Source organism: Streptomyces sp. NPDC001056 (assembly GCF_053598955.1).
Map to the genome: position 1 here is coordinate 114,736 of NZ_JBSFLI010000017.1, position 57,457 is coordinate 172,192.

47 protein-coding genes and 1 riboswitch (2 of these 48 running past the window's edge) are annotated in these 57,457 nt (G+C 72.6%); of the genes, 12 read left to right on the forward strand and 35 right to left on the reverse strand.

The features are described from left to right. A protein-coding gene (locus tag ACWDD7_RS21105) for a D-arabinono-1,4-lactone oxidase (RefSeq protein ID WP_450458461.1) crosses the window boundary here: on the forward strand, window positions 1-1,057 show its 3' portion. 275 nt of this gene lie to the left of the window's left edge; 1,057 of the gene's 1,332 nt are visible here — the last part of the coding sequence; its start codon lies off the left edge, out of view; its stop codon occupies window positions 1,055-1,057. Here the strand turns inward: ACWDD7_RS21105 and ACWDD7_RS21110 are convergent. After that, window positions 981-1,736 (reverse strand): hypothetical protein, encoded by a 756-nt coding sequence (locus ACWDD7_RS21110; protein ID WP_450458462.1) that lies wholly within the window; start codon window positions 1,734-1,736, stop codon window positions 981-983. The genes ACWDD7_RS21105 and ACWDD7_RS21110 overlap by 77 nt on opposite strands. A 479-nt stretch (window positions 1,737-2,215) precedes the next feature. Here ACWDD7_RS21110 and sepH point away from each other — a divergent pair, with 479 nt between their 5' ends. Next, window positions 2,216-3,256 (forward strand): septation protein SepH, encoded by a 1,041-nt coding sequence (gene sepH / locus ACWDD7_RS21115; protein WP_450458463.1) that lies wholly within the window; start codon window positions 2,216-2,218, stop codon window positions 3,254-3,256. Window positions 3,257-3,316: 60 nt separating this feature from the next. Here sepH and ACWDD7_RS21120 read toward each other — a convergent pair whose 3' ends face one another. Beyond that, the gene (locus tag ACWDD7_RS21120) at window positions 3,317-4,168 is read right to left on the reverse strand and encodes a sulfurtransferase (protein WP_450458464.1); all 852 of its coding nucleotides are present in this window, start codon (window positions 4,166-4,168) and stop codon (window positions 3,317-3,319) included. Window positions 4,169-4,504: 336 nt separating this feature from the next. On the opposite strand from ACWDD7_RS21120, the gene ACWDD7_RS21125 reads away from it, so the two are divergent. Beyond that, window positions 4,505-5,296 (forward strand): VOC family protein, encoded by a 792-nt coding sequence (locus tag ACWDD7_RS21125; protein ID WP_450458465.1) that lies wholly within the window; start codon window positions 4,505-4,507, stop codon window positions 5,294-5,296. 38 nt (window positions 5,297-5,334) lie between these two features. Here ACWDD7_RS21125 and ACWDD7_RS21130 read toward each other — a convergent pair whose 3' ends face one another. Genes ACWDD7_RS21130 through ACWDD7_RS21150 form a run of 5 tightly spaced genes read right to left on the reverse strand, consistent with a single transcriptional unit; the run spans window position 5,335 to window position 11,153 of the window. Beyond that, window positions 5,335-5,985 (reverse strand): thymidine kinase, encoded by a 651-nt coding sequence (locus ACWDD7_RS21130; protein WP_285553267.1) that lies wholly within the window; start codon window positions 5,983-5,985, stop codon window positions 5,335-5,337. A 46-nt stretch (window positions 5,986-6,031) separates the two neighbouring features. After that, a complete protein-coding gene (locus ACWDD7_RS21135) occupies window positions 6,032-7,222 on the reverse strand; it encodes an alkaline phosphatase family protein (protein WP_450458466.1) in 1,191 nt (396 codons plus the stop codon). Next, window positions 7,222-7,818: a DUF5998 family protein gene (locus ACWDD7_RS21140; protein WP_351864835.1), complete on the reverse strand. Its 597-nt coding sequence runs from the start codon at window positions 7,816-7,818 to the stop codon at window positions 7,222-7,224. Before ACWDD7_RS21140 ends, ACWDD7_RS21135 begins: the two co-directional genes overlap by 1 nt. A gap of 1 nt (window position 7,819) precedes the next feature. Further along, window positions 7,820-8,248 carry a hypothetical protein gene (locus ACWDD7_RS21145; RefSeq protein WP_450458467.1) on the reverse strand — a complete coding sequence of 143 codons (429 nt, stop codon included), beginning with the start codon at window positions 8,246-8,248 and terminating at the stop codon, window positions 7,820-7,822. 10 nt (window positions 8,249-8,258) lie between these two features. Then, window positions 8,259-11,153, reverse strand: a complete 2,895-nt coding sequence (locus ACWDD7_RS21150) for a bifunctional acetate--CoA ligase family protein/GNAT family N-acetyltransferase (RefSeq protein WP_450458468.1) — start codon at window positions 11,151-11,153, stop codon at window positions 8,259-8,261. A gap of 145 nt (window positions 11,154-11,298) precedes the next feature. On the opposite strand from ACWDD7_RS21150, the gene ACWDD7_RS21155 reads away from it, so the two are divergent. Beyond that, a complete protein-coding gene (locus tag ACWDD7_RS21155; RefSeq protein WP_351864845.1) occupies window positions 11,299-11,583 on the forward strand; it encodes an HPr family phosphocarrier protein in 285 nt (94 codons plus the stop codon). Between the two features lie 194 nt (window positions 11,584-11,777). On the opposite strand, the gene ACWDD7_RS21160 is transcribed toward ACWDD7_RS21155, so the two are convergent. The 4 genes from ACWDD7_RS21160 to ACWDD7_RS21175 form a co-directional block, all read right to left on the reverse strand. Next, window positions 11,778-12,464, reverse strand: a complete 687-nt coding sequence (locus ACWDD7_RS21160; protein WP_392211532.1) for a GntR family transcriptional regulator — start codon at window positions 12,462-12,464, stop codon at window positions 11,778-11,780. A 200-nt stretch (window positions 12,465-12,664) separates the two neighbouring features. Beyond that, entirely contained in the window at window positions 12,665-13,408 is a 744-nt protein-coding gene (locus tag ACWDD7_RS21165) for a M23 family metallopeptidase (RefSeq protein ID WP_450458469.1), read from the reverse strand. Window positions 13,409-13,421: 13 nt separating this feature from the next. Then, window positions 13,422-13,582: riboswitch (cyclic di-AMP (ydaO/yuaA leader) on the reverse strand. Between the two features lie 226 nt (window positions 13,583-13,808). Next, window positions 13,809-15,179 carry a M16 family metallopeptidase gene (locus ACWDD7_RS21170; RefSeq protein WP_450458496.1) on the reverse strand — a complete coding sequence of 457 codons (1,371 nt, stop codon included), beginning with the start codon at window positions 15,177-15,179 and terminating at the stop codon, window positions 13,809-13,811. Between the two features lie 17 nt (window positions 15,180-15,196). After that, a complete protein-coding gene (locus ACWDD7_RS21175; protein ID WP_392211530.1) occupies window positions 15,197-16,591 on the reverse strand; it encodes a M16 family metallopeptidase in 1,395 nt (464 codons plus the stop codon). 293 nt (window positions 16,592-16,884) lie between these two features. Here ACWDD7_RS21175 and ACWDD7_RS21180 point away from each other — a divergent pair, with 293 nt between their 5' ends. Next, window positions 16,885-19,344 carry a DNA gyrase/topoisomerase IV subunit A gene (locus ACWDD7_RS21180; protein WP_450458470.1) on the forward strand — a complete coding sequence of 820 codons (2,460 nt, stop codon included), beginning with the start codon at window positions 16,885-16,887 and terminating at the stop codon, window positions 19,342-19,344. A 37-nt stretch (window positions 19,345-19,381) separates the two neighbouring features. Here ACWDD7_RS21180 and ACWDD7_RS21185 read toward each other — a convergent pair whose 3' ends face one another. Together ACWDD7_RS21185 and ACWDD7_RS21190 are read right to left on the reverse strand one after the other, a co-directional pair. Further along, window positions 19,382-20,500 (reverse strand): CobW family GTP-binding protein, encoded by a 1,119-nt coding sequence (locus tag ACWDD7_RS21185; protein WP_450458471.1) that lies wholly within the window; start codon window positions 20,498-20,500, stop codon window positions 19,382-19,384. A gap of 178 nt (window positions 20,501-20,678) precedes the next feature. After that, a complete protein-coding gene (locus ACWDD7_RS21190; RefSeq protein WP_450458472.1) occupies window positions 20,679-21,842 on the reverse strand; it encodes a citrate synthase in 1,164 nt (387 codons plus the stop codon). A gap of 121 nt (window positions 21,843-21,963) precedes the next feature. Between ACWDD7_RS21190 and ACWDD7_RS21195 the strand changes: the two genes are divergently transcribed. The 3 genes from ACWDD7_RS21195 (at window position 21,964) to ACWDD7_RS21205 (ending at window position 26,010) form a co-directional block, all read left to right on the forward strand. Continuing rightward, window positions 21,964-23,226, forward strand: a complete 1,263-nt coding sequence (locus ACWDD7_RS21195) for a citrate synthase (RefSeq protein ID WP_450458473.1) — start codon at window positions 21,964-21,966, stop codon at window positions 23,224-23,226. 138 nt (window positions 23,227-23,364) lie between these two features. Further along, on the forward strand, window positions 23,365-24,306 hold the full coding sequence (locus ACWDD7_RS21200) for a sucrase ferredoxin (RefSeq protein WP_450458474.1): 942 nt from the start codon (window positions 23,365-23,367) through the stop codon (window positions 24,304-24,306). Window positions 24,307-24,342: 36 nt separating this feature from the next. Continuing rightward, window positions 24,343-26,010 carry an ATP-binding protein gene (locus tag ACWDD7_RS21205; protein WP_392211521.1) on the forward strand — a complete coding sequence of 556 codons (1,668 nt, stop codon included), beginning with the start codon at window positions 24,343-24,345 and terminating at the stop codon, window positions 26,008-26,010. Window positions 26,011-26,032: 22 nt separating this feature from the next. Here the strand turns inward: ACWDD7_RS21205 and ACWDD7_RS21210 are convergent, their stop codons facing one another. The 3 genes from ACWDD7_RS21210 to ACWDD7_RS21220 all read right to left on the reverse strand — a co-directional run bounded on the left by ACWDD7_RS21210 (window position 26,033) and on the right by ACWDD7_RS21220 (window position 28,847). Continuing rightward, on the reverse strand, window positions 26,033-27,088 hold the full coding sequence (locus ACWDD7_RS21210; protein WP_351864871.1) for an ABC transporter substrate-binding protein: 1,056 nt from the start codon (window positions 27,086-27,088) through the stop codon (window positions 26,033-26,035). A gap of 90 nt (window positions 27,089-27,178) precedes the next feature. Next, entirely contained in the window at window positions 27,179-28,042 is an 864-nt protein-coding gene (locus tag ACWDD7_RS21215; protein WP_450458475.1) for an ABC transporter permease, read from the reverse strand. Continuing rightward, entirely contained in the window at window positions 28,032-28,847 is an 816-nt protein-coding gene (locus ACWDD7_RS21220; RefSeq protein WP_450458476.1) for an ABC transporter ATP-binding protein, read from the reverse strand. The genes ACWDD7_RS21215 and ACWDD7_RS21220 overlap by 11 nt, the downstream gene beginning before the upstream one ends. Window positions 28,848-29,006: 159 nt before the next feature. Here ACWDD7_RS21220 and ACWDD7_RS21225 point away from each other — a divergent pair, with 159 nt between their 5' ends. Beyond that, window positions 29,007-29,699, forward strand: coding sequence for a response regulator (locus tag ACWDD7_RS21225; protein WP_450458477.1), 693 nt, complete (start codon window positions 29,007-29,009; stop codon window positions 29,697-29,699). A 12-nt stretch (window positions 29,700-29,711) separates the two neighbouring features. On the opposite strand, the gene ACWDD7_RS21230 is transcribed toward ACWDD7_RS21225, so the two are convergent. The 6 genes from ACWDD7_RS21230 to ACWDD7_RS21255 all read right to left on the reverse strand — a co-directional run bounded on the left by ACWDD7_RS21230 (window position 29,712) and on the right by ACWDD7_RS21255 (window position 37,654). Beyond that, the gene (locus ACWDD7_RS21230) at window positions 29,712-31,304 is read right to left on the reverse strand and encodes a solute symporter family protein (protein WP_450458478.1); all 1,593 of its coding nucleotides are present in this window, start codon (window positions 31,302-31,304) and stop codon (window positions 29,712-29,714) included. After that, window positions 31,301-31,870, reverse strand: a complete 570-nt coding sequence (locus tag ACWDD7_RS21235) for a DUF485 domain-containing protein (RefSeq protein ID WP_450458479.1) — start codon at window positions 31,868-31,870, stop codon at window positions 31,301-31,303. Before ACWDD7_RS21235 ends, ACWDD7_RS21230 begins: the two co-directional genes overlap by 4 nt. Window positions 31,871-31,940: 70 nt before the next feature. Continuing rightward, complete coding sequence (locus ACWDD7_RS21240; RefSeq protein WP_392211508.1) at window positions 31,941-32,630, reverse strand: response regulator transcription factor; 690 nt, start codon at window positions 32,628-32,630, stop codon at window positions 31,941-31,943. Next, window positions 32,627-33,778 (reverse strand): sensor histidine kinase, encoded by a 1,152-nt coding sequence (locus ACWDD7_RS21245; protein ID WP_450458480.1) that lies wholly within the window; start codon window positions 33,776-33,778, stop codon window positions 32,627-32,629. Before ACWDD7_RS21245 ends, ACWDD7_RS21240 begins: the two co-directional genes overlap by 4 nt. Beyond that, window positions 33,775-34,326, reverse strand: coding sequence for a DUF1453 domain-containing protein (locus ACWDD7_RS21250; protein ID WP_450458481.1), 552 nt, complete (start codon window positions 34,324-34,326; stop codon window positions 33,775-33,777). The genes ACWDD7_RS21245 and ACWDD7_RS21250 overlap by 4 nt, the downstream gene beginning before the upstream one ends. A gap of 1,204 nt (window positions 34,327-35,530) precedes the next feature. Next, a complete protein-coding gene (locus ACWDD7_RS21255; RefSeq protein ID WP_450458482.1) occupies window positions 35,531-37,654 on the reverse strand; it encodes a DNA gyrase/topoisomerase IV subunit B in 2,124 nt (707 codons plus the stop codon). Window positions 37,655-38,094: 440 nt separating this feature from the next. Here ACWDD7_RS21255 and ACWDD7_RS21260 point away from each other — a divergent pair, with 440 nt between their 5' ends. After that, on the forward strand, window positions 38,095-38,325 hold the full coding sequence (locus ACWDD7_RS21260; RefSeq protein WP_351864899.1) for a DUF7455 domain-containing protein: 231 nt from the start codon (window positions 38,095-38,097) through the stop codon (window positions 38,323-38,325). A 107-nt stretch (window positions 38,326-38,432) separates the two neighbouring features. Here the strand turns inward: ACWDD7_RS21260 and ACWDD7_RS21265 are convergent, their stop codons facing one another. The 6 genes from ACWDD7_RS21265 to ACWDD7_RS21290 form a co-directional block, all read right to left on the reverse strand. Beyond that, a complete protein-coding gene (locus ACWDD7_RS21265; protein WP_450458485.1) occupies window positions 38,433-39,329 on the reverse strand; it encodes a serine protease in 897 nt (298 codons plus the stop codon). 142 nt (window positions 39,330-39,471) lie between these two features. Further along, window positions 39,472-41,007 (reverse strand): RNA polymerase sigma factor, encoded by a 1,536-nt coding sequence (locus tag ACWDD7_RS21270; RefSeq protein WP_351877048.1) that lies wholly within the window; start codon window positions 41,005-41,007, stop codon window positions 39,472-39,474. Window positions 41,008-41,422: 415 nt separating this feature from the next. Then, window positions 41,423-42,310, reverse strand: coding sequence for a FadR/GntR family transcriptional regulator (locus ACWDD7_RS21275; protein ID WP_351877049.1), 888 nt, complete (start codon window positions 42,308-42,310; stop codon window positions 41,423-41,425). A gap of 166 nt (window positions 42,311-42,476) precedes the next feature. Continuing rightward, window positions 42,477-44,657 (reverse strand): ATP-binding cassette domain-containing protein, encoded by a 2,181-nt coding sequence (locus ACWDD7_RS21280; RefSeq protein ID WP_450458486.1) that lies wholly within the window; start codon window positions 44,655-44,657, stop codon window positions 42,477-42,479. A gap of 144 nt (window positions 44,658-44,801) precedes the next feature. After that, window positions 44,802-45,560 (reverse strand): NUDIX hydrolase, encoded by a 759-nt coding sequence (locus ACWDD7_RS21285; protein WP_450458488.1) that lies wholly within the window; start codon window positions 45,558-45,560, stop codon window positions 44,802-44,804. A gap of 107 nt (window positions 45,561-45,667) precedes the next feature. Next, window positions 45,668-47,110, reverse strand: coding sequence for a DUF4192 domain-containing protein (locus ACWDD7_RS21290; RefSeq protein ID WP_450458489.1), 1,443 nt, complete (start codon window positions 47,108-47,110; stop codon window positions 45,668-45,670). A gap of 132 nt (window positions 47,111-47,242) precedes the next feature. Between ACWDD7_RS21290 and ACWDD7_RS21295 the strand changes: the two genes are divergently transcribed. Then, window positions 47,243-49,423 carry a RecQ family ATP-dependent DNA helicase gene (locus ACWDD7_RS21295; RefSeq protein ID WP_450458490.1) on the forward strand — a complete coding sequence of 727 codons (2,181 nt, stop codon included), beginning with the start codon at window positions 47,243-47,245 and terminating at the stop codon, window positions 49,421-49,423. Window positions 49,424-49,713: 290 nt separating this feature from the next. After that, window positions 49,714-50,331, forward strand: coding sequence for a hypothetical protein (locus ACWDD7_RS21300; RefSeq protein WP_392211495.1), 618 nt, complete (start codon window positions 49,714-49,716; stop codon window positions 50,329-50,331). 324 nt (window positions 50,332-50,655) lie between these two features. Here the strand turns inward: ACWDD7_RS21300 and ACWDD7_RS21305 are convergent, their stop codons facing one another. The 7 genes from ACWDD7_RS21305 to ACWDD7_RS21335 form a co-directional block, all read right to left on the reverse strand. After that, entirely contained in the window at window positions 50,656-51,288 is a 633-nt protein-coding gene (locus ACWDD7_RS21305) for a hypothetical protein (RefSeq protein WP_351877055.1), read from the reverse strand. Window positions 51,289-51,356: 68 nt separating this feature from the next. After that, window positions 51,357-52,058, reverse strand: coding sequence for a ribonuclease HII (locus tag ACWDD7_RS21310; protein WP_351877056.1), 702 nt, complete (start codon window positions 52,056-52,058; stop codon window positions 51,357-51,359). A gap of 300 nt (window positions 52,059-52,358) precedes the next feature. After that, a complete protein-coding gene (locus ACWDD7_RS21315) occupies window positions 52,359-52,976 on the reverse strand; it encodes a pyridoxamine 5'-phosphate oxidase family protein (RefSeq protein ID WP_392211492.1) in 618 nt (205 codons plus the stop codon). A gap of 46 nt (window positions 52,977-53,022) precedes the next feature. Further along, window positions 53,023-54,003, reverse strand: coding sequence for a quinone oxidoreductase family protein (locus ACWDD7_RS21320; RefSeq protein ID WP_450458492.1), 981 nt, complete (start codon window positions 54,001-54,003; stop codon window positions 53,023-53,025). Between the two features lie 167 nt (window positions 54,004-54,170). Continuing rightward, window positions 54,171-55,610 (reverse strand): MFS transporter, encoded by a 1,440-nt coding sequence (locus ACWDD7_RS21325; protein WP_450458493.1) that lies wholly within the window; start codon window positions 55,608-55,610, stop codon window positions 54,171-54,173. A gap of 283 nt (window positions 55,611-55,893) precedes the next feature. Further along, window positions 55,894-56,460, reverse strand: a complete 567-nt coding sequence (locus ACWDD7_RS21330) for a TetR family transcriptional regulator C-terminal domain-containing protein (protein ID WP_351877060.1) — start codon at window positions 56,458-56,460, stop codon at window positions 55,894-55,896. A gap of 167 nt (window positions 56,461-56,627) precedes the next feature. Then, window positions 56,628-57,457: the 3' portion of a class I adenylate-forming enzyme family protein gene (locus ACWDD7_RS21335; RefSeq protein ID WP_450458494.1), read on the reverse strand. 682 nt of this gene lie beyond the right edge of the window; 830 of the gene's 1,512 nt are visible here — the last part of the coding sequence; the start codon falls outside the window, past its right edge; its stop codon occupies window positions 56,628-56,630.

Sequence of the window (57,457 nt, forward strand, 5' to 3'; positions counted from 1 at the left end):
GGTCGAGGCCGGCACCCCGCTCAAGAGGCTCAACGCGGCGCTGGCGCGCGAGGGTCTGTCGCTCACCAACATGGGCGACATCATGGAGCAGACGGTCTCCGGGGCCACCAGCACCGGCACCCACGGCACGGGACGCGACTCCGCCTCCATCGCCGCCCAGATCAAGGGCCTCGAACTCGTCACCGCGGACGGCTCGGTGCTCACCTGCTCCGCGACGGAGAACCCCGAGGTCTTCGCGGCCGCCCGCACAGGGCTCGGCGCCCTCGGCATCGTCACCGCCCTCACTTTCGCCGTGGAGCCGCTGTTCCTGCTGACGGCGCGCGAGGAGCCGATGCCGCTGGACCGGGTACTCGCCGAGTTCGATCAACTCTGGGCGGAGAACGAGCACTTCGAGTTCTACTGGTTCCCGCACACCGGGAACACCAACACCAAGCGCAACAACCGCAGCGCGGGCCCCGAGCAGCCGGTCGGGCGGCTGGCCGGCTGGTTCGCGGACGAGTTCCTGTCCAACGGCGTCTTCCAGGTGACCCAGTGGGTCGGCCGGGCCGCGCCCGCGAGCATTCCGGCCATCTCGAAGATCTCCAGCAGGGCGCTGTCCGCGCGGACGTACACCGACATCCCCTACAAGGTCTTCACCTCGCCGCGCCGGGTGCGCTTCGTGGAGATGGAGTACGCCGTTCCGCGCGCCGCCCTGGCGGACACGCTGCGCGAACTGAAGGCCATGGTCGAGCGCTCGGGCCTGCGCATCAGCTTCCCGGTCGAGGTGCGCACCGCGCCGGCCGACGACATCACCTTGTCCACCGCCTCCGGCCGCGACAGCGCCTACATCGCCGTCCACATGTACCGGGGCACTCCGTACCAGTCGTACTTCACCGCCGCCGAGCGCATCTTCACCGCGCACGAGGGCCGGCCGCACTGGGGCAAGGTGCACACCCGGGACGCGGAGTACTTCGCGCGGGTGTATCCGCGCTTCGCCGAGTTCACGGCGTTGCGGGACCGTCTTGACCCGGAGCGGCTGTTCCGGAACGACTACTTGCGGAGGGTGCTGGGGTCGTAGGCGTCCCGGCGGAGCCGCTGGGCGTGGGGGCCGGGGTGGTCGGGGCCCCGTCGGCCCGCCCGTCCGGCGAGGCGCTCGGGGAGGGCGTCGCCGGGTCCGCCGTACCGCCGTCGGACCCGGAACCGGTGCCCGGGTCCGAGCCCGGTTCCGGGGTGGCGCCGCCGTCGGAGGAGGCGCCGTCACCGGAGGAGGTACGCGAAGGGAGATGACCGGGGTCATCCGTTCGGTGGACGGCGGTGGACCGGCCGCCGACCGCGTCGCCGACCGTCGTACCGCTTCCGCCGCTGAAGCTGCTGCCGGACGCCAGTTCGTACGCCGTGATGCCGCCCATGGTCACCCCGAACACCAGGGCGGCCGCGACCACCGGGCGCCGCCAGCTCTTGACCCGCGCGCGGTAGACGGTGCCCTCGGAGAACTCGCCCGGGGCGGGCGGCACCGCGGACGCGGCGGCGGACGTCTTGGCCACCCGCAACTGCTCCCCGGTGCGCCGGAAGAAGTGCTGGAAGAGGGTGCCGCCGCAGGTGGCGATCACGCTGACGACACCGGCACCGAGGATCGTGCCGTACACGCCGAAGGAGGAGGCCAGCTTCGCCGCGACGACCGCCGCCAGGGCGCCGCCCGCCACCTGGGGGACGTTCAGGTCGAGCCGCTTCCGCTCCGCGTCGGGTGTTTCGCGCATTGCCGGAACTTTCCTGCCTTTCCCGTACTTGATCGGCATCGGGGTACCGACTGCACGAGATAGGGACGTACGGGCGGAACCATTAGTTCCGTTTCCGGGGGTTGCGTGAAGTTCGCCACGTTCATGATCCACAAAACCGGTTGCGCGGGGCTTCCGGGCGCCACCTGCCGAAGTTGGGCGGCGCGCCAATCCACGCACGTGGCCCGAATGGAGTACTGTTGCGAGCCCTGGGCCCGGTCTCCCACCAGGGTGTCCGCGGCCACCAAGGACCGCCGGGAGGGGGCTAGTTGCACAGGGTGACGGTCTTGGTCACTTAGCGTGGTGAACTGGTTACCGTGCCATAACGGCGACTCAGGGCCCTTGCCCGACACGCCGGGCAACTCGGCAAGGTTGTGGCAGGCTGCACCCGGGCAGGCCACACTCGACTAGCGGAAGCAGCGACGCACGTGACGTCGGCAGGCACCACCCGGGAGGTCCCCATGCCCGAACTGCGTGTCGTGGCCGTCTCGAATGACGGCACACGGCTGGTGCTGAAGGCTGCCGACTCTACGGAATACACGCTTCCGATCGACGAACGGCTGCGCGCCGCCGTGCGCGGCGACCGGCCGCGCCTCGGCCAGATCGAGATCGAGGTCGAGAGCCATCTGCGCCCCCGTGACATCCAGGCGCGGATACGAGCCGGTGCCACCGCCGAGGAGGTCGCGCAGCTCGCGGGCATCCCCGTCGACCGGGTGCGGCGCTTCGAGGGTCCGGTGCTGGCCGAGCGCGCCTTCATGGCCGAGCGGGCCCGCAAGACCCCGGTCCGGCGCCCCGGCGAGAACTCCGGCCCGCCGCTCGGCGAGGCCGTGCAGGAACGGCTGCTGCTGCGCGGCGCCGAGAAGGACACCGTGCAGTGGGACTCCTGGCGCCGCGACGACGGCACCTGGGAGGTGCTGCTCGTCTACCGGGTCGCGGGCGAACCGCACTCGGCGAGCTGGACGTACGACCCGCCCCGGCGCCTGGTCCAGGCCGTGGACGACGAGGCACGCTCGCTGATCGGCGAGTCCGACGACCTCGCCGTACCGGAGCCGAGCTTCCCGTTCGTCCCGCGCATCGCCCGGCTGCCGCGCGAGCGTTCGATGGACCGCGCCCTGGAGCGGACCGACCGGGAACGGCCGAGCCTGCCCGCGCAGTCGTCCGAGCCCGCCGAGGAGAACACCGGCGAACGGGACTCGCTGACCAGCCTGTTGGAGGCGGTGCCGTCCTTCCGCGGCGACATGGTGGTTCCGGAGCGCAACCCGGAGGCCCCGGACGAGCCCGGCGAGGAAGCCGCCCTGGAGGAGCCGCCGGCGCCCGCCGCCTCGGCCGGCTCGGCCTACGCGGATGTCCTCATGCCCCGCTCGGTCGGCAGCCACCGCGACCGGCTGACCGGCGCCACCGATCGCCAGGCCGAGGCCGACGGGGTGCGTCCCGGCCGCCGCGCGGCCGTCCCGAGCTGGGACGAGATCGTGTTCGGCACCCGGCGCAAGAAGCAGGAGTAACCGGCCGTACGACGCGGAGAGGGGCGGGGCATCCAGGTGCCCCGCCCCTCTCGGCCGCCGCTACTGCGGGTCAGCGCCCACCGCCACCGGCCGGGAGGGGTCCGCGGACCACTCCGACCACGAACCGACGTACAGCGCCGCCGGGATGCCCGCCACCGCGAGGGCCAGCACCTCATGGGCGCCGGAGACGCCCGAGCCGCAGTAGACGCCCACCGGCACGTCCGCGCGGACGCCGAGGGCCTTGAAGCGGTCCTTGAGCTCGGCCGGGGGCAGGAAGCGGCCGTCGGGGCCCACGTTCTCCGTCGTCGGCGCCGAGACCGCGCCGGGGATGTGCCCGCCGACGCGGTCCACGGGCTCCACCTCGCCCCGGTACCGCTCCCCCGCGCGGGCGTCCAGCAGCACGCCCGTGCGGGCCAGTTCGGCGGCCGCGTCCGCGTCCAGCAGGCCCGCCGCGTCGGGCGCCGGCACGAAGTCGCCCTCGGCCGGAGCGGGCACCTGGGTCGACAACTCCCCCGTCCAGGACGGCAACCCGCCGTCGAGGACCCGCACGTCCGGGTGACCCGTCCAGCGCAGCATCCACCAGGCGCGGGCGGCGGCCCAGCCCTGCCCGCCGTCGTACACGACGACCGGACGGCCGGCCGACACGCCCGCGCGGCGCATCGCGGCGCCGAACTCCGCGAGGTCCGGCAGCGGATGGCGGCCGTGCGCGCCCGGGGCCGCGGCCAACTCCCGGTCCAGGTCGACGAAGACCGCGCCGGGGATGTGCCCGGCCGCGTGCTCGGCCCGGCCGTCGAAGGGCGGGGCACCCGCCGCCTTCGCCAGGCTCAACTGCCAGCGCACGTCCAGCAGGACGGGCGGCGCCTCGCCGGCGAGCGCCTCGGCGAGTTCGGGTGCGGTGATGATGACTGTCATGGCGCCATGCATACGCCAGGGGTGGCCGCGGCGTCCAGGTCCGGCTACTCTGCTCGGCCGGGCAGTCTCGATCACGACCTGTAGGGGATCGGGCACATGCCGTGCATCCGGCGGACATCCCGTCGGGCATCGTCAGGAAGCGGCGAAAAACGTCAGCCCAGGCATTCTTCCGGAACACTACGCCGAACCGGCGGCGCGGCGAATCGACAGGGCCGCGCGACCGTGGAGGATGCGGACACACCGGTACGGGCGTACGCGCCGGCGGCGTGCACACACCTGCCGGAAGAGCGGAAGCGACACGGCCGCCGCACGAGGCGGCCGGGGAGAGAGTGATCGATGACCGAGGCACGGGAGTCGGCCGGTCCGCAGGCGCTGCGCGCGCCCGGCACACCCTGCTGGGTGAGCCTGATGGCGCACCGGCTCACCGCCATCGAGGAGTTCTACGGGGAGCTGTTCGGCTGGGAGTTCCGGCCGGGCCCGCAGCAGCTCGGCCCGTACGTGCGGGCGCTGCTCGACGGGCGCGAGGTGGCCGGCATGGGCCAGCTGCCGCCGGAGAACCGGCTGCCGATCGCCTGGACGCCCTACCTCGCCTCGGACGACGTGGACCGCACGGCCGAGGCGGTACGGCTGTGCGGCGGCACGGTGGCGGTCGGCCCGCTGGACGCGGCCGAGGCCGGGCGGCTGGCCATCGCCGCGGACCCCTCGGGCGCGGTGTTCGGCATCTGGCAGGCGCCCGCGCACCTCGCCCCGGCGGTCACCGGGGTGCCGGGCACACCCGCGTGGAACGAGCTGCTCACGTTCGAGACGGAGAGCGTCGCCAAGTTCTACGTGAGCGTGTTCGGGTACGAGACGGAGCCGGTGGTCTCGGCCGGCCTCGACTACGTGACCCTGCTCGTCGACGGGCGCCCGGTGGCCGGGCTGCATGGCGTGGGCCACAGGCTGCCCCGGGACCGGGGGCCGTACTGGCGGACCTGTTTCGAGGTGACGGACACCGCCGAGACGCTGCGTCAGGTGACACGGCTGGACGGCCGGATCGTCCGCCCGGCCCACGACAGCCCGCACGGGCGGGTGGCGACGGTGGCGGATCCGGAGGGAGCGGTGTTCTCTGTGGTCCAGGAACCGCGCTGAGCGCCGCGGGACACCCGGCGATCGGGGTCCGGGTGGGCTCAGGAGGACGAGACGGGCAGCACGTCCGGGGACAGGGCCGCCGCGCGGGCCGTCGCGGCGGTCATCCGGCGCCGGTGGTGGCGACGGCACAGCACCTCGTAACCGACCTCGCCCGCCGCCTGGTTGACGTCCCCGACGACGACCTGGGCGCCCTCGACCACCATCTGGCCACCGACCGTACGGGCGTTGTGCGTGGCGCGGGCGCCGCACCAGCACAGCGCCTCCACCTGGAGCACCTCGATGCGGTCGGCCAGCTCCACCAGCCGCTGGGAGCCCGGGAAGAGCTTGGAGCGGAAGTCGGTGGTGATGCCGAAGGCGAAGACGTCCACGCCGAGGTCGTCCACCACCCGCGCGAGCTGGTCGATCTGCACGGGCGCGAGGAACTGCGCCTCGTCCGCGATCACGTAGTCGATCCGGCCGCCCTGCGAGAGGTGGTCCACGATGTACACGTAGAGGTCCTGGGCGTCGGCGACCTCCACCGCGTCGGTGACCAGGCCGAGGCGTGAGGACAACTTGCCCGCGCCCGCACGGTCGTTGCGGGTGAATATCATCCCGGCCAGGCCCCGCGCGGAGCGGTTGTGTTCGATCTGCAGAGCCAGCGTCGACTTCCCGCAGTCCATCGTTCCGGAGAAGAACACCAGCTCGGGCATGAGGAGTTGAACACCTTTCGGTGAGGGGGCGGACAGGCGGGAGGGGTCAGGAGCGTACTTCGAGCAGCGGGACCAGCTGCTCCACGGGGGTCATCGACCCGTGGTTGCCCACCAGCGCGGACTCCTTGGGTTCCCGCTCGGAGGCGATGATCAGGACGTCGTCGGACGCGGCCGCGACCACGTCGCCGAGCCGGGCGTACACCCGCTCGTCCACGTGCGGCCCGAACCAGCCCGCCTCGATCGCCTCGTCGCGCGAGGCCACCCAGAACTGCTCGCCGAGCACCTCGCGCCAGCAGGTCAGTACGTCGTTCTCCGCGCCCGGCACCGCGTACACATGGCGGGCCCGGCCCTCGCCGCCCAACAGGGCGACCCCGGCACTGAGTTCCCAGTCCGTGTCGAAGTCGAAGCGGTGCTCCTCGTCGAACGGGACGTCGATCATGCCGTGGTCGGCGGTGACATAGAGCGCGCTGCGCGGTGGCAGTTGCTCGGCGAGGCGCTGGGCAAGCCGGTCGACGTACATCAGCTGGCCGCGCCAGGTGTCGGAGGCGATCCCGTAGCGGTGGCCCGCGCCGTCGAGTTCGGCGTAGTACGTGTACACCAGCGAGCGGTCCCCGGCGGCCAGTTGCTCGGCCGCGAGGTCCATGCGCTCCTCGCCGGACAGCCGTCCGTGGAAGGTGCCGCCGCTGAGCGCGACCTTCGTGAGCGGGGTGTGCTGAAACGTGGGCGAGGAGACCTGTGCGGCGTGCACCCCGGCCTCGTGGGCCAGCTGGAAGACGGTGGGGTACGGCTGCCAGGCGCGCGGGTCGGTGTAGGGCTGCCAGCGGAGCTGGTTCATCAGCGCGCCGGTGGCCGGGTCGCGGACCGCGTAGCCGGGCAGGCCGTGGGCGCCGGGGGGCAGGCCGGTACCCACGGAGGCGAGGGAGGTCGCGGTGGTCGCCGGGTAGCCCGCGGTGAGCGGCCGGCCGGTGCCGCCGCGCGAGCTGCCGAGCAGCGAGGTGAGGAAGGGCGCCTCGTCCGAGTGGGCGCGCAGCTGCTCCCAGCCGAGCCCGTCGACCAGGAAGACGCAGGCGCGGTCGACCGGGGCCAGCTCCGCGATCGCCGCGGTCATGCCGGGGACGCCCATGCCGGCGGCAAGGGTGGGGAGGAGGTCGGCGAGGGAGCCGGTGCCGTACTCGGGCAGCGGCGCGGTGGCCAGGGCGAGGGGTTCCGGGTGGTCCCAGGCGGAGAGCTGGGACATCAGCGGGTGAGGTCCGCGGTCGCCTCGGAGAGGGCCTGCGCGAAGGTGAGCGCCTCGCGCACCGTCTCGGGGCCGTCGCCGGCCTCGCTGACGCGCAGGCTGAGGTCGTCCGCCGTGGAGTTGCCCGTGTAGCCGTGGTCGGCGTCGCAGTTGGGGTCGCCGCAGGCGGCGGGCTCCAGGTCGATCCGGCTGACCGCGCCCCAGCCGATGGTCAGCACGACCTCGCGGGGCAGGGTGCCCGGGGTGTACTGCTCGGGGTTGGCGACCACCCGGCTGACCACGACGGACGAGATCCGGTCGAGCTTCACCGACTCGGTCGAGGTGGTGGCGTACGGCGTCGGGGAGGTGCTGTCGGCGGCCTGCTCGTCGGTGTGGCTGACGATGAAGCGGTTGGCGGTGAGGACCAGGACGGTCACATGGCGGCGCACCTCGTTCTGGTCGAACGTGGTCTCCTGGTGGACCAGGTACGACCGGATGGGCTCGCCGCCCACCGCGGCCTCCACCGCCTCGGCCACGAGGGCCGGGTAGTAGCCGCTGCGCTCGATCGCCGCTCGCAGCCCCTGGGTCGTCGTACTGGTCTTGGCCATGGCGTCCATCCTAGTCCGTGGGCAGGGGCACTCCGGGCCAACAGGGCGTGCTGCGGGAAGGGGGACGGGACGCCTCCTGGTCAGGCGCCTTCGCGCTCCTCCGGACCAGCCCGTGCCGGAACTCCACCCGCTCGGCGGCGACCAGGCAGGACACTGGTTCGATTCCCCCGGCGTGCGCCTCGAACGCGACGAGGACGGGCGACGCCTCCCCGAGGGACCGGGCCAGGCGCGCGGTCTCGTCGGGGGTCGGGGCGCGGAAGACGGGGTCCTGGAAGGCGAGCGGGCAGGACACGAGGGCGGGTGCGACGAAGACCACTTCGAGGGCGTGGTGGTACGTGAGGTCGGACCCGGCGGCCAACCGCAGCGCCCCGGCGTCCCAGGCGGTCACCTCCCAGTCCCACCAGCTGCCCTCGGGGAGCCGGTGCCCGGCGATCTCCACGCGGCCCCGCTCAGTAGGCCGGCATGGTGCGCGGGCCGTGGTCGTCGCGGGCGGGCGGGGGTGCGAGCCGCAGGGTCGCGCCGAGGACGCTCGCGCCGTGCGGGGCCACGACGACCGGTTCCAGGGTGACGGCGACGACCTCGGGGTGGTCGTCGACCAGGCGGGAGACCCGCAGCAGCAGCTCCTCCAGCGCGGGGGTGTCCACGGGGGTGGAGCCGCGCCAGCCGAACAGCAGGGGCGCGGTGCGGATCGCGCGGACCAGCGAGGTCGCGTCCCGGTCGGTGACCGGGATCAGCCGGTGCGCCGTGTCGTCCAGCAGCTGCGACGCGGCGCCGGCGAGTCCGAAGGACAGCACGGCCCCGGCGGCCGGGTCGATCACGGCCCGTACGACGGTGTCGACGCCCCGGGGCGCCATCCCCTGCACCACCGGCCGCAGCTCCTCGGGCTTGCCGAACAGCTCGCTCAACTCGGCGTACGCCCGCCGCAGTTGCTCCTCGTCCGCCAGGTCCAGGCGCACGCCGCCCAGGTCGGCGCGGTGCCGCAGGTGCGGGGCGGTCGCCTTCAGGGCCACGGGGTAGCCGAGGGCGCGGGCGGCCTCGACGGCGTCGTCCGAGGTGGGCGCGGGGAGCGCGCGGCGCACCTCGATGCCGTACTTCGCGAGCAGCTCGCAGGTCCGCGCGTCCGAGATCGTGAGCCCCTCCCCGCGCTCCAGCGACTCCGCGATCAGCCGCGCTGCCCCCTTCTCGTCGATGTCCTCGTACTCGGGCACCCTCCCGGGGTCGGCCGCCTCCCGCCGCCACTGCCCGTACCGAACCGCTTCCGCGAGCGCGCGTACGGCACGCTCGGCGGCCGGGTAGGCGGGGATGAGACGGGTGCCCTCCGACGGCGGCGCGGCCGCGGTGGGCACCGCCTCCGCTCCCGCGGTGGGCGGACGTTCCGCGGGGCGGCGGAGGTCCCCCCGGTCGAGCGCAGCCGAGAGTGGGGGAAGGTGGGCGCCGCTCTCGGTGCCGGGCACCTTGCCGACGGCCTGTGGCGCGGTACTGGCCGCGGCGGACAGCGCCGCCGCCAGCCCGCCCAGCTCCACATGCACCACCAGCACCGGCTTCCCCGGCACCCCGGCGGCAGCCGACCGCAGCGCCTCCGCCAGCTCCGCGTCCTTCGGCGACGCCTCCCCGATCGCCGGAATCGCCGTCACCACGACGGAGTCGTTCGTCTCGTCGGCCAGTGCGGCGCTCAGCGCCCGGTGGAAGTCCTCCGGCGTCGCCCCGGTCGTCAGGTCGAGCGGCCGCGAAGGGCGCAGCCCCTCCGCGAGGCACCGGTCGTACGTCAGCACGCCCAGCGACTCGGAGTTCCCGAGGATCGCCACCCGGGGCCCGGCGGGCAGCGGTTGCCGGGCGAGCAGCAGGCCCGCGTCGACCAGTTCCGTGATCGTGTCGACCCGGATCACCCCGGCCTGCCGCAGCAGCGCGGAGACGGTCGCGTGCGGCAGCCGCGTCGCACGCACCGCGTGCCCCTGGGGCGCCGTGCCCGTCCCCTGCACCACGACCAGCGGCTTCGCGGCCGCCGTCCGCCGGGCCAGCCGGGTGAACTTGCGCGGGTTGCCGATGGTCTCCAGGTACATGAGCACGACGTCGGTGTGCTGGTCCTCGTACCAGTACTGGAGGACGTCGTTGCCGGACACGTCGGCCCGGTTGCCCGCGGAGACGAAGGTGGAGACGCCGGTCACCCCGGTCACCCCGCCGCCGCGCCGGTGCAGCCGGGACAGCAGCGCGATGCCGATGGCACCGGACTGGGCGAACATGCCGATGCGGCCGGGGCGCGGCATCTCGGGGGCGAGGGACGCGTTCAGCCGTACGTCCGGGGCGGTGTTGATGACGCCGAACGCGTTGGGCCCGATGATCCGCATGCCGTACGCCCGCGCCTGCTGCACGAGCGCCCGCTGCCGCACCTTGCCCTCGGGCCCGCTCTCGGCGTACCCGGCGCTGAGCACGACGAGCCCCTGGACGCCGTGTTCCCCGCACTCGGCGACCACGGCGGGCACGTACTCGGCCGGTACGGCGACGACGGCGAGGTCCACCGGGCCCTCGATGTCCCGCACGCAGCGGTACGCGCTCACCCCGTCGACCTCCGTCAGGTCCTCGGGGAAGGCCTTGTTCACGGCGTACAGCCGGCCGGCGTATCCGGCGTCCTTGATGTTGGCCAGGACGCTGCGGCCCACGCCGCCGGGCGCGCGGCCGACGCCGATGACCGCGACGGAGCCGGGGGCGAGGAGCCGCTGCACCGAGCGGGCCTCCGCGCGCTGCTCCCGCGCGTACTGCACGGCGAGGGCGCGGTCCGTGGGTTCGAGGTCCAGCTCCAGGCATACGACGCCGTCCTCGAAGCTGCGCTTCTGGGTGTACCCGGCGTCCGTGAACACCTTGATCATCTTGGTGTTGGCGGGCAGCACCTCGGCGGCGAACCGGCGGATGCCCCGCTCCCGGGCGACGGCCGCGATGTGCTCCAGCAGGGCGGAGGCGACCCCCCGGCCCTGGTGGGCGTCCTGCACCAGGAAGGCGACCTCGGCCTCGTCGGCCGGGCCGGACGCGGGCACGCCGCCGGCGCCGATGCGGTCGTAGCGCACCGTCGCTATGAACTCGCCGCCCACGGTGGCCGCGAGGCCCACCCGGTCGACGAAGTCGTGGTGGGTGAAGCGGTGGACGTCCTTGGCGGACAGCCGGGGGTAGGGCGCGAAGAAGCGGTAGTACTTGGACTCGTCCGAGACCTGCTCGTAGAAGTGGACCAGGCGGTCGGCGTCGTCGACGGTGATGGGCCGGATGCGGGCGGTGCCCCCGTCCCGCAGCACCACGTCCGCCTCCCAGTGCGCGGGGTACTCGTACCGGTCCTGCGGTTCCGCCGAGGTTCGCATGGGCCCCAGAGTACGGCTAGCGTCCGACAACGGCGCGAGGCAGTCTGTGGAGCACGGCGGAGGGGGTGCGCAGCCCCTCTTCTGGCACGCTTCACGATATGGAAGACTGGTCTAGACAACCCTGAACAGCGAAGGGCAGCAACACATGGCTGAGCGCCGCGTCAACGTCGGCTGGGCCGAGGGTCTTCACGCCCGCCCCGCCTCCATCTTCGTCCGGGCCGCCACGGCCGCAGGCATCCCGGTGACGATCGCCAAGTCCGGCGGCGGCACCCCGGTCAACGCGGCCTCCATGCTGGGCGTTCTGGGCCTGGGCGCCCAGGGCGGCGAGGAGATCGTGCTCGCGTCCGACGCCGACGGCGCGGAAGCCGCGCTGGACCGGCTGGCCAAGCTGGTCGCCGAGGGCCTGGAAGAGCTGCCCGAGACGGTCTGAGCAGGACCCCGCGACACTCTCAGCGGGATGCGGGAAGCCGCGTCATCCCTGTCGGGTGGCGTGGCTTCCGTGTTTTCGGAGCACCGCCGTATGAACCATGACAGCTATTCATCATGGCCCGCATCCGGAAATTCGCGACAGGTCGAAATAAGCGTCCGCCGAATATCCCACCCACTTTGTATACGGCATCCGCGTTAATTCCGTGCACCGGACATGTTTACGGGATGTTGCGAAGTCCTCACCCGCTCCGGGGCGCCGGGAATCCGCAACCGGTGCGCGGCCGTCGTCCGCTCGGTGTGCAGGGCGGTCACCGCGCGGGCGCGCTCGCCGTCGCCGCGCGCCACCGCGTCCACGATCGCGCCGTGCTCCGCCCAGGTGCCGGCCACGTCCGACGGCGTGTCCACCGTGTACATCCAGGCGATCTTGTGGCGCAGCTGAGTGAGCGTCGAGGTCAGCGAGGGACTGCCGCACGCCTGGGCCAGCGTCTCGTGGAACCAGCCGTCCAGGGCGCGCAGATCCTCGCCGCCACCCCTCCTGGCGCGCTCCTGGCCCAGCCGGACCAGTCCGCGCAGCACCTTCAGATGCGCCTCGGTGCGCCGCCGCGCCGCCCGGGCGGCCCCGAGCGGCTCCAGCAGCAGGCGCATCTCCAGCAGGTCGGCGGCCTCCTGCTCGGTGGGCTCGGCCACACAGGCGCCCGCGTGCCGGCGCGTCACCACGAAGCCCTCCGCCTCCAGGGTGCGCAGGGCCTCGCGCACGGGGACGCGCGAGACGCCGTAGCGGCGGGCCAGCACCTCCTCGGTGAGGCGGCCGCCGCGTTCGAGGACGCCGGCGACGATGTCGTCCCGGATCGCCGTGCACACCGAGTGCGCCGGAATACGCATGACCGACCTCCGCCTTAATACCCGCGACACGACGCCGACGACGGACGTGTGTTTTCCGTGACTCTATTCCACCGGGCCGGAATTTCCGACGGGAGGCCGGAATCCATGGATATTTTTTGGACAGGTCCCGGCGGAACGGCCGGAAAATGGCGAAAGCCCCGGCCGGGTGGCCGGGGCTTCGGACGGCTGTGCGGGAACGGTCAGACGTTCACGCCGTGGTGACGCAGGTACGCGACGGGGTCGACGTCGGAGCCGTAGTCCGGGCCGGTGCGTGCCTCGAAGTGCAGGTGCGGGCCGGTGACGTTGCCGGTCGCGCCGGACAGGGCGATCTGCTGGCCCGCGACGACCCGCTGGCCCACCGTGACGCCGATGGACGACAGATGACCGTACTGGGTGTACATGCCGTCGGCCATGCGGATCACGATCTCGTTGCCGTACGCCCCGCCCCAGCCGGTGGAGACGACGGTGCCGACGCCGACCGCGTGCACGGGGGTGCCGGTGGCCGCGTGGAAGTCGATGCCGGTGTGCGAGCCGGAGGACCACAGGGAGCTGCCGACCTTGTAGCCGGTGGACACGTAGGAGTGCGCGATCGGGGCGACGAAGGCGTTCAGCCGCCTGCGCTCGGCCTCCCGGGCGGCGCGGGCCCTGGCCTCGCGCGCCTCCTTCGCCCGCGCGGCGGCGGCCTTCTCGGCCGCCTCGTGCTCGGCGATCCGCTGCTGGGCGGTGGCCTGGGCGTCGATGTGCTCGGCGAGGTCGTCGGTCGCGGCGAGCACCGGGGTGAGGCCGGTCTGCTCGGCGGTGTTCTCGGCGGCGAGCGCCGGGGACGCGGCGAGGGTCCCGATGACGCCGGTGGTCGTCAGGGCCGCTATGCCGGCCGCCTGGGCGGTGGCGCGCTTGACCCGGCCGGGCTTGCGGTGCTTCCCGGTGGCGCATACGAACGCCATGTGTGTGGCTCGTCCTTTCCTTCCCTCTCGCCTACCGGGTTAGCTGACGGGTTCGGAGCAGGAAGGTCTCCTACGGGCGCCACGCTGTCGCGCGGATGCCCGATTCACCCCAAGGGACGTGTGGGTCCCCGGCTCCCCCGGCTCGCGCCTGCGGGGACTCGGCGATGGCTGTCCGGTGCCGCGGCTGCGGCGCACTGCCCGACGAACAACCCGGACGACGCTAAGCGGACCGGCTCTCAAAGCCCAAACGGATCGCGGCTTTTGTAGCGCATCCCACAGGGCAGAAAGGCAACCTCCGCCCCAATTCGGACATCCTGAGGAGAGAGTGGAACAAAGTGGGCCCTGACGACCCCGTAGGCCGTCAGGGCCCCACCGGTAAGGAGCCTGCCCGCGCGTGCCGTTACTCGGCCGCCACCACGGTGACCTCGCCGATGCCCAGCGCCTCGACCGGCGCCTTGATCTGCGCGGCGTCGCCGACCAGGACGGTCACCAGGCGGTCCACCGGGAAGGCGTTGACGACGGCCGCGGTGGCCTCCACGGTGCCCGTCGCGGCCAGCTGCCGGTAGAGCGTCGCCTGGAAGTCGTCGGGCAGGTGCTGCTCCACCTGGTCGGCGAGCGTGCCCGCGACGGCCGCCGCGGTCTCGTACTTGAGCGGCGCGACGCCGACGAGGTTCTGCACGGCGACGTCCCGCTCGGCGTCGGTCAGGCCCTCCGCCGCGAGAGTGCGCAGCACCTTCCACAGGTCGTCCAGGGCGGGACCCGTGTTGGGGGTGTCCACCGAGCCGCTGATGGCCAGCATGGAGACGCCGTTGCCCTCGGGACCCGAGCGGAGCACCTGCCCGAACGCGCGCACACCGTAGGTGTAGCCCTTCTCCTCGCGCAGGACGCGGTCCAGGCGGGAGGTGAGGGTGCCGCCGAGGCAGTAGGTGCCGAGCACCTGGGCGGGCCACACCCGGTCGTGCCGGTCCGCACCGACCCGGCCGATGAGCAGCTGCGTCTGGACGGCGCCGGGCCGGTCCACGATGACCACGCGCCCGGTGTCGTCGGCCGTCACCGCGGGCACCGGCCGGGGCTCGCCCGGGGTGCCGGTCCAGGCGCCCAGGGTGTCGCCGAGCAGCGCGTCCAGGTCGATGCCGGTGAGGTCGCCGACCACGACCGCGGTGGCCGTGGCGGGGCGCACATGGCGGTCGTAGAACGCGCGTACGGCGGTCTCGTCGATCTTCTCGACCGTCTCCTCGGTGCCCTGGCGCGGCCGGGACATGCGCGCGGCCGCCGGGAACAGCTCCTTGGAGAGTTCCTTGGCGGCCCGCCGGGCGGGGTTGGCCAGCTCGTGCGGGATCTCGTCCAGGCGGTTGCGGACCAGCCGCTCGACCTCGCTCTCGGCGAAGGCGGGGGCGCGCAGCGCGTCGGCGAGCAACCCGAGGCCCTTGGGCAGGCGGGAGGCGGGGACCTCCAGGCTGAGCCGGACGCCGGGGTGGTCGGCGTGGGCGTCGAGGGTGGCGCCCGCGCGCTCCAGCTCGGCGGCGAACTCCTCGGCGGAGTGCTGGTCGGTTCCCTCGGAGAAGGCCCGCGCCATGATGGTGGCGACGCCGTCCAGGCCGGCCGGCTCGGCGTCCAGGGGGGCGTCCAGGAGCACCTCGACGGCGACGACCTGCTGGCCGGGGCGGTGGCAGCGCAGCACGGTCAGGCCGTTGTCGAGCGCGTCGCGCTCCGGGGCCGGGAAGGCCCACGGCTTCGCCTCGCCGGCCTGCGGCTGGGGGTGGAAGTCCATGGTGGCGAGCTGCTCGGTCACTTGGCCGTCTCCTCGTTCTCGTTTCCGGCCTCTACGGTGGCCTCCGACTCCGGGTCCGCGGGCACGTCGGCGTCCTCGACGGCCTGCGGGGACTTCGGCTCGTAGACCAGGACCGCGCGGTTGTCGGGGCGCAGCCGGCCCTCGGCGACCTCCCGGACCTCCTCGGGGGTCACCTCCAGGATGCGCTGCACGGCGTTCAGCGCGAGCTGCGGGTCGCCGAACAGGACGGCGTAGCGGCACAGTTCGTCGGCGCGGCCCGCGACGGTGCCGAGCCGGTCCAGCCACTCGCGCTCCAGCTGGGCCTGGGCGCGCTCCATCTCCTCCGGGGTGGGGCCCTCCTCGGCGAACCGGGCCAGCTCCTCGTCGATGGCGGTCTCGATGACCGGCACCTCCACGTCGCCGGAGGTCTTCACGTCCAGCCAGCCCATGGAGGGCGCGCCGGCCAGGCGCAGCAGGCCGAAGCCGGCCGCGACGGCCGTACGGTCGCGCCGCACAAGGCGGTTGTACAGCCGGGAGGACTCGCCGCCGCCGAGCACGGTCAGGGCGAGGTCGGCCGCGTCGCACGCGCGCGAGCCGTCCTGCGGCAGCCGGTAGGCGGCCATCAGGGCGCGCGCCGGGACCTCCTCCACGACGACCTCGCGCCGCTGCTCGCCGATGACGTCCGGCAGGGAGCCGTCTCGGGGCGCGGGCTTGCCGTCGTGGGACGGGATCGAACCGAAGTACTTCTCGATCCAGGCGAGCGTCTGCGCGGGGTCGATGTCGCCGACCACGGAGAGCACCGCGTTGTTCGGCGCGTAGTAGGTGCGGAAGAACTGGCGGGCGTCCTCCAGGGTGGCCGCGTCCAGGTCCGCCATGGAGCCGATCGGCGTGTGGTGGTAGGGGTGGCCCTCCGGGTACGACAGGGCGGTCAGCTTCTCGAAGGCCGTGCCGTAGGGGACGTTGTCGTAGCGCTGGCGGCGCTCGTTCTTGACGACGTCGCGCTGGTTCTCCATGGACTCGTCGTCCAGGGCGGTCAGCAGGGAGCCCATGCGGTCGGCCTCCAGCCAGAGCGCGAGCTCCAGCTGGTGGGCGGGCATGGTCTCGAAGTAGTTGGTGCGCTCGAAGCTGGTGGTGCCGTTGAGCGAGCCGCCGGCGCCCTGCACCAGCTCGAAGTGGCCGTTGCCCCTGACCTGCCCGGAACCCTGGAACATCAGGTGCTCGAAAAGGTGGGCCAGGCCGGTGCGGCCCCTGACCTCGTGGCGGGAACCGACGTCGTACCAGAGGCAGACCGCCGCCACGGGGGTCAGGTGGTCCTCGGAAAGCACCACGCGCAGACCGTTGGCCAGCCGGTGCTCGGTCGCTGTCAGGCCCCCGGAGCCTGCCTCGGCCGTGGTCGTGTGACCCATGGGCATGTACGTCCCTTCGCGAGCGGAGGCGGTTGTGGAAACCGCGGTTTTCCTGCCGTTCCTGCCACTGTATGCAAAGCGTGCGGGGCCTCGGCGAAGTTCCCGCGGCACGTACGCCCACAGCGGATCGCGTAGCCTGCCTCGCACCCGGACCCGGTGATCGCCCGGGGCGACGGTCCGGGTTGTCAGTGCCCCGGTCCACAATGGTCCGCGACAGATCCGTCAAAAGCTTCAGCACGAGCGAGCCGAAGGGTGCGCGCCCCGAAGGCGAGCGATCAGATCAGGAGGAGCCGGCAGCGATGGCCCGCCGCAGCACGAAGACCCCGCCGCCCGACGATTCGTACGAGGAGAAGATCCTCGACATCGACGTCGTGGACGAGATGCGTGGCTCCTACCTTGAGTACGCCTACTCGGTCATCTACTCGCGCGCCCTGCCGGACGCCCGTGACGGTCTCAAGCCGGTGCACCGCCGGATCGTCTACCAGATGAACGAGATGGGCCTGCGCCCCGAACGCGGCTACGTGAAGTGCGCGCGTGTCGTCGGCGAGGTCATGGGCAAGCTGCACCCGCACGGCGACGCGTCGATCTACGACGCCCTGGTGCGCATGGCCCAGCCCTTCTCCATGCGGCTGCCGCTGGTCGACGGCCACGGCAACTTCGGCTCGCTGGGCAATGACGACCCGCCGGCCGCCATGCGGTACACCGAGTGCCGCATGGCCGAGGCCACGAGCCTGATGACCGAGTCGATCGACGAGGACACGGTCGACTTCGCGCCGAACTACGACGGCCAGGAGCAGGAGCCGGTGGCCCTGCCCGCCGCCTTCCCGAACCTGCTGGTCAACGGCTCCTCGGGCATCGCGGTCGGCATGGCGACCAACATGCCGCCGCACAACCTGCGCGAGGTCGTGGCCGCCGCCCGCCACCTGGTCCGGTACCCGAACGCGGACCTGGACGCGCTGATGAAGCACGTCCCCGGCCCGGACCTGCCCACCGGCGGCCGGATCGTCGGCCTGGACGGCATCCGCGACGCGTACGCGACCGGCCGCGGCACCTTCAAGATGCGGGCGACGGTCTCCATCGAGCCCGTGACCGCCCGCCGCAAGGGCCTGGTGGTCACCGAACTGCCGTTCACCGTCGGCCCCGAGAAGGTCATCGCGAAGATCAAGGACCTGGTCAACTCGAAGAAGGTCCAGGGCATCGCCGACGTCAAGGACCTCACCGACCGCGAGCACGGGCTGCGCCTGGTCATCGAGATCAAGAACGGCTTCGTGCCCGAGGCCATCCTGGAGCAGCTCTACAAGCTGACGCCGATGGAGGAGTCCTTCGGGATCAACAACGTGGCCCTGGTGGACGGCCAGCCGCTCACCCTGGGCCTGAAGGAACTCCTGGAGGTCTACCTCGACCACCGCTTCGACGTGGTGCGCCGCCGCAGCGAGTTCCGCCGCGGCAAGAAGAGCGACCGGCTGCACCTGGTCGAGGGCCTGCTGACCGCCCTGGTCGACATCGACGAGGTCATCCGGCTGATCCGGTCCAGCGAGAACTCCGCGCAGGCCAAGGAGCGCCTGATGCGGCGCTTCTCGCTGAGCGAGGTGCAGACGCAGTACATCCTCGACACGCCGCTGCGCCGGCTCACCAAGTACGACCGCATCGAGCTGGAGGCGGAGAAGGACAAGCTCACCGAGGAGATCGCGGAGCTGACCCGGATCCTCGACTCCGACCAGGAGCTGCGCAAGCTGGTCTCGGCCGAGCTGGCCGCCGTGGCCAAGAAGTTCGGCACCGACCGGCGCACCGTGCTGCTGGAGTCCGGCGGCGCCCCGGCGGCCGCCGTGCCGCTCCAGGTGGCCGACGACCCGTGCCGGGTGCTGCTGTCCTCCACGGGCCTGCTGGCGCGTACGGCGACCGCCGAGCCGTTCCCGGAGCAGGCGGGCGCCAAGCGGGTCAAGCACGATGTGATCGTCTCGGCGGTGCCGGCGACCGCGCGCGGCGAGATCGGCGCGGTGACCTCGGCGGGCCGGCTGCTGCGGATCAACGTGGTGGACCTGCCACAGCTGCCCGAGACGGCGAGCGCGCCGAACCTCGCCGGGGGCGCGCCGCTCGCGGAGTTCGTCTCCCTGGTGGACGACGAGACGGTGGTCTGCCTGACCACGCTGGACGAGTCCTCCCCCGGCCTCGCGCTCGGCACCGAGCAGGGGGTGGTCAAGCGCGTGGTGCCCGACTACCCGTCCAACAAGGACGAGTTGGAGGTCGTCACGCTCAAGGAGGGCGACCGGATCGTCGGCGCGGTGGAGCTGCGCACCGGCGAGGAGGACCTGGTCTTCATCACGGACGACGCGCAACTGCTGCGCTTCCAGGCGTCCATCGTCCGTCCGCAGGGCCGCCCGGCGGGCGGTATGGCGGGCATCAAGCTCGCCGAGGGCGTGAAGGTCATCTGCTTCACGGCCGTCGACCCGGCCGCCGACGCGGTGGTGTTCACGGTGGCCGGCTCGCGCGGCACGCTGGACGACTCGGTCCAGACGACGGCCAAGCTGACCCCGTTCGACCAGTACCCGCGCAAGGGCCGGGCCACCGGCGGCGTGCGCTGCCAGCGGTTCCTGAAGGGCGAGGACTGTCTGGCGCTGGCCTGGGCGGGCCCGGTGCCCGCACGCGCGGCGCAGAAGAACGGCACCCCGGCCCAGCTGCCGGAGCCGGACCCGCGCCGGGACGGCTCGGGAACCTCGCTGCCGAAGACGGTCTCGGTGGTCGCGGGACCGGTCTTCTGAGCAGCGGTGGGGCTTGTGCGGCCGCCGTGACGCCCCGCTAGCCGCCGTAGGGCTCCGGACCGGGTTCGTCCTCGGAGCCCTGCACATAGCGCAGGACGCCCCACATGCCGTGTTCGTCGGCGTGCGGGGCGTCGCTCTCGCACCCCTTCAGCTCCTTGCCGAGCGCCTCGGTGCCGATGCCGGAGCCGATCAGCACGAGTTGGGTGCGGCGGGTCTCGGCGGGCGCCCAGGGCTCGGGGTAGAAGCGCAGGAACCGGCCCACGGCGTGCATGGTGTACCGGTTGCGGGGGTCGCACGGGCCGAGGTCGACGTGGCCCTTGATCCGGTACAGCCCCTCGGGCCGGCTGTCCAGGAACCGCATGAGGCGGCGCGGGTCCATGGGGACGTCCGAGGTGAAGGACAGGCTGTCGTAGCCGGTGTGCAGGTGTCCGGCGTGACCGTCCGCGCCCGGACCGTCCGCGTCGTGGTCGCCGCCGCGGTCGTGCAGGTCGTCGAAGGACAGCTGGCCGATGCGCTCCTCGCTCGGCCGGCAGTCGAAGAGGAACTCGGGATCGAGGCGCCCGTAGGTGGCCGGGACGACGGCGGCCCGGTCGGTCAGGGAACCCACCAGGGCGAGCACCCGTTCGGGGTCCGCGGCCCGGTCGAGCTTGTTGACGACGACCAGGTCGGCGAGGCCGAGATGCCGGTCGATCTCGGGGTGCCGCGCGCGCGTGTCGTCGAACTCGGCCGCGTCCACGACCTCGACCAGGCCGCCGTAGACGATGCCGGGGTGCTCGCTGGCGAGCACCATCCGCACCAGTTCCTGGGGTTCGGCGAGTCCGCTGGCCTCGATGACGATCACGTCGATCCCGGCCTCGGGCGCGGCGAGTCTGCCCAGGTAGACGTCGAGCTCACCGGCGTCCACGGCGCAGCACAGGCAGCCGTTGCCCAGGGAGACGGTGGAGTCGCCGAGGGCGCCCGCGACGGCCAGGGCGTCGATCTCGATGGCGCCGAAGTCGTTGACGATCGCTCCGATCCTGCTGCCCGCGCTGCGGTGCAGCAGGTGGTTGAGGAGCGTGGTCTTCCCGGAGCCGAGGAAACCGGCCAGGACGACGACCGGGATCTGCTGCTGGGGACGACGGCTGCCGTCCGTGCTGTGCGCCAAGCTGTTCCCCAAGGGGCGGCCTTTCTCCTGTGAACGGGCTGCGGACCAGGATAAAAGGGCGCCGTGGGGCGGAAGGGGTCCCGAGCGCGGGAGGCAAGGGTCTCGGGGCGGAGGCCCGGGGGCGAGGGTGGCCGGGTCCCGGGCCCGCACGGCAAGAACCGCGACGGCGAGCCGGGGCCGGGCCGGCCGGTCAGGCGGCGGGCACCGCGACCGGCGGCTCGGGGCCCACATAACGCGCCACCGGTCGGATGATCTTCGGATCGGCGGTCTGTTCCAGGATGTTGGCGCTCCAGCCCACGACCCGGGCCGCGGCGAAGGTGGGGGTGAACATCTCCCGGGGCAGGCCGCACAGTTCCATGACCACACCGGCGTAGAACTCGACGTTGATATGGAGTTCACGGCCCGGCTTCAGCTCGGCGAGGATGGCCTCGACCCGGCGTTCGACCTCCACCGCGAGGTCCACCCGGGGGCCGCCGAAGCCGAGGGCGATCTCCCGCAGCATCCGCGAACGCGGGTCCTCCGTGCGGTAGACGGCGTGTCCGAAGCCCATGATCCGCTCGCCGGCCAGCACCCGTTCCCGGATCCAGGGGTCTATGCGGTCCGGGGTGCCGATCGCGTCCAGGGTGTCCAGAGCCCGGCTGGGCGCACCCCCGTGCAGCGGGCCGGACAGCGCGCCCACGGCGCCGGTCAGACAGGCCGCCACGTCGGCGCCGGTGGAGGCGATGACCCGCGCCGTGAATGTTGATGCATTGAACCCATGGTCAACGGTCGAGATCAAGTATTGCTCGACTGCATGAGCCTTGCGCGGATCGGGTTCCGAACCGGTCAGCATGTAGAGGTAGTTGGCCGCGTACGGCAGGTCCTCGCGCGGCTCCACCGGGTCGAGCCCCTGCCCCGATCGGTACAGGGCGGTGAGCAGGGTGGGGACGGCGGCGCAGGCGGCCAGGGCGTCGGCGCGGCGCCGGTCGGCGTCGAGGTCGTACAGCGGCCGGAATCCGCGCGCCGCACCGAGCAGGGACAGCGCGGTGCGCAGGCCGGCCAGCGGGCCGGAGCCGCGGCCTGCGGCGGCGATCGCGGGCAGGGCCGCCCTGACCTCCTCAGGGAGCCGTCGCAGGGCCGCGGTCTCGGCGGCGAAGGCGGCGCTGCGCTCTGCGTCCGGGAGGGCGCCGTGCGCGAGCAGGTGCCAGACGTCCTCGAAGCGGCGGGTGCGGGCGAGGTCGACCGCCGAGTACTGGCGGTAGTGGTAGAAGCCCTCCCGCCCCCGGACGTCGCCGATCTCCGTCTCGGTGACGACGACGCCCGCGAGACCACGCGGGGCGTCGACGAGGGGTGTTGCGGTCCTGTCGATGGTCATGACGGTCCTCCCTGAGCTTGATCCGACTGTCCACTCTTGATGTTCCTTCTGTCAATGTTGATTGAATCAATACAAGGAAAGTCGGCCATCAACAAGTGCAGAGGCCGCTACGGTGACCCCCATGCGCGATCACGAACCCGCCCCCAACCGCCCCGGGCGAAGACTGACCACCAAGGAGACCGCCGAACTGCTCGGCGTGAAGCCCGAGACGGTGTACGCGTATGTCAGCCGCGGCCTGCTGAGCAGCAAACGCGAACCCGGCGGCCGCGCCAGCACCTTCGAGGCGCGCGAGGTGGAGGACCTGGCCCGGCGCAACCGCCGCGAAAGCGCCGGGATTCCGGGCTCGGGCGGCGATCTCTCGGTGCGCACCCGGATCACGCTGATCGAGGCGGACCGGTACTACTACCGGGGCGTCGACGCCACCGAGCTGGCCGCCCGCCACTCCTACGAGGAGGTCGCGGAGTGGCTGTGGACCGGCCGGCTCGTGCCCGGTACGGCCTTCACCGCGCCCGCGGCGACCGTGCGCGTCGCCCGTTGGGCCGTGAAGGCGCTGCCCGAGCACACCTCCCCCATCGACCGGCTCCGGGTCGCGACGATCGCCGCGGCGGCCGAGGACCCGCTGCGCTTCGACCTGTCCGGGGAGGCCGTGCTGAACACGGCGCGCGTACTCATCCCCACGCTCGTCTCCGCCCTGCCGCCGGTCGTGCGCGACCCCGGGGAGGACGTGCCGCTGGCCCACCGCCTGTGGTCGCGGCTGACCGGCCGGAACGCGGACGAGGACGCCCTGCGGGTACTGGACGCCGCGCTGGTCCTGCTCGCCGACCACGACCTGGCCGCCTCCACGCTCGCGGTCCGGGTCGCCGCCTCCGCGCGGGCCCACGCCTACGCGACCGTCTCGGCCGGCCTCGGCGTCCTGGAGGGCCCGTTGCACGGCGCCAGCAGCGGACTGGCGCACCGGATGCTGCTGGACGTCCTCGAACTGGGCAACGCGGCCCCGGTGATCGCCGACGAACTGCGCGCGGGCCGCCGCATCCCCGGGCTCGGCCACCGCCTCTACACCGGCGAGGACCCCCGCGCACAGGTGCTCTTCGGCCTGCTGGAGCGGCTCCCGCGCGCGGAACCGGCCCTGCTCGCGGCTCGCGACATCGTCGCCACGACCGCCCGGCACACCCCGCTGCACGCCAATGTCGACCTGGCGCTCGCGGTGTTCACCTCCTCCTTCGGCATGCCGGCCACCGCCGGTGAGACGATCTTCGCCGTCGCCCGCACGGCGGGCTGGATCGCGCACGCCCTGGAGGAGTACGGCGAGCGCCCGCTTCGCATGCGCCCCGTCGGCCACTACATCGGCCCGCGCCCGCCACAGCCCCTCCCGGAGCCGGACTGAGCCCTCGCGAGTCGCCGCGGGCCCCGAAGCCGCGCCCCATCGGGAGTCCGCCGCCTCTCCCCGAGGCGGCCCTTCCATGAGCACGACACGACCCCGGCCGGAAGTCGCCCTGGCGAAAGTCAGGTTAGGCTCACCTCTGTGAGTAGGTGTGCGTCCGTCTCCCGAAGCCTCGACGAGCCCGTTGCGGCGACGGCGGCGACGGCCACGACGTGGCTGCTGCTGGAACAGCCCGGCCCGTGGGGCGCCAAGGCGCTTACTTCCAGCCACCTGGACCCGGCGCTCGGCCGGGCGCTGGAGGCGGCCGCGGAGGGCACCGGCGTACGCGTCGCGCTCATCCGGCGCCCCGGTCGCCACGCGGACCCCGGCACGCCCGGGATCCGCCGGGTCTACGCCGCCCACACCGTGCCGGGCCGGGTGTGGCTGCACGCGGCCGCCACCCGTGACCCCCGGCAGCTCCTCTGCCTGGACCTCGCGGCCCTCGGGGCGGGCGACCACCGTTCCTTCGGCGCGGTGCTCGGCGGGCGTCCGCACACCGGCGATCCGCTCGCGCTCGTGTGCACCAACGGCAAGCGCGACCGCTGCTGCGCCCTGCTGGGCCGCCCGCTCGCCGCCGAGCTCGCCGCGTCGGGGGAAGGCGGGGTCTGGGAGGTCACCCATCTGGGTGGACATCGTTTCGCGCCGACGGTGCTCGTGCTGCCGTACGGCTACGCCTACGGCCGCGCCGACGCGCACACCCTCAAGAAGGCGCTGGACGGCGTCCGGGAGGGCCGGGTGGCCGTCGAGGGGTGCCGCGGCTGCTCCGCCTTCGAACGCCCTGGTCAGGCCGCTGAACTGGCGGTGCGTGAGGTGGCGGGCGAGTACCGGGCGGGCGTGCTGGGCGTCGTACGGACCGAGGGCGCGGCCCCCCGCTGGGCGGTCACCGTGGCCCACGCCGACGGCCGGCGCTGGCGGGTCACCGTGGCGCGCGGCGCGTCACTGCCGCCGCGCCCGGAAAGTTGCGGCGCCTCGGTGCTCGGTACCCCGGCGCGGATGACCGTACTGGCGGTGCGCGCGTTGCGGCCGACGGCGCTGGCGAGCTGAACCGCGCGGCGCGTTCACCCCGTACTGTCGTCCCCCATGAGTCCGACTCCCTCCGCACGCCGTCTGCGCCTCGGTATGCCACGGCGGGCGTTCTCGCAGGTGCTGCTCATGCAGGTGACGATCGCCGCGGGCGTCGCGGTGCTCGTGACCGGCCTGTTCCTGGCGCCGCTGAGCAAACAGCTGGACCACGAGGCGATGCGCCGCGCGCTGGCCATCGCCGAGACCACGGCCCAGGACCCGCAGATCGCCGACGGCCTGCTGACCACGCCGCCGACCAAGGACGGCCCGGTGCAGCGCGAGGCCGAGCGGATCCGGCGGGCCACGCACGCCGAGTACGTCGTGGTCCTGGACCGGCACTGGGTGCGCTGGTCGCACCCGACCACCTCGCAGATCGGCCGCATAGTCTCCACGAGCCCCTCCGACGCCCTCGCGGGCAAGGAGGTCATGGAGATCGACCGGGGCACCCTCGGGCGCTCCGCGCGCGGCAAGGTGCCGCTGTACGACGCCCACCACCGCCTGATCGGGGCCGTCTCGGTCGGCATCGCCTACGACAGCGTGCGCGCCCGGCTGATCGGCGTCATCCCGGGGCTGCTCGCCTACGCCGGGGGCGCCCTCGCGGTGGGCGCGCTGGCCGCCTGGCTGATCGCCCGCAGGGTGCAGCGGCAGACCCGGGACCTGGCCTTCTCCGACATCTCGGCGCTGCTCGCGGAGCGCGAGGCGATGCTGCACGGCATCCGTGAGGGCGTGGTCGCCCTGGACCGGAGCGGCCGGATCCGGCTGCTCAACGACGAGGCGCGGCGGCTCCTGGGCATCGGCGACGAGGCCGTGGGTCGCACCCCGGACGAGGCGCTCGGCGAGGGCCGCACGACCGATGTGCTCGCCGGGCGGGTGACCGGCACCGACCTGCTGACGGTGCGCGGTCGGCGCGTCCTGGTCGCCAACCGCATGCCCACCGACGACGACGGCGCGGTCGCCACCCTGCGGGACCGCACCGAACTGGAGCAGCTGGGGCGCGAACTCGACTCCACGCGCGGCCTGATCGACGCCCTGCGCGCCCAGGACCACGAGCACGCCAACCGGATGCACACCCTGCTCGGGCTGCTGGAACTGGAGATGTACGACGACGCGGTGGAGTTCGTCGGTGAGGTGGTCGGGGACCACCGGGTCACGTCCGAGCAGGTGACCGAGAAGGTGCAGGACCCGTTGCTGGCCGCCTTGCTGGTGGGCAAGGCGACGGTGGCGGCGGAGCGCGGGGTCGCCCTGTGGGTGTCGGAGCGCAGCCGGCTCCCGGACCGGCTGGTCGATCCGCGGGGACTGGTCACGGTGGTCGGCAACCTGGTGGACAACGCCCTGGACGCGGTCGCGGGCACCCCGCACGCGCGCGTGGAGGTCGAGCTGCGCGTCGAGGGCCGTACGGTCGTGCTCAGGGTGCGGGACACCGGCCCGGGAGTTCCGCTGGACCAGCGGGAGTTGGTGTTCACCGAGGGGTGGTCCACGAAGCGGGCGCCCGCGCACGGCAAGCGGGGCCTCGGGCTGTCGCTGGTGCGCCGGCTCGCCGAACGCCAGGGCGGCAGCGCGACCGTGGACACCGCCGGCGGGGGCGGCGCGGAGTTCACGGTGGTGCTGCCGGAGGCGCTGGAGCCGGAACTGGAGCCGGGGCCCGGGCTGGAACCCGAGCCCGAACCCACGGCACGCAGCAGTTGACCGCGTTGACTGGCCGCCGTACTTACTTGACCGCCTTGACGAACTCTGTGGTGTACGTCTTGCTCAGGTCGACGTTCGCGTTCTTGATGTTGGGGTTGAACGCCTTGAGCACCTTCTCCACGGTCTCGGGGCCGTCCTGCGGCATCACGCCGTCGTCGGTGAACATCGGCAGGGTGCTCTTGATGGACCGGGTGTAGAGCGCCTTGTCGCCCTGGGCGTAGTCGGCGGGCATCTTGGCGGCTATCTCGTCGGCGCTGTGGGTGGACATCCACTTGAGCGTCTTGACGAATGCGTTGACCAACTTCTGGACGGTGTCCTTGTGCCCGTTCACCCAGTCCGTCTGCATGTACAGACTTGACGACGGGTACGGCCCGCCCAGCGCCTGCTGCGAACCCTCCGGAGTGCGCATGTCGAGCAGGATCCTGCCCGCCTTCTTGTCGAGGATCGTCGCGACGGTCGGATCGGTGGTCATGCCGCCGTCGATCGAGCCCTGCCGCAGCGCCGCGATGAACGTCGGTCCCGCGCCGACCGCGACCGGCGTGAACTGGCTGACGTCGACGCCGTTCTTGACCGCCAGGTACTTGGTGAGGAAGTCGGTCGAGGACCCGAGCCCGGTCACGCCCAGCTTGCGGCCCTTGAAGTCCTTGGGCGAAGTGAGGTCGCCCGCGGCCTTGTCGGAGACGACCTCCACCTCGCCCGGCGCGCGCGAGAACTGGACGACCGACTCGACCGACTTGCCCTTCACCTGGAGGTCGAGGGTGTGGTCGTAGAAGCCGACCGCGCCCTGCACCTGGCCGGCGACGAGCGCGGTCTCGGCCTGGACCCCGGCGGGCTCGGTCATGAGCTGGACGTTCAGGCCCTCGTCCTGGAAGTAGCCGAGGCGCTGGGTGAGCATCGCGGGCATGTAGATGACCTTGTCGAGGCCACCGACCATGATCTTGACGGTCTCGCCCTTGCCGCCGCCCCCGCCGCCGGAGCCGGCCGCGGAACCCGCCGCGTCGTTGGCGCAGGCGGTGAGGGAGGACAGGGCGAGCAGGCCGGCGGCGGCCAGGGAGGCGTGTCGGGCGGTCTTGCGCATGGCGGTTCACGTCCTTGTGAGAGGGCGGTGCGGGAAGGCGTGGGGGCTGGTCCTGCGAAGGGTCGGTCGGCCGCTTCCGGAAGCGGTGGGTCAGCTGTCGGAACCGCTGGGCTTCCAGCGGAAGATGCGGCGTTCGGCGAAGGTCAGCAGTCCCTCGGCGGCGAGGGCGACGACGGCGAGGATGACCATCGCGGCGTACACACCGGCGGCGTTGAAGGTGTTCTGCGACTGCGCGACGAGCAGGCCGATGCCCTTGGTCGCGCCGATGTACTCGCCGACGATGGCGCCGATCAGCGCGAAGCCGAAGCTGACGTGGAGGCTGGTGAAGATCCAGGAGGTGGCCGACGGGATGACCACCTGGAGGGTCACCCTGCGGTCGCTCGCGCCCAGGATGCGGGCGTTGGACACCAGGTTGCGGTCCACCTCGCGAGCGCCCTGGAAGGCGTTGAAGAACACCGGGAAGAAGACCAGCACCACGGCGGAGGCGACCTTGGAGGACGGGCCGAGGCCGAACCAGATCAGGAAGATGGGTGCCAGGACGATCCTGGGAATCGAGTTGAGCACCTTGATGTATGGACCAAGCACCTCGGCGAGCAGGTTGATCCGCCCGAGCGCGATACCGAGGAGGACACCGGCGACCACGCCGACGACCCAGCCGAGCAATGCCTCGTAGAGCGTGTACCAGACCTGTTCGCCCAGTGAGCCGAGCGCGGTGCCGTGCATGACCCAGGTGGAGATCTGGTCCCAGATCTTGGAGGGCATCGAGAAGTTGAACGGATCGATGACCTTCGCCCGGGACAGCGCCTCCCACAGGCCGAGGACGGCGACCAGGAGCACCACCCGCGCGGTGGTGACGAGGAGCTTTCGGCGGCGGGCGGCCTGGGCGCGGCTCTGGGCGCGGCCGGAGGTCTTGGCAGTGCCGGCGACCGGGACGTCGAGAATCTCAGGCGACACGTGCGGCACCCCTCTCGCGGGTGATGCGGACCTCTTCGCCGAGGGACTCCCAGATCTCCCGGTAGATCTCGATGAAGTGCGGCTGAAGACGCACCGACTCGACCTTGCGCGGCCGGGGCAGGTCGATCTCGAAGACCTGCTTCACGGTCGCGGGGCCCGCGGTCATCACGACGACCTTGTCGGCCAGCGCGATGGACTCCTCCAGGTCGTGGGTGACGAAGACGACCGAGGCGCCGGTGCCCTCCCACAGCTCCAGCAGTTCGTCCGACATCAGCGCCCGGGTCTGCACGTCGAGCGCCGAGAACGGCTCGTCCATCAGCAGGATCTCGGGATCGTTGACGAAGGTGGCGGCGAGGGCGACGCGCTTGCGCTGCCCGCCGGAGAGCTGGTGCGGGTAGCGGTCCTCGAAGGCGGCGAGCCCGACCCGGGCCAGCCACTCGCGGGCCTTCCGCCGGGCCTCGGCCTTGGGGACGCCGCGGAAGCGGGGGCCCGCCATGACGTTCGACAGGACGGTGCGCCAGGGGAAGGTGGCGTCCTGCTGGAAGACGAAGCCGACCTTGTCGCCGACGCCGCCGACCGGCTCCCCGGCCACCAGCACCTCGCCCTCGGTGGGCTCCTCCAGGCCGCTGACCAGGGTCAGCGTGGTGGACTTACCGCAGCCGGTCGGTCCGACGACCGCCACGAACTCACCGCGTTCGACGGTGAGATCCAGACCGCGCACGGCCGTGTGCAGTCCCCCGGACGGGGTTCTGAAGGTCTTGCTCGCGCCCCGCAGCTCGATGGCGGGGCCGGTGTGTGCGCTCATGGCCCGGGACGGTAGGTCCGCCCCCCGGCCCAGCAGCAGTCTTGTGTGCACAAGCCGTTCTTTTGCTCGCAAGAACCTGTTGTGCTCTTTTTGCTCACGCTACAACTGCGGAGCCGCAAAGGCGGGCCCGCCGCCCGCCGGCCTTGAAGGAGAGGCCTGATGATTGACGTCCTGGTGGTCGATGACGACTTCCGCGTCGCCGAGATAAACGCCAAGTACGTGGGAAAGGTTCCCGGATTCCGGGTGGCCGCCCGCGCGCACAGTGCCGCCCAGGCGCTGGCCGCCGTGGAACGCGGCGCTATCGACCTGGTGCTGCTCGACCACTATCTACCGGACCGTACCGGTCTGGAACTACTCCAGCGCATGCGGGAGCAGGGCCATGGCACGGACGTCATCATGATCACGGCGGCCGGCGATGTCTCCACCGTCCAGCAGGCGATGCGGCTGGGCGCCCTGCACTATCTGGTGAAACCATTCACCTTCGCCGCGCTGCGTACCCGGCTGGACTCCTATGCCGCGCTGCGCCGCACGGTCGACCGGGTGGGCGGCCGGGGCGTGACCGGCCAGGAGCAGGTGGACCGGATCTTCGGGGCGTTGCGGACGACGCCCGCCCCCTCCGCGCCCGGCCTGCCGAGCGGCCACACCGCCCCCACGACGGACCTGATATGCGACGTCCTGTACGACGCCGACCATCCGCTGTCGGCCCATGAGGTCGCCGCCCGCACCGGCCTGAGCCGCTCCACGGCCCAGCGCTACCTCCGCCACCTCGAACAGGCCGGCCGCCTGCGACTCTCCCTGAAGTACGGCGACACGGGCCGCCCGGAGCACCGGTACGCGTGGGTGGCGCCGTGAGGCTCGGCCCCGTTAGACGGCCCCGGCCCCGGTGAGGGAACGCACCTCCGTCTCCGCGTACTTGGCCTCGTCAGGGATCTCGTCCGAGGTGACCGTGCCCAGCCAGCCGGCGAGGAAGCCGAGCGGGATGGAGACGATGCCCGGGTTCTGCAACGGGAAGTACTGGAAGTCGACGCCCGGGAACAGCGAACCCGGGCAGCCGGACACCATCGGCGACAGCAGCACGAGCCCGAGCGCCGGGACCAGCCCGCCGTACACGGCCCATACCGCGCCGCGTGTGGTGAATCCGCGCCAGAACAGCGAGTACATCAGTACCGGCAGATTCGCCGACGCGGCGACGGCGAAGGCGAGTCCGACCAGGTAGGCGACATTGAGGTCCCGGGCCAGCAGCCCGAGCGCGATCGCCACGACACCGATCCCGACGGCGGCGAACCGCGCGACGGCCACCTCGCCGCGCGCCCCGCCGCGCGAGCCCCGCAGCGACGCGTACAGATCGTGGGCCACGGAGGCGGAGGAGGCGAGGGTGACGCCGGCGACCACCGCGAGGATCGTGGCGAAGGCGACGGCGGCGACCACCGCGAACAGAACCGTTCCGCCGGTGGAACCCGCGCCGCCGCCCAGATCGAGGGCGAGCAGGGGCACCGCCGTGTTCCCGGCCGCGTTCGAGCCGCGCAGGTCCCCCGGCCCCACGACCGCCGCCGCTCCGAACCCGAGGACGATCGTCAGCAGATAGAAGCCGCCGATCAGGCCGATGGACCACACCGCGGAACGCCGGGCGGCGCGAGCGGTCGGCACCGTGTAGAAGCGGGACAGGATGTGCGGCAGCCCCGCCGTACCCAGCACCAGCGCGAGGCCCAGGCTGACGAAGTCGAAGCGGGCGGTCCAGCTCCCGCCGTACTTCAGGCCGGGTGCGAGGAAGGCGTCCCCATGACCGCTGCGCCGCGCGGCCGTGACCAGTAGTTGGTCGAGGTCGCCGTGGAAGCGCAGCAGGAGGAGCACGGTCAGCGCGACCGTCCCGCCGAGCAGCAGCACCGCCTTGACGATCTGGATCCAGGTGGTCGCCCGCATCCCGCCCAGGGACACGTAGATCACCATGAGCGCGCCGACCCCGATGACCGTCCAGGCCTGGGTCGCCCCGCTCGTCCGCCCCAGCAGCAGCGCCACCAGGCTGCCCGCGCCGACCATCTGCGCCACCAGGTACAGCACGGACACCACGACCGAGGACGTGCCCGCCGCGATCCGCACCGGTCGCTCGCTCATCCGCGCGGCCACCACGTCGGCCAGCGTGAACCGTCCGCAGTTGCGCACCAGTTCGGCCACCAGGAACAGCACCACCAGCCACGCGACGAGGAAGCCCACCACGTACAGCAGCCCGTCGTAGCCGTACAGCGCGATCAGCCCCGTGACGCCCAGGAAGGAGGCCGCCGAGATGTAGTCACCCGCGATGGCAAAACCATTCTCCATAGGGGAGAACAGCCGCCCGCCCGTGTAGAACTCCTCCGCCGAACCGTGCCGCCTCCGGCTCACCCACGTCGTGATCCCGAGGGTGACCGCCACGAAACCGCTGAACAGCAGCAGCGCCGGCGTCTGATGATCGCCGGTCACCGGGCCCCTCCCCGGGCCTCCCGGGCCAACTCCTGGGTGTTCCAGCGCAGTTCCAACGCCGTCCGGTCCCGTCGCAGCCGCGCGTGCCGGGCGTAGGCCCAGGTGAGCAGGAACGTGGTGAGGAACTGCCCGAGCCCCGCGAGCATGCCCACGTTCACCGCGCCCACCACGGGCCGCGCCATCAGCCTCGGCGCCGTGGTCGCCGCGACCACGTACGCCACGTACCAGCCCAGAAAGACCGTGACTCCCGGCACCACGAACCGCCGGTATCTGCCGCGCACTTCCCGGAAGGCCGCGCTGCGCTGCACCTCGATGTACACGTCGCGGGCCCGTGTCGCCGAGGCGTCCCGCTCCCCGCGCGCGGAGGGCACGGAGGGCGCGGGGGGTACGGCCGGCGCGGGCATCGTCCCGGTGCCGTCCGACTCGCTCCAGCCCAGGGCCTGCGGGTCGTACCAGGGGTCCTCGTGCCGCGCATCGCGGGTCGGTGCGCCGTGGTCCCTCCGGTTCTCGGCCGAACGCTCGGGACCGTCCCCTGCTCCGCGGGCACGATCGTTGCTTGACTGCATGCCCAAGGATGGACAGACCGGGAAGTTCCGTGACTCTTCTTCTCCGCGCTCTTCACCCCATCAGGTGACCTCACCCCGCGGGCGGCCGCACCAGGCCCTTGCCGTAGGCGTAACGCACCGCCTGCGCCCGGTCCTTGAGACCCGTCTTGGCGAACAGGTTGTTGATGTGCGTCTTCACGGTCGCGGTCGAGACATGCAGTCTGCGCGCGATCTCCTGGTTGCTGAGTCCCTCGGCGATCAGCACCAGGACCTCGGTCTCGCGCGTCGTCAGCCCGTCCGGCGCGGCGGGCGGGGCCGCGACCGGCTGGGGTTCGGCCTGCGAGAGGCGCTCCAGCAGCCGGCGCTGCACGCTCGGCGACAGCCCCGCCTCCCCCGACAGCACGCTCTCCACGGCCCGCACGATCTCCTCGCCGCCCGCGTCCTTGGTCAGGTACCCGCGGGCGCCGGCCCGCAGCGCGGGGAACAGCGACTCGTCGTCGGCGTACGTGGTGAGCACCACCACCTGGGTCCCGGGGTACTGCTCCCGAATCCGCCGGGTGGCCTCCACGCCGTCGCAGCGGGGCATCCTGAGGTCCATCAGAACGACATCCGGGGCGAGTTCCCCGACCAGGCGCACCGCCTCCTCGCCGTCTCCCGCGGCGCCGATGACCTCGATGCCGGGCAGCAGTCCGAGCAGCATCACGATGCCCTCCCGGACGACGGTCTGGTCGTCGGCGACCACCACCCGCGCCGGCTTCTTCTCCCCTTCCGCCTCGGTCATGCCGGCACCTTCAGCGTCACCACGAACCCCTCCTCGTCCGGCCCCGCGTCCAGCGAGCCGCCCAGCAGTTCGGCGCGCTCGCGCATACCGAGCAGACCGTACCCGCCGCCGGAGGCCGTGAGGTCGCCGGGCCGTCCGCCCGAGTCCCGTACGTGCAGCGTCACTTGGTGGTCGCTGTAGTCGAGGCGAAGGGCCACCTTGGCGCCCTGGGCGTGCTTGCGGACGTTCGTCAGTGCCTCCTGGGCGACCCGGCGCACGGCCTGGGATGCCTCGGCCGGCAGCGGTCTGGGCTCACCCGTGACGGTGACCGCCGCGCCCTCGGCCCCGCTGACGAGTTCACCGAGGAAGTCCTCCAGCGGTGTCAGTTCGCCGCGCAGCGCGGACAGCGCCTGTCTGGTCTCGGCGAGACCGTCGCGGGCCATGCCCCGGGCGGCCACCACCCGCTCCAGGATCCGCTCCCGGTCGGCGCCCCGCTCGATCAGCAGCCGGGCCGCCTCCAGGTGCACGAGTTGCGCGGAGAGGCTGTGGGCGAGGACGTCGTGGATCTCGCGGGCGATTCTGGCCCGCTCGGCGAGGGCCGCGGACTCGGCCTCGGCGGCTCTCGCGGCCCGCTCCTGGTCGAGGAGCCGCTGCGCGTTGCCGCGGGCTTCCGCGTCCAGCCGCAGGATGTAGCCGGCAAGGGCCATGCCCGCCACCGAGGCGGCGGTGGTGAGCCAGACGTCGTTGTTGAAGGCGGAGTACGCGGCGAGTCCCGCCGAGGTCACCGGGGTCGCGGCCGCGAGCGGGAGCCGCTCCAGGGCGGTGATCCCGCAGCCGCACCAGAGGACGAGGGCGAGTGCCCTGAACCCCGTTGCCTCGGCGGCCACCGCGATGCCCATGAGCGCGGCCAGCAGGAGCATGGAGGGCAGCAGCCGGTGCCAATAGGTGGCGCGGAAGAAGGCCCAGGCGAGGAAACCGGCGGCGAAGACGCCCGCGAGCGCGGCGATTCCGGTCCAGACACCGACGTGCTTCCGGTTGTACGCGCCCCACAGCAGCAGGGCGATCACCAGGGCCCTGACGGCCCAGGCGAGCAGGCGGCGGGGGCGGGTGGTTCCGGCGCGGCCGAGCGCTTCTTTCGAGGGCCACCGCGTCCAGGCGTTCTCGGTCACACGCGCTCCTCTCCCGCGGGCCTGCCGTCACCGTACGCCGCTGCGAGGCGGCTCGTGGGGCCGAGGGGCTGGGTGGTCGGGGGTGTACGGACGGCGAGAGTGCTCGCGCGCCAGGTGAGGATTCCCGCGCGGACCAGCAGGGAGGCGGCGAAGCCGAGGAGCAGGGCGGAGCTGTGCTGGTGCAGGCCGAGCGCGGCTCCGACGGCGAAGACGCCGACGCGCAGGACGATGCCGGCGATCCAGACGGCGGCGCTCGCCCTGGTGCCCTTGCTCCACACGGCGCCGTCCGGCTCCGTCCAGACGCGGGTGGTCCAGGCCCAGCCCGCGCCCATGGCCAGGCCGATGAGGAGCTCCACGGCGAGCAGTGCGGCGGACCCGACACGGTGGTGTGCGTCGAGGACGCCGGGCTCGCGCAGCGCTATGACGCCGAGGATCAGGGGCAGCAGCCACCAACGGCGGTCCGTGTCGATCGGGCGGGCGCGGAACTGCCGTACCAGCACGAGCGCGACGACGGCCACGATCACCAGCGCGTTGGCGAGCCCCACCATCAGATCCTCCGTGAGCGAGAAGTCGGGTGCCGGGAGCGAGCGCTGCCCGACGCTCCGAAGTTACGGAAAATCCCAGGCCGGGAGATCGGAGCCGGGGTGGATCACAGGTGGAGATCTTGGCTGACCGACCTCCACCCATGGGTGGAGATGGATCGGGGTCGGCCCCCGCCGGAGGGGTCGTCCCTCGCCGGAGGAGGCCGGCCCTCGCCGGAGGGGCCGGCACGTATTCGATCGATCTCGCACGGAGTGGGTTCCGGGGCCCGGCCCCGGTGCCTGACTTGTCGGGCTCGGCCCGGCGCGGCGGCTGGAACGGGCTGGTGGGCGGGGGGCTTGGGTTTGAGGGACGGGTCGGAGGGACTGACACGGGTGACCGGCCGGGGGCGGCGGCGTGGGCCGGCTGCGACAAGGTGAACGGGCCGGGTGAGCTGCCGCGCGGCCCCGCCGGACCGCCCCGCCACTCCCTGGAGGATGAGCCGACGAAAGGTCGCGTCGGCGCCGAGACCCAGCCTGCGGCTGCCGCCGGACTCCGACGCGTGGCGGGCACGGCCGGCCCAGGGCGGGCCGCCTGTGCTGAGGCAGAGGCAGCCCGCCCAGGTCGCGGACCCCCGGCCCCGTCCCGCGGCATGGCCCAACGCGAACCGTGGGGCGGAGCCGATGGACAAGCCTGTGGGGGCGGGCGAGCCCGGGGCGGCAACAGCCGACGTGCGGGCAGCCAGGAGAGGCCGAGGCGGGGAAGATCAGCCAGGCCGCACGAGGCCGTTCGAACACCTCGCCTGCCCTATCGAGCCGGATACCGAGCCGGATCGCGGCCGACAGACCTCGCCCTGCCGCCGACCGGGCTCGGCCGGGCTCGGTCCATGGCTCCGACACCGAGTCGCACCAGGCGCGTCCGGCCCCGGCTCGGTACGGGCCCGGATCCGATGACCGCGCCGCGGACCCGTCCGAGCCCCCTCCTGGCACGGCTCCTGGCCAACCGACCCGCGCCAGGGCCGCCGAAGCGAACGAGAACTCAGGTCCAGGCCACCCCGCCTCCACCCGAGCCCCGTCTCTCCACCGGCCCGGAAGCGACTGCGCCGCACCGGTCCGCACCTACCCGGCCCGAAGCACCGCAGCCGCCCCGGCCCTCTCCGGAGCCGGCCCAGCGCACCCCGCCACAGCGGCGCGCTTCGGCCGGGCCCTCGAACCCGCCCCACCCCAGGCAGCGTCAGGCGTCGATGCGGGAACGGTCCAGTGTCGCCGCCGAGCCGGAGATGAACTCCTTGCGAGGGGCGACGTCGTTGCCCATCAAGAGGTCGAATACCTGTTCGGCGGCTTCGAGGTCGGAGAGGTTGATGCGGCGCAGGGTGCGGTGGCGGGGGTCCATGGTGGTCTCGGCCAGCTGGTCGGCATCCATCTCGCCGAGGCCCTTGTAGCGCTGGATGGAGTCCTTGTAGCGGATGCCCTTGGTCTGGAACTCCATGAGCTTGTCGCGCAGCTCGCGGTCGGAGTACGTGTAGACGTACTTGTCCTGCCCCTTCTTCGGCTGGACGACCTCGATGCGGTGCAGCGGCGGCACCGCGGCGAAGACACGCCCCGCCTCGACCATGGGCCGCATGTAGCGCTGGAACAGCGTGAGCAGCAGGCAGCGGATGTGGGAGCCGTCCACATCGGCGTCGGTCATCATGATGATCTTGCCGTAGCGGGCCTGGTCGATGTCGAAGGTGCGGCCCGAGCCGGCTCCTATGACCTGGATGATCGCGCCGCACTCGGCGTTCTTGAGCATGTCCGTCACGGACGAGCGCTGCACGTTGAGGATCTTGCCGCGGATCGGCAGCAGGGCCTGGAACTCGGAGTTCCGCGCCAGCTTGGCCGTACCGAGCGCGGAGTCGCCCTCGACGATGAACAGCTCGCTGCGGTCGACGTCGTCGCTGCGGCAGTCGGCGAGCTTGGCCGGCAGGGACGAGGACTCCAGGGCGGTCTTGCGCCGTTGCGCGTCCTTGTGCTGGCGGGCCGCGACACGCGTCCGGGCCGCCGCGACCACCTTCTCCATGACGACCCGCGCCTGGGCGGCCGCGTCCCGCTTGGTGGCGGTCAGGAACGCCTTCAGCTCCTTGGTGACCACCTGGTTCACGATGCGGCGGGCCGCCGAGGTGCCGAGGACCTCCTTGGTCTGTCCCTCGAACTGCGGCTCGGCCAGGCGCACGGTGACGACGGCGGTCAGACCCTCCAGGGCGTCGTCCTTGACGATGTTGTCCTCGGCCACGCGCAGCAGCTTCTTGGCGCGCAGCACGTCGTTCATCGTCTGGGTGAGGGCCTGCTCGAAGCCGGAGACATGGGTGCCGCCCTTGGGGGTGGCGATGATGTTGACGAAGGACCGCAGGGTCGTGTCGTAGCCCGTGCCCCAGCGCAGCGCGACGTCGACGCCCAGTTCGCGGGCGACCTCGGTCGGGGTCATCTGGCCGTGCTCGTCCAGGACGGGAACGGTCTCCTTGAAGGTGCCCCTGCCGGAGAAGCGGAGCACGTCGCACACCGGCTTGTCGTTCGCCAGGTACTCGCAGAACTCGCTGATGCCGCCGTCGAAGCGGAAGGACTCCTCGCCCTTGCTGCCGCCCTCGCCGAGGCCGTACTCGTCACGTACGACGATGGTCAGACCGGGCACCAGGAAGGCGGTCTGCCGGGCGCGCTGGTGCAGCGTGTCCAGGGAGAGCTTGGCGTCCTTCAGGAAGATCTGCCGGTCCGCCCAGTAGCGCACACGTGTGCCGGTGCGGGTCTTGGGGATCTTCTTGGACTTGCGCAGACCGCTCTTGGCCTCGAACTTCGCGTCCGCGCCGGCGCCCGCGAAGGCGCCCGGCTGGCCACGCCGGAAGCTGATGGCGTGGGTGGAGCCGCTCCGGTCCACCTCGACGTCGAGACGGGCGGAGAGGGCGTTGACCACGGAGGCGCCGACGCCGTGCAGGCCGCCGGAGGCGGCGTACGAGCCGCCGCCGAACTTGCCGCCCGCGTGGAGCTTGGTCATGACGACCTCCACGCCGGACAGGCCGGTCTTGGGCTCCACGTCCACGGGGATGCCACGGCCGTTGTCGCGCACCTCTACGGACGCGTCGTCGTGGAGGATCACCTCGATGTGGTCGCAGTAGCCGCCGAGGGCCTCGTCCACCGAGTTGTCGATGATCTCCCACAGGCAGTGCATGAGACCGCGGCTGTCGGTCGAGCCGATGTACATGCCGGGGCGCTTGCGCACGGCTTCGAGGCCCTCAAGGACGAGCAGGTGCCGCGCGGTGTAGTTGGAACCGTCCCGGTCTGCTCCTGCCAGCAGCGCTGTGGACGGCACGGACGTATCGGCGGTCACGCGGTTCGCTCCTCGCTGAATTTCAGGTTGCCCCCTCCTGGGTAAGGGGGTGGCTTCGGTCGCCCGTCAGAGGGTACCGATGCCTGGTAGAGCCGGTGTAACGCCACCCTCGTCGGCTACTCAGCCTAGTCCAGGGTCGCAAACACGTTCGATCCCTCGATGGGGTGAAGTACATATCACGTTCCCTTGGAGGCATGAACCATTTAGGCTCCGGGCACGTCCTCATGAACAACCGGCAACCCGGCCGGGAGGATCGAGATACTAGACAGCGCGAACCCGTAAGCAGACTTGACACGCACTACGGCACATTCGCCGCCAACCGGCAGCAGACAGCCGCCCCGGAAAGATTTTTTCGAGGAAAAGCCACGAGCGGGAACGTTTTCGGGCTGGTTGGATGTTGACCCTGGTACGACAGCTCGTCGAGCTAGAGAAGAGGCGACGTGACTACTGTTCTGACCCCCGCGAGCCCGCTGACGGCCGCTGATCGCTGCGACCGCTGCGGCGCCCAGGCATACCTGCGCGTCGTCCTGCTCAGCGGCGGAGAGCTGCTCTTCTGCGCCCACCACGGTCGCAAGTTCGAGCCGGAACTCAAGAAGATCGCCGCTGAGATACAGGACGAGACGGAGCGGCTGACCTCCGCCCCGAGCAACGACTCCGACGAAGAGCGCTGAATCTCGCACATACGACGACGAGCCAGCCCCGGCACAGTCCGGTGGACGGGCGGCCGCCCCGGAGCGGCCGCCCGCGCTCGTATATCCGCGAACGCCCCACAAGGCCCTCAGGAGCTCCTGCGGGGCCTCTCGCGGGCTTTCCCGAGGGTTTGCCCGTCCCGGCCGTCGCCACCCGCCCCGAGGGCGCGTACGACCTCGGAGACACGGGTGTAGACACCGGGGCTCCCCGCCCGCCCGCATCCGCTGCCCCAGGACACGAGTCCGATCAGCCGCCCGCCGGCCACCAGCGGCCCGCCGCTGTCCCCCTGGCACGCGTCCGGACCTCCGGCGGTCTCTCCCGCGCAGAGCATGCTCCCGGCCCGGAACACGCCGTCCGGGCCACCCGGATAGGCACGGGTGCAGCGCTCGTCGGCGAGCACATGCACCTCGGCGGCATGGAGCCGGTGCGCGTAGGCGCCGCCGCCGGTCAGGTCGCCCCAGCCGGAGACCAGGGCCTTGGTGCCCGGTGTGTAGGCCGGGTCGCCCGGCCCCGCCATGCCGATGACCGCGCCCTGCGCCAAGGGCTCGGCGAGCGTGACGACGGCGAAGTCGCCGGAGTTCGTCGCGCTGTCGAAGCCCGGGTTGACCTGTACGTCCCGTACGGCGATCTCCTGGCCCTCGTCGGACAGCAGGTCCGTGCGGCCCGCGATGACCTTGAGGTCGCGCGCGCGGTCGGGCGGCGCTCCGAGGACGTCGTCGTTCATGCAGTGGGCGGCCGTGAGCACCGTGGTACGGGCGATCGCCACCCCGCCGCAGAACTGGCCCGCCCGGGTGCCTCCGAACCGGTCACGGCTGGAGAGCGCCACCGTCCACGGGGCCTGCGAGACGTCGATGGGAAAGCCCCCCACGACCACGCTCCGAGCCGCCGCGGGCGACGCCAGGGACGCGCTCACCAGGGGTATGGCGGTCACGGTGGCCGCCAGGGCGAGCGGCCGGATCAACGCACGGACAGCGGAACGACGCATGCTGACTCCTCACTCAGGGTGGGAACTGGGAAACCCAGAGTGATCCACATGGTCACGGCTCGCAGCACGAAGGCCCGGCTCCCACGAGGGGGAGCCGGGCCTTCGGCGTCGTACGACCGGACTCGCCGACCGGAGCGGCGGACTAGTCGAGGTAGTCGCGCAGCACCTGGGAGCGCGACGGGTGGCGCAGCTTCGACATGGTCTTGGACTCGATCTGGCGGATGCGCTCACGCGTCACGCCGTAGACCTTGCCGATCTCGTCCAGGGTCTTCGGCTGGCCGTCGGTGAGGCCGAAGCGCATGGAGACGACGCCGGCCTCGCGCTCGGAGAGGGTGTCGAGGACAGAGTGCAGCTGCTCCTGGAGGAGCGTGAAGCTGACGGCGTCGGCGGGGACGACGGCCTCGGAGTCCTCGATGAGGTCACCGAACTCGCTGTCGCCGTCCTCACCCAGGGGGGTGTGCAGGGAGATGGGCTCGCGACCGTACTTCTGGACCTCGATGACCTTCTCCGGGGTCATGTCGAGCTCCTTGGCCAGCTCCTCCGGGGTGGGCTCGCGGCCCAGGTCCTGGAGCATCTGGCGCTGCACGCGGGCGAGCTTGTTGATGACCTCGACCATGTGCACCGGGATACGGATGGTGCGGGCCTGGTCGGCCATGGCGCGGGTGATCGCCTGACGGATCCACCAGGTGGCGTACGTGGAGAACTTGTAGCCCTTGGTGTAGTCGAACTTCTCGACGGCACGGATCAGACCGAGGTTGCCCTCCTGGATGAGGTCCAGGAAGAGCATGCCGCGGCCGGTGTAGCGCTTGGCCAGGGAGACCACCAGACGGAGGTTGGCCTCCAGCAGGTGGTTCTTGGCGCGACGACCGTCCTCGGCGATGATCTCCAGCTCGCGCTTGAGCTTCGGGGCGAGCTTGTCGGCGTTCGCGAGCTTGTCCTCGGCGAACAGGCCGGCCTCGATGCGCTTGGCGAGCTCGACCTCCTGCTCGGCGTTGAGCAGGGGGACCTTGCCGATCTGCTTCAGGTAGTCCTTGACCGGGTCGGCGGTGGCGCCGGCCGCGGCGACCTGCTGCGCGGGCGCGTCGTCCTCGTCCTCGTCGGAGAGGACGAAACCGGCGCTCTCGGCACCCTCGGGCTCGTCGCCGACCTTGGTGTCCTCAAGGACCTCGTCCTCAAGGATCTCGGCGTCGTCCTTCTTGCCCGTGGTCTTCTTGGCCGCGGTCTTCTTGGCCGTGGTCTTCTTGGCAACCGCCTTCTTGGCGGTCGTCTTCTTGGCCGCGGCCTTCTTGGCCGGCGAGGCCTCCTCGGCGGGATCGGCCGGGACGGCGGACGCCGCGGGGGCGGCCGTGGTGGCGGTGGCCTTCCTGGTGGTCACCGTCTTCGCCGCGACCGTCTTGGTGGCGGTGCGCTTGGCCGGGCTCTTCGCTGCGACGCTCTTTCGGGTGCGCTTGGGCTCTGCTGCACTGACCATCAGCGTCACACCCTCTTCCTCAAGGATCTGGTTGAGGCTGCGCAGTACGTTCTTCCACTGAGTGGCCGGAATCTGGTCAGCTTCGAAGGCCCGACGCACATCGTCGCCGGCGATCTGCCCCTCAGCCTTTCCCCGCTCAATGAGCGCCATGACAGAGACGGACTCGGCGATCTCCGGCGGGAGCGTACGGGATGTGCTGGCCGACACGAACAACCTCTCGGAACGTTGGAAAACGACTTCCGGCACCGTCCATTGCGGACGGCAACCGACCACCGGCCTGGGGATGGGCCGACGGCGCGGGCGCGGGCCGGGAAGATGCACAGCGCCATGCATGGCGTCCGTATTCCCTCCGCGGCTGTCACCTCTTAGGTCATCGCGCTGTTCCCCTGAGTGTTACGCCCATTCTGCGTGGCCCGAGTCACACCCCGTAAGCGAACAAAGACGGGCAGATGTGAACGAAAGAGATCGTTCGCCGCACCGCCGGACCCCACCGGACTCCTGGGGATCCGGCGGGGTCCGGTGGGCTCCGGCGGTGACGGGGACGACGACCGGCACCCGGCCCGGCACACCGTGGGAACCGCGGGGACGCCGCACACCGACGACCGCACCGCCCGCGGGGCGGTCAGTGCTCGCGCGGGGCGGGAACCACCCGCTCCACCTCGGGCTGGGCGGTGAGCAGCTGGCGCATGGCGGTCTCCGCCGCGCCGCCGTCGCCGGTGCCGAGGGCGTCGACGATCCGGGCGTGCTGGGCGAGGGAGGCGTCGTTCGGCCGGTCGCAGGCCGTGACCGGGCCGCCGGAGACCTGGAGGGCGGCGCCGACGATGCCGGAGAGGTGCTCCAGCATGCGGTTGCCCGCGATCTGGATGAGCAGCCCGTGGAACTCGGTGTCGGCGCGCGAGTAGGTGAGCGCGTCGCCCTGCGCCATGGCGTGGCCCATGATCTCGACCATGTCGGACAGGCGCTGCTGCACCTCCTCGCGGCCGTGCCCGGCGGCGAGGCGGGCGGCGAGCGGCTCGATGGTCCAGCGCAGCTCGCTGAGCTCGCGACGCTGGTCGTCGCGCTGGGGGCCGAAGGCCCGCCACTCGATGATGTCCGGGTCGAGGAGGTTCCAGTCGCTGACCGGGCGCACCCGCGTGCCGACGTTGGGCCGGGCGCTCACCAGGCCCTTGGCCTCCAGGACGCGGAGGGACTCGCGGACGACGGTGCGGGAGACCTCGAAGCGCTGGCCGATCTCCTCGGGCACCAGCGGCCGGTCCGCGCCCAGGTCGCCCGAGACGATCATCTGACCGAGCTGCTGGACGAGTTGCCCGTGCAGCCCGCGTCCGCGGCTGCCCGCGGCGCGCCGGCCGACCCGGCCCAGCTCGGATTCCCCTCCGTCCCAGGCGGGCGCTCCGACGCGGTCGCCCACCGGGGCGTCGCCATAGGAGTAGCGGTCGAGTTCGCCCGGACCGACCAGACCGGAGTCGGTGGAACGGGCGGCGGTCATCATGGTGTGCGCAAGGGTACTCACGAGTCCTTTGTCGGCGTCGGCTCCAACTCCCTTGAGGTCTTTGGTGAAAAGCACACGAAAGGGTGATCGCTCACCCCGTCGCAATTGACGCCTTATCGGAAAGAAACGGGCTGCCCACGGGGAGTTGTGGGCACAAGCGGCATCAGAACCGTAAGAGCCGCGGTCATCACGCCCTGCTGCGCAAGGTCGTGAACAGATACGCGCACAGCAGTGCCGCCAGGGACAACGCCATTGCGCCACCCACGGGTTGGACGAGTACGCGCACCACCGCGAGCAGGTACCGGTCCCCGCCGAACGGCCACTGGAGCAGGAACACCTCCCGCATCCGCACCGGCAGATCGGCCGCCGTCCGCACGGCCGGACCCCGGAACGCCGAGTGCATGAGGGGCACGACGGCCACGGGTACGGCGAGGACGGCGGCGAGTCCTCCCGAGGTGGACCGGAAGACACCGGCCGCGAGCACCCCGGCCCAGGCACACCCGACGACGAGTCCGAACCAACTCGCGGCCATCGGAAGCCAGTCGTCGGGGACCTGCGTGAGGTCCCGTCCGTAGACGAGGTAGAGGGCCTCGGCGTCGCAGCCCGTGGTGAGGAGGGCGAGCAGTACCGCGGTGACTCCGGAGACGACGAGTTTCGCGGCCAGCAGCCCCAGCCGGCGGGGCACGGTGCCGCGGTCGGCCGCGAGGGCGGGGTGACGGAACTCGTCCCCGAAGGCCAGCGCCCCGAGCAGCCCCGCCGCCAGTGCCGTGGGCGGCAGCGGCAGCTCCCGCGGCCACGCCGCGAACAGCCGCGCCTGCGGGGTGTGGCCGATCCCGGCCAGCGCCACGGCGGTGAGGACGGACAGCACGAGCGCGGCGCCGCAGATCAGGAACCCGGTGCCGACGCCCGCGGCCCGCCGGATCTCGTAGCGCAGGGGGCGGAGGGGGGTGGGGGCGGAGCGGACGGAGATGGGGGGCGGGAGGGGGGAGAGTGCGTCGAAGGCGCGGGTGCCGCCGGTCCGGCCGTCGGGGTCCGCCGCCCCCGGCCGGCGGATGGCCGGCTTCCGGGCTCCGGGGAGGAGGGTGCGCAGGGCGGAGATGCGTGCGGCGGCGGCGCGGGCGGGAGCGGTGGTCGTGGGGGCCGTGGGCGTGGGCGTGGCGCGCGTGGAGGCGGTTTCCGGCTTTCCGGGGCGGCGGGGAGGCGCGGTTCCCGCACCGAACGCCACGCCGCTTCCGGCTCGGAGCGGGGTCTCGGCGGATCCGGTCGACGAGACCGAGGCGATCCGGTTGTCCGGGTCGCCGGGCAGAGACGACGGCAGCGGTGACTTCTGCGGGGTGGGGGCTGGGGCAGGGCGCTCGGCGCGCGTGGTGGTGGGCGAGTCGGGCGCGGAGAAGCCGAAGACGGTCCTTTCGCGCTCCGAGGTCGCACGGCCCGACGCCTGGCCCGGTGCGGTCGGCACGCGCTCGGGCGGCGCGCCGACCGCACTCGTTCCGGGTCCCATGTCGCCCAGTTCGTCGGCGAGTTGGTGGACGAGGATGCCATGGCGGAAGGCCGTGTCGCCGATGACCGCGGTCGTGGTGCCGTACACGGAGAGGTGGTTGCCGCCCTCGCGTACGACCTCCACGGAACGGCGGCCGGTGCGGGCCTCCTTGGCGAGTGCGGCGGCGAGGCGCCCGGCGTGCGGGCTGCGCACGGCCACGCGCGGGCGCAGCCGGGTGCGCGCGAACTCCCCCGCCTCCTGGTCGGCGACGAGCCGGCCGGCGTCGAGGGTGACCACCCGGTCCGCGACGCGCGCGGCCTCCCTCGGGTCGGCCGTGGTCGTCAGCACGGTGCCGCCCTGGTCGGCGTGGGCGCGCAGCATGCCGTACAGCCACTGCGCCTCACCGGGGGAGAGATCGCCGGCCGGATCGTCCAGGACGAGCGTGTGCGGGTCGGGCAGCAGGGCGCACGCCAGGCCGAGCCTGCGGTCCATGCCGCGCGAGAGCGTGCCGAGCCGTTCCTCGCGGAAGCTGACGAGGCCGACCGCTTCGAGGACCTCGTCGGCACGGCGCGCCGGGACGCCCGAGGCCGCGCACAGCATGCGCAGATGACCGCGGACCGAGCGGGCCGGGTGCCCCGGCACGTCGCCGAGGAGCACGCCGACCTCGCGCGCCGGATGGGCGATCCGGTACAGGGGCCGCCCCCTGAAGTAGGCGATGCCGCGACCCGGTTGCAGGGCGAGCATCAGCCTCAGCGCCGTGGTCTTGCCCGCGCCGACGGTGCCCAGGAGCACGGTGATCTGTCCGGCACGCGCTTCGAAGGAGACGTCGTCGACGGCAGGCGGCCGCGCCTTGCGGGAGGTACTGGTCAGTCCGAAGGCTTGGATCACCTGCAGCAAGATAGCGTGCGATGTCCTGTTTTTTGATGTATGGGAGGTTTTGGCGACGAGTGCCACGCCCCCGCGCAGGTCCCTGTCCACCGTTCGACGCAACAGCGGCCCGGCCACCCCGGCCGCGGCCGGGCTCCGCGCCGGTCAGACCTCGGGACGCAGCATCGGCGGATTGAGCAGCGTGGCCCCACCGGCCCGGAAGAGCTGGGCCGGGCGGCCACCCTGGCGTGTGGTCGTGCCTCCTGTCGGAACGAGGAATCCCGGGGTCCCGGTGACCTTGCGGTGGAAGTTACGCGGGTCGAGGACCACCCCCCACACCGCCTCGTACACCCGGCGCAACTCCCCGACCGTGAACTCCGGCGGGCAGAACGCGGTGGCCAGCGACGAGTACTCGATCTTGGAGCGGGCCCGCTCCACGCCGTCGGCGAGGATCCGGGCGTGGTCGAAGGCCAGCGGTGCGACGGGTTCGCCGTCGCGGCCGTGACCGCCCTGCTGGAGCAGTTCCTCGACCGGGGCCCAGCGCGCGTTGCTGGCGTCGCCTCCCGCGCGGGGTGCGGGCAGGTCGGGGGCGAGCGCGAGGTGCGCGACGCTGACCACGCGCATCCGCGGGTCCCGATCGGGGTCTCCGTAGGTGGCGAGCTGCTCCAGGTGCGCCCCGTTGTCCTGTGCGGGGGCCGAGGGGTCGTGCGCGTGCAGCCCGGTCTCCTCCACCAGCTCGCGTGCCGCCGCCTGGTTCAGGTCCTCGTCGGCCCGTACGAAGCCGCCGGGCAGCGCCCACCGTCCCTGGAAGGGCGACTCGCCCCGGCGCACCGCCAGCGCGCACAGCGCATGACGGCGAACGGTCAGCACGACCAGGTCCACGGTGACGGCGAAGGGCGGAAAGGCTGACGGGTCGTAGGGCATGCCGCGATCATAGTCGTCTGCCTGACGATAAACACGCCCTTCGCCGGTCGCAGCGATGGCGCTTCCGCTTCGTCGCGTTATGGGCGTCGGGTCGGCTCCCGGCCGCTTCAGGGCGTGGTCTCCTCCGTTCCCTTGGTGTGCGTACGGGTGCCGGCCGGGTGCCGGGTGCCTGGGCGCTGGGGCCGGCCGGCGGCCGGTCCGGGGGCCGGCGGGCGGCGCTGTCCGGGCACGCGGGCGGCGCGGGGACCGTCGCCCAGGGTGGCGACGGCGGACCTCAGCCGGCGGCGTCGGCGGATCCGCGCGGCCGGATCCGACTCGCCGGCCGGTGCCGGGTCCGCAGGTGCCGGGTCCGCAGGTGCCGGGTCCGCCGGATTCCCGGTCGCCGCGGGCTTCGCGGGCGCCGCGGGCTTCGCGGGCGCTGTGGCCGGTGCCTTCTCGGTCCGGTCCACTCGCAGGCAGCGGCGGATCGACTCCACGTCGATCCCCTCGTTGCACGCCTGGTGGAGGAGGCGGGCGAAGAGGTAGTCGGGGTCGGCGCCCATCGCCATGGCCAGGGCCTCGCGGGCTTCGAGTTCGTCGCCCGTGGACAAGGCGACCCAGCCGGCCAGGGTCAGCGCGGGGGCGGCGTGTTCGCCGTAGGGTCCGACGCAGCGGCGGGCGAGGGCGCGCCAGAGCCGCAGTGCCGGGGCCGCCTCGTCGCCCTCCATCCACGCGGCGGCGCGGTCGCGGGTGTTGCGGTCCTGGAGGCCGAGGATCAGCCGGGCCGCCTCGTCGTGCCCGATCAGACCGTCGTCGCGCAGGTCGGCCGGAAGCGCGCCGGCGACCGGGGTGGCCGCGGCGAGGCGGTGGAGGAGCCGCTCGGCGAGGACGACGGTCTCCTCGGCCACCTCCGCGCGGCCCGCCTCGTCGAGGATGCGGGGCACCAGGGCCACGCCCGCCGCGTCGAGGGCGGCCTCCTGCTCCCGTGCCGCGGCGGCCTCCCAGGGCTGGAGCCGGGCGCGCAGCTCCTTGAGGGTGCCCCGGACCTGGATACCGGCGTAGGTGGCCGCGGCCGCGAGGACGGAGGTGCCGGGCAGGCCCATCGGCGTACCGTCCTCGGGACAGCAGTCCTCGACGGGGCAGCAGTACGACCAGTAGCGGCCGTCGGAGATGCACAGGGCCTCGATGACCGGCACGTCGAGGTCGCCGCACTGGATGCGCAGCAGGTGGACGAGGCGGGCGAGCCGGCGTTTGACGTCCCGGCCGCGCTCTCCCGGGGTGGGTTCCTGGCAGACGTAGGCCACCAGCTGTTCGGGCTTGGCGCCCCGCCGTTCGCTGCCGGTCACCAGGCCCCGGGCCAGTTGCCGCGCGGCCTCCTCCCAGTCCTCCTCGTGCGCGGGGATGCCGAGGCGGGCCCGGCCGCCGAACCTGCCCTTGCCTCCGCTGTCGTGCAGGGCGACCAGGACCATGCTGTCCTCCGGCCGGTAACCCAGCAGGTAGGGCAGGGCGTCGGCCAGTTCGGCCGGGGTGCGCAGGGTGACCTGCGCGGTGGATTCGCTGTGATTCGTCATGCGCCGACGATCTCGCGGATCCCGCGAGTCCGCTCGGGCCTGTGGATAAGTCGAATCAGGGACACGACAAGCCACTGCGGTTGTCCACAGATCCGCCTCCGGCCCGCCCGTTCGTCGGTCCCGTCCTGTTGTATGGAACGCATGGAGCACGAGCACACGAGCAACGCGGATCTCCGGGCACGGGCGGACGCCGTCCTCGCCCGGCTCGTCGGGGACGCCACGGGCGCCGCCCGGCTGCGCGAGGACCAGTGGCGGGCGATCGAGGCGCTGGTCGCCGAGCGGCGCCGAGCACTGGTCGTGCAGCGCACGGGATGGGGCAAGTCCGCGGTGTACTTCGTGGCGACCTCGCTGCTGCGGGCTCGGGGCAGCGGGCCCACGGTGATCGTCTCGCCGCTGCTCGCGCTCATGCGCAACCAGGTGGAGGCGGCGGCCCGCGCCGGCATCCACGCCCGGACCATCAACTCGTCGAACACCGAGGAGTGGGAGGACGTGCAGGCCGCGATCGCCGCCGGCGAGGTCGACGTCCTGCTCGTCTCGCCGGAGCGCCTCAACAACCCCGACTTCCGCGACCAGGTCCTGCCCAAGCTGTCCGCGGCGACCGGCCTGCTGGTCGTGGACGAGGCGCACTGCATCTCCGACTGGGGCCACGACTTCCGGCCCGACTACCGGCGGCTGCGCACCATGCTCGCCGACCTCCCGCCCGGCGTCCCCGTGCTGGCCACCACCGCCACGGCCAACGCCCGGGTGACCGCCGACGTCGCCGAGCAGCTGGGGACCGGCGGCGGCTCCGACGCCCTGGTGCTGCGCGGCCCGCTGGACCGGGAGAGTCTGAGTCTCGGCGTGCTGCGGCTCCCCGACGCGGCGCACCGGATGGCCTGGCTCGCCGACCATCTCGACGACCTGCCGGGCTCCGGCATCGTCTACACCCTCACCGTTGCCGCCGCCGAGGAGGTCGCCGCGTTCCTGCGGCAGCGCGGCCACACCGTCGCGTCGTACACCGGCAGGACGGAGAACGCCGATCGGCAGCAGGCGGAGGACGACCTGCTCGCCAACCGCGTCAAGGCGCTGGTCGCCACCTCCGCGCTCGGCATGGGTTTCGACAAGCCCGACCTCGGCTTCGTGGTCCATCTCGGCTCGCCCGCCTCCCCCATCGCCTACTACCAGCAGGTGGGCCGCGCCGGCCGCGGTGTGGAGCACGCGGAGGTGCTACTGCTGCCGGGCCGGGAGGACGAGGCGATCTGGGAGTACTTCGCCTCGCTCGCCTTCCCCGCCGAGGACCTGGTGCGGCGCACCCTGGACGTCCTCGCCCGCGCGGCCGGACCGCTGTCGCTGCCCGCGCTGGAGCCGCTGGTCGAGCTGCGCCGCTCCCGGCTGGAGACCATGCTGAAGGTCCTCGACGTGGACGGTGCGGTGCGCCGGGTCAAGGGCGGCTGGCTCGCGACGGGTCAGCCGTGGTCGTACGACGCCGAGCGGTACGCGTGGGTGGCCCGGCAGCGCGCTGCGGAGCAGCAGGCGATGCGCGCGTACGCGAGCACCACCGAGTGCCGGATGGAGTTCCTGCAACGGCAGCTGGACGACGAGGGGGCCAAGCCGTGCGGCCGCTGCGACAACTGCGCGGGCCCGCGTTTCACCGCCGACGCCTCCCCGTCGGCGCTCGACGCGGCGCGCAGCGATCTGGGGCGCGCGGGGGTGGAGGTGGAGCCCCGGCGGATGTGGCCGACCGGGTTGCAGGCCATCGGCATCGGTCTCAAGGGGCGTATCCCGGCCGGTGAACAGGCCGCCCCGGGGCGGGCGCTCGGCCGGCTCTCCGACATCGGCTGGGGCAACCGGCTGCGCCCGCTGCTCGCGCCGCAGACGCCGGACGCGCCCGTGTCGGACGACGTGGCGCGCGCCGTGATCGCGGTGCTGGCCGACTGGGCCAAGGGTCCGGGCGGCTGGGCGCCCGGGGTCGACGGGGCCCGGGCGAGACCGGTGGGAGTGGTCACCGTCGCCTCGCGCACCCGGCCCCGGCTCGTCCACTCGCTGGGCGAGCGGATCGCGGAGACCGGGCGACTGCCGCTGCTGGGGTCCGTGACGTACGACGAGAACGCGCCCCGGATGTCGCGCAGCAACAGCGCGCAACGGCTCAAGGCCCTCGACGGCGCGTTGACGGTGCCACCCGCCCTCGCGTCGGCGCTGGCCGAGGCCGACGGTCCGGTGCTGCTGGTCGACGACTTCACGGAGACCGGCTGGACCCTCGCGGTCGCGGCGCGGCTGCTCCGCCGCTCCGGTGCGAAGGGGGTGCTGCCGCTCGTCCTCGCCGTTCAGGGCTGACCTCGGTCACCGGAAGCCCCGCCCGCACGTCAGGGGGCCGGGGACCCGCCCCGGAGAGGTGCGGGCACGCCATGCGTCATCCGCCCGCCCCATGGGTAGGGATATAAGCCACGCACCATCCGATAACCGGCGGTGACCCCAATTGCTCGTTGCCGCATTCCAGTTCGACAGGAAGAATTGAGATCCGCTCCCCGCACGGCCTGTCCGTGATCCGGTTGGGCTTCGCTGCGGTGCGCGGTCCCCGAATCCGACCTCGCCCGCTGTGTGGGCGCGTAGCCGAAGGGAGGAACGTGACCTTCGGATTCGCCTCGTCCCCGGCGGCCTCGTTGTCGACGCCCACCTCTTCCGCCAGCCGGGTGCTGGAGCCGGCGGAGTGGGCCGCCGCCGGGATCCCGCTGCTGCGCAACCCCCGCGAGGTCGTCAGCGGACTGCACGCCCGGCATCATCCGCGGCCGTCCACGGCCGTCGTGGCCGTGCTCGACCCGGACGAACGGCTGTGCGCCAGCGCGTCGTTCCCCCGTCGGGCCGCCGCCCCGGCGGACGGCTGGATGTTCCGGAACGCGCTGCTGTCCCAGCTGCGCCGGGTCATACCGCACGACCTGCGCCGCCGTACTCCGGTCCGCACCGCCGTCCTGCTCTACTGCCGCGAGGGGGACGCGCGTTGGACCGAGGAGGACGGCGCGTGGATGTGGGGGCTGCGTGACGCCTGCACACTGCACGGGCTGCGGTGCGGGGCGTACATCACCCTGACCCATGACGGCTGGCAGGTGCTGGGCGAGGGGCGGGGTGGGCGCCGGCCCAACGCGCACTCGGAGCCGGAGCCATTCGCCACGGCGGATGCTCCGCCGCCCGCGCCTCGGACCGGGGGGCCGGTTTCCGAGGTGCTGCGTCGGGCGGCCGCGCGCTGAGGGTCGGCACCGGCGACGACCACACACCACCCGAGGCGTCCCGGCGCTGTCCCGGTGCCTCCCCGGAGGGGGTGCCCCGGCGACCGCCCTCCCCCGCGCTCGGCTTCGCTCGCGCGTCGGCGCCCCAACGCTCTGGGGACACCTGCCAGGTACCGGGCCCTTGAGGCGCCGACGGACGCGTGACCTGCCCGCGGCCAGGGCGACCGGTGCCGAGGCACGCGGTAGGCACGCAACAGGCGCGCCAGAACGCCGGACGGCACGCCGAAGGGCACACCGTGCGGTGCCCCTTCGGGCGGCTGCCCGTACCCGGTGCCCGGTGCCCGGTCAGACGCCCGCGGCCAGTGCCGAGTTGATCTGCTGCGGGTCGCCGCAGACGATCAGCAGGGCTTCGGCGCGGGAGTTGGCCAGCGGCAGGACGGTGGCGGCGGAGTCGGGGTCTCCGTTGAGGGCCACGACGACCACCGGACGGGACCCGGCACGGTCGGCGATGGCGGCGTCCGTGTAGAAGACGTCGTCACCGGCGTCGTGCTGCGCCCAGTAGGCGGCTTCGCCGAAGGACAGCTCGTGCTCGGCCCACGGGTGCTGGGCACCGGTGGTGATCACGAGCACGTCGCCGGGGGCGCGGCCCGAGTCCAGCAGCAGGTCGACGGCCTCTTCGGCGGCGTCGATCGCACCCCCGGCCGAGGCCGGGATCAGCTGGATCTGCGGACCGGCCGCGGCGGCGGTGGTGGCAGTGGCCGGGCCGGAGGGGCCGGGCTTGGCCGGAGCCACGTCACGCGGCGTGCGCTGCACCGGCGGCGTGGGCCGCTGAGGGCCGGGACGACCGGGGCGGGACGGCGCCGCGGGACGGGGTCCGGGTACGGGGCGAGGGGTCGGGGCGGTGCGGCCGCTGGCCGGCGTGACGCGGGGACCCTGGGCACTCTCGTGAATCTGAGGCTCCTCGGGAATGAGAGGCATGAGCTGATTTTTATCAAACGTTGAAGTGGCGCTGATGACGGGGTGGCACATCAGTGCGATCGGAACCGTCAGAAGTCGAAGCCGAGCTGACCCTCGATTTCCGGAACGCTTCCGTCCGCCCAGTTGCGGGCCTTCTTGAGATGCCGCCACTGGGGCAGCGCATCAAGATACGCCCACGACAAACGGTGGTGCGGGGTGGGGCCCCGCTCTTCCAGTGCGGCCTTGTGCACGGGCGACGGATACCCGGCGTTGTCCGCAAACCCGAAGTCTGCATGGTCGACAGCCAGTTCGGCCATCATTTTGTCGCGCTGAACCTTCGCGATCACCGAGGCCGCCGCGACGGCGACGCACGAGCGATCACCCTTGATCACCGTACGCACCCGCCAGGGGGCGCCGAGGTAGTCGTGTTTCCCGTCGAGGATCACGGCGTCGGGGCGGACCGGCAGGGCGTCCAGGGCGCGGACGGCGGCGAGCCGCAGCGCGGCCGTCATCCCCATGTCGTCGATCTCCTCGGGGGAAGCATGCCCCAGCGCGTAGGCCGTCACCCACGCCCGCAGGATCTCGTCCAGCGCGGTGCGCCGCTTGACGGTCAGCAGCTTGGAGTCGGTCAGACCCGCGGGCGGCCGGCGCAGTCCGGTGATCGCCGCGCAGACGGTGACGGGCCCGGCCCAGGCGCCGCGCCCCACCTCGTCGACACCGGCGATGACCTTCGCTCCGGTCGTGGCACGCAGGGAGCGCTCGACGGTGTGGGTGGGAGGTTCGTACGGCATGGCGCCCTTAGATTACGCCGCCGGGGGCACCGGCCGACACCCCGGTCGCCCTCACGGCGGCGGGAGTACCGGCCGGCCGGCCGCCGTACCGGAACCAGGGTCATCTGATTTGCGAGCGCACATCAACGGGCAGGGTCGCCGGTCGACCGCGGAGACCCGCGGGAGAAGGACCACGGGTCGCACCCGAACGCCCCCAACCCCTCCGTCCCGCACATGGATTGCCTGGGAGGCAAGTCCTCGCCGATCGCACCGACTCCACCCGCTCCACACCCCACCTCGTCAGGGGGTCGCACCCGCGATTCACACGGCGTCCTCCGGGGCGAGTGTCTGGTTCACCTCCCTCAGTCTCGTGATCTCGTCCCTGATCGGTTGCAGCACCTCGTCCAGCTCCGCGCGGCTGAAGCGCGGCGTGATGTGTTGGTGGCAGTTCCAGCTGAGGCCCTCGACGGTGATGGTGACGAGCCGTTCCAGGCGGCCGTCGGTACGCGGCCGGGCAAGGCGGCCGGCGAGTGCGGGCGCCTCGTCGGCGTCCTGCCAGCGCGCGCGGCCGAAGAGTTTCAGCCGGGCCCGGTAGGCGTAGTCCATCAGGAACAGGGCGACCTTGTCGTTGTGCCGCAGGTTGCCCGTGGTGATGAACTGCCGGTTGCCGCCGACGTCGGCGAAGGCGAGCGTGTGCTCGTCCAGGACGTGGAGGAAGCCGGGCGGGCCCCCGCGGTGCTGGATGTAGGGCCAGCCGGTCTCGCTGACGGTGGCCATGTAGAAGCTGTCGCGTTCGGCGATGAACTGCTGCTCCACCGGCCCCAGCGGGTCGGGCTCGTCGGGTCCGTCCAGTTGCCGCAGCATGGCGTGGGCGCTGCCGTTGCGTTCCTGGACGCCCCTGACCGAGTCGGTGTAGGCGATGCGGGCGAAGCGGGTCATGGGCGCGTCTCCGTTGCCTTCGGCCTCCGTCCGGCCTGCGGGCGGCTCAGTGGCCGGGGTGGAGGAGGAGTTTGCCGGTGGTGGTGCCGGACTGGAGGTCGGCGTGTGCCTCGGCGGCCCGGTCGAAGCCGTACCGGCCGCCGATCGCGGTCTTCAGCACGCCCTCCCGCAGCCAGCGGAAGACGTCGGCGGCGCGTGCGGTCAGCTCGTCGGGGTCGGAGGCGTGGTCGACGAGGGTGGGACGGGTGAGGAACAGCGAGCCGCGGGGCGCGAGGGACTGCGGGTCGAACGGCGGTACGGGCCCGGAGGCGGCGCCGACCAGGACGAACGTGCCGCGCGGCCGCAGCGCGGCGAGCCCCGCCTCGAAGGTGTCCCTGCCGATGCCGTCGTAGACGACGTCCGCTCCCCTGCCGTCGGTGTGGTCGAGGACCCGCCGGGTCAGCTCGCCGGGATCGCCGCCGCGGACGATGACGTGGTGGGTGCCGGCCGCCTCGGCCGCGGCCGCCTTGCCGGGCGCGGAGACGGTACCGATGACGCGCGCGCCGCGGCGGACCAGCAGTCGCACCAGGTGCTGTCCGAGGCCGCCGGCCGCGGAGTGGACGAGCGCGGTCTCGCCCGGGGCCGCCCGGTAGGTGGACGTCGTCAGATAGTGGGCGGTCAGTCCCTGGAGCATGGTCGCGGCGGCGTCGGCGTCCGGGATGTCGTCGGGGACGCGGACCGCGGCGCGGGCGGGGACCGCGACGAGTTCGGCGTAGGAGGCGGGGGCCGCGCACCAGGCGACGCGGTCGCCGGGCCGGAAGCCGGTGACGTCGGCGCCGGTCGCGAGGACGGTGCCGGCGCCCTCGCTGCCCGGGACGAAGGGGGCGCGCAGCGCGGCGCGGCCCTCGCGTTCGTAGACGTCCTTGTAGTTGATCCCGGCGGCGGCGAGACGGACCAGCAGCTCGCCGGGACCCGGTCGCGGGTCCGGGCGGTCGGTCTCGGTCAGGACCTCGGGGCCGCCGTGCCGCTCGGCCACTACTGCGCGCATGGGAACACTCCTTGCTGATGGGGATCGGTAGACGAGAGTGAAGGTGATCGGGGTGCGGAGCCGGAGGGGGTCGGGCCGCGACGCCGGAGGTGGCCGGGCCGCGGACGAGGGGCGGGGCCGCGCCGTCGGGTGTCCGTCCGGCACGGCCCCGCTGGGTCGGAGGCGGGTCAGGCGGTCTCCTTGCGCGGCACGTAGCGGACGCTGAGGGCGATGATGGCGAAGAAGCAGACGGCCACCAGGACGACACTCAGGCGCATGCCGAGCAGGGTGTCGTGCATGCCGATCAGGGAGCCGAGCAGCGCCACGCCCATCGCCATGCCGACCTGGCGGGCGGTGTTGAGGACGCCGGAGCCGAGGCCGGCGTAGGCCGGGTCGATGGCCAGCAGCGCGGCGGCGTTCAGGCTCGGCGAGAACACACCGCAGCCGAGGCCGGTCAGACCGGTGCCGAGGGCGAACAGCGGCCAGGTGCCCTGGTCGGTGACGCCGAGCAGCAGGGCGCTTCCGATGAAGGAGGACAGCGCGCCGGTCCACAGCAGGAACCGCGGACCGCGGTGCACGAGGCGGCGGTTGAGGACGATGGTGCCGAAGACCCAGGCGATCCCGAAGGGGAGGAAGTACATGCCGGTCTTCTCGGCGCTGAGGCCCCACTGCTGCTGGAGGTAGATGGCGAGCATGAACTGGAGGCCGTAGCCGCCGAACTGGAAGGCGAAGCCGTTGGTGATGGAGGCGGAGAAGGCGGAGCGGCGGAAGACGGCCAGCGGCAGCATCGGGTGCTTCGAGCGGGACTCGACGGCCACGAAGGTGACGGCGGTGAGGACCGCGACGGCCAGCAGGAGCAGCGGAACCAGGGCGAGCCAGCCCAGCGAGCCGCCCTCGATGAGGTAGGCGACGATCGCGGAGAGGGCGATGATGCCGGTCAGCTGGCCGGGCAGGTCGGCGGCGCGGGACTCGCGCCGGGGGGTCTCGCTCGCGTAGCGCTGGGCGAGGTAGAGAGTGACCAGGCCGACGGGCACGTTGATGAGGAAGATCGAGCGCCAGCCGAGCAGTTCGGTCAGGGCGCCACCACCGAGCGGGCCGGCGACGAGGGCGAGTCCGCCGGTGGCACCCCAGACGGTGATGGCCTTGGCGCGCTCAAGCGGGTCGGGGTAGGTGCGGGCGATGATGGCCAGCGTGGTGGGCAGCAGACCGCCGGCCGCGATGCCCTGGAGGAAGCGGGCCACCACCAGGACGGTCAGATCGGGGCTGACCGCGCACAGCAGGGACGCGGCGGTGAACGCGGCGAGCGAGGAGACGAACAGCCGGCGCGCACCCCAGCGGTCGCTGATGCTGCCCGCCGTGAGCAGGATGCTGGCCAGCGGGATGGTGTAGATGGTGACGACCCACTGGAGGGCGGCCATCGAGCCGTGGACGTCGCGTTCGATGGCGGGCAGGGCGATGTTCAGCGCGCTGCCGTCCAGAAGGATCATGAAGAAGCCGAGGCAGACGGCGGCGAGGGCGAGCGCGGTGTGACGCGCGCTGCGCACCGGGGCGGCGGCCGGCGGGGCGGGCGTGGACGCGGCTATCGGCTGCCGCGCCGTGCTCGTCGGAGAGTCGGGGACGGTGGTCATGGGGTGAACCTTCTTTCGGTCGCGGTGCGGAGGCGGGGTCCGGCGAGCGGGCCGGTGCGATGGCCGGAGGTGGTACCGCGCGGGGGCGGGCCGGAGCGACGGCCGGAGGCGGTGCCGTACGGCGGGGTGGTGCGACGGTCGGACGCGGCGCCGGGCGGCGAGAGGTGCGGCCGTCGGACGCGGCGCCGTACGGCGGGGTGGTGCGGCGGGTTGGTGCGGCGGTCGGACGTGGCGCCGCGCGGGCGACGGGTCGTGCGGTTCAGCGGACGGCGGGTCGTGCGGTTCAGGCTCTGAGCCGGTCCAAGGCACTCTTCGCGGCCTCGGTCGCGTGACGGAACGCCGCCTGGTCCTGCTGGGCGCGGGCGAGTACGTAACCGCCCTGGACGGCGGCGATGAGGAGCGAGGCCATGGCCGCGGGGTCGGTGTCGGCGCGCAGTTCGCCGGTGCGCACGCCCTCGGCGAGCACGTCGGCGATGCGCTGCCGCAGCCAGATGAAGAACTCCGCGACGGGGGCGCGCAGTTGGTCGTCGGCGACGACGTCGGGGTCCTGGACGAGCCGGCCGACGCGGCAGCCGGCGAGCGGGTTGCGTTCCATGTCGAGGTAGGCGCCGAGGCGTTCCAGCGCCGTCGTGCCGCTGCCGAGCGCCGCCTCCGTGGCGAGGCGCAGCTGCCCCGCCGAGTGCCGGATGGCGGTGACGGCCAGGTCGGCCTTGCCGGAGAAGTGGTGGTACATGCTCCCCTGTCCGGCGCGGGAGCGCTTCTGGATCATCGCCGGGCTGGTCGCCGCGTAGCCGCGCTCCCACAGCAGCTCGGCAGCGGCCTCGACGAGGTGGTCCTTCGTCGGCTTCATGCGTTCCACTGTACATACTAGTAGGTACAGAACGCAAGGCCGAGCCCCTGCCGATGACGACCGGCAGGGGCTCGGGGCAGGACGGGAAGGGCTACGGGGTACGGGGTACGACAGGGGTACGCCGAGACGAGGGGCCTACGGGACGGCACGGCCGTCCGGCGCCCGGCTCAGGCCGCGCCGACCCGCACGCCCACCTCCTCCCGCAGCACCAGCAACGCCACCTTCCCCGCGCTGTTGTACGGAATCCGCTCCACCTCGGTGACCCTCGCGGGGCCCGCGTACCGGCCGAGGACCTCGCCGGCCCGGACCAGGGCGCGCTGCCGCAGCTCGGGCGCCAGGCCGGGCCGCAGCACCACCACCGCGACCGCGCCGGTGTCCGCGCCGTCCAGACCCGAGGTGACGCACACGTCACGCACCGCCGGGTCCTCCTTGATGACGCCCTCGATCCGGACGATGTCCAGGCCCGGCTCGGAGCGTGCGGTGACGTAGAGCCGTCCGTCGTCGCCGAGATAGCCGTAGTCGCTGGTCAGGATGTGTCGGCGGCCGGCGATCTCGACGGTGTCCAACGGTCGGTGGGCGTACTCGTCCAGGGCGAACGCGCTGTCGATCGCGAGCAGTCCCACCCGGCCGACGGGCAGCTCGCCGAGGGTGTCCGGGTCCAGCGCGCGCACCGTGACGCCCGGCATGAAGCGGCCGGCCGCGTACGGCGCCGCCGCCAAGTCGGCCGGGTCCGCGAGGGTGTTGATGCCGGTCTCGGTGGTCGCGTAGTACGCGTACAGCAGGTCGCCCAGGCGGTCCCGGGTCTGTTCGACGGTGCGCGGGCTGATGTGCCGGCCGCCGGTGAGCAGGAAGCGCAGCGCCGTCAGGTCGGCGTCCCGGTGTGTGGTGGTGGCGGCCTCCAACAACCTGTCGAGGAACGGCGGTACGAGGAAGGCGCCGGTCAGCCGCTCCTCGGCCAGCACCTCCACCGCCGCCTCGGGGTCCGGCGGGCCGAGCC

Coding starts and splice junctions, on each gene's coding strand:
- ACWDD7_RS21120 (WP_450458464.1), bottom strand. CDS start 4,168: ATGACAGTCATCATCACCGCACCCGAACTCGCCGAGGCGCTCGCCGGC.
- ACWDD7_RS21315 (WP_392211492.1), bottom strand. CDS start 52,976: ATGACCCGCTTCGCCCGCATCGCCTACACCGACTCGGTCAGGGGCGTC.
- ACWDD7_RS21305 (WP_351877055.1), bottom strand. CDS start 51,288: ATGCCTCTCATTCCCGAGGAGCCTCAGATTCACGAGAGTGCCCAGGGT.
- ACWDD7_RS21220 (WP_450458476.1), bottom strand. CDS start 28,847: ATGAGCGCACACACCGGCCCCGCCATCGAGCTGCGGGGCGCGAGCAAG.
- ACWDD7_RS21310 (WP_351877056.1), bottom strand. CDS start 52,058: ATGCCGTACGAACCTCCCACCCACACCGTCGAGCGCTCCCTGCGTGCC.
- ACWDD7_RS21205 (WP_392211521.1), top strand. CDS start 24,343: ATGAGTCCGACTCCCTCCGCACGCCGTCTGCGCCTCGGTATGCCACGG.
- ACWDD7_RS21180 (WP_450458470.1), top strand. CDS start 16,885: ATGGCCCGCCGCAGCACGAAGACCCCGCCGCCCGACGATTCGTACGAG.
- ACWDD7_RS21190 (WP_450458472.1), bottom strand. CDS start 21,842: ATGACCATCGACAGGACCGCAACACCCCTCGTCGACGCCCCGCGTGGT.
- ACWDD7_RS21325 (WP_450458493.1), bottom strand. CDS start 55,610: ATGACCACCGTCCCCGACTCTCCGACGAGCACGGCGCGGCAGCCGATA.
- ACWDD7_RS21295 (WP_450458490.1), top strand. CDS start 47,243: ATGGAACGCATGGAGCACGAGCACACGAGCAACGCGGATCTCCGGGCA.
- ACWDD7_RS21155 (WP_351864845.1), top strand. CDS start 11,299: ATGGCTGAGCGCCGCGTCAACGTCGGCTGGGCCGAGGGTCTTCACGCC.
- ACWDD7_RS21210 (WP_351864871.1), bottom strand. CDS start 27,088: ATGCGCAAGACCGCCCGACACGCCTCCCTGGCCGCCGCCGGCCTGCTC.
- ACWDD7_RS21165 (WP_450458469.1), bottom strand. CDS start 13,408: ATGGCGTTCGTATGCGCCACCGGGAAGCACCGCAAGCCCGGCCGGGTC.
- ACWDD7_RS21135 (WP_450458466.1), bottom strand. CDS start 7,222: ATGTCCCAGCTCTCCGCCTGGGACCACCCGGAACCCCTCGCCCTGGCC.
- ACWDD7_RS21225 (WP_450458477.1), top strand. CDS start 29,007: ATGATTGACGTCCTGGTGGTCGATGACGACTTCCGCGTCGCCGAGATA.
- ACWDD7_RS21175 (WP_392211530.1), bottom strand. CDS start 16,591: ATGCCCATGGGTCACACGACCACGGCCGAGGCAGGCTCCGGGGGCCTG.
- ACWDD7_RS21160 (WP_392211532.1), bottom strand. CDS start 12,464: ATGCGTATTCCGGCGCACTCGGTGTGCACGGCGATCCGGGACGACATC.
- ACWDD7_RS21250 (WP_450458481.1), bottom strand. CDS start 34,326: ATGGTGGGGCTCGCCAACGCGCTGGTGATCGTGGCCGTCGTCGCGCTC.
- ACWDD7_RS21130 (WP_285553267.1), bottom strand. CDS start 5,985: ATGCCCGAGCTGGTGTTCTTCTCCGGAACGATGGACTGCGGGAAGTCG.
- ACWDD7_RS21140 (WP_351864835.1), bottom strand. CDS start 7,818: ATGGACGCCATGGCCAAGACCAGTACGACGACCCAGGGGCTGCGAGCG.
- ACWDD7_RS21285 (WP_450458488.1), bottom strand. CDS start 45,560: ATGCCCTACGACCCGTCAGCCTTTCCGCCCTTCGCCGTCACCGTGGAC.
- ACWDD7_RS21290 (WP_450458489.1), bottom strand. CDS start 47,110: ATGACGAATCACAGCGAATCCACCGCGCAGGTCACCCTGCGCACCCCG.
- ACWDD7_RS21240 (WP_392211508.1), bottom strand. CDS start 32,630: ATGACCGAGGCGGAAGGGGAGAAGAAGCCGGCGCGGGTGGTGGTCGCC.
- ACWDD7_RS21110 (WP_450458462.1), bottom strand. CDS start 1,736: ATGCGCGAAACACCCGACGCGGAGCGGAAGCGGCTCGACCTGAACGTC.
- ACWDD7_RS21330 (WP_351877060.1), bottom strand. CDS start 56,460: ATGAAGCCGACGAAGGACCACCTCGTCGAGGCCGCTGCCGAGCTGCTG.
- sepH (WP_450458463.1), top strand. CDS start 2,216: ATGCCCGAACTGCGTGTCGTGGCCGTCTCGAATGACGGCACACGGCTG.
- ACWDD7_RS21265 (WP_450458485.1), bottom strand. CDS start 39,329: ATGCGTCGTTCCGCTGTCCGTGCGTTGATCCGGCCGCTCGCCCTGGCG.
- ACWDD7_RS21150 (WP_450458468.1), bottom strand. CDS start 11,153: ATGCGAACCTCGGCGGAACCGCAGGACCGGTACGAGTACCCCGCGCAC.
- ACWDD7_RS21170 (WP_450458496.1), bottom strand. CDS start 15,179: ATGGACTTCCACCCCCAGCCGCAGGCCGGCGAGGCGAAGCCGTGGGCC.
- ACWDD7_RS21320 (WP_450458492.1), bottom strand. CDS start 54,003: ATGCGCGCAGTAGTGGCCGAGCGGCACGGCGGCCCCGAGGTCCTGACC.
- ACWDD7_RS21195 (WP_450458473.1), top strand. CDS start 21,964: ATGCGCGATCACGAACCCGCCCCCAACCGCCCCGGGCGAAGACTGACC.
- ACWDD7_RS21235 (WP_450458479.1), bottom strand. CDS start 31,870: ATGCAGTCAAGCAACGATCGTGCCCGCGGAGCAGGGGACGGTCCCGAG.
- ACWDD7_RS21125 (WP_450458465.1), top strand. CDS start 4,505: ATGACCGAGGCACGGGAGTCGGCCGGTCCGCAGGCGCTGCGCGCGCCC.